We start from the raw sequence: 55,639 nt of genomic DNA on the forward strand, positions 1-55,639 counted from the left end.
CTCGCCGACGGACACGCCGTTGAAGTCGGTGCCGAAGTCGCCGTGGAGGAGCCCTCCCAGGTAGCGCAGATAGCGCTGCCAGAGCGGCTCGTCCAGGTGGTAGCGGGCCTGCAGGGTGTGCACGGTCGCGTCGCTCAGCGGACGGTCCCCGCCGAGCGCGCGGATCGGGTCGCCGGGCAGCGCGAAGGTCATCACGTAGATGAGGAAGGTGACGCCGAGGAAGACGATCACCAGCGTCCCGATCCGGCGCGCCGCGACCAGCAGCGCGCCTCTCATGACGCGCCGCCGTCGTCGGGGAGGGGGAGACCGGCCGACGGCGCGTCCCGCGTCGGACGTGTCGCGGCCACGTGCGCGGCGCCCGCGAGCACCGCCCCGAGCTGCACGCCGACGAGCGCGCGCATCGGGATGGGCGTCGCCTCGGTCGCGGCATCGGCCAGCCACTCCTCATACAGGGCGGCCATCCGCTCGCGCAGCGCGCGCAGAGGAGCGGGGGCGATGCCCGCGCCGGTCTCCGCCTCGATCGCCCGCAGCAGCATCCCGCCGTAGCGGAGGCGGAAGCAGCGCACCAGGTCCTCGCAGGCGAACCGCTCCGCCACGGTCGCCCGCCGTTCGGCCGGCTCGAGCGGCGCCCGGTGGCGGTCGGTCTCGGCGATCGCCCCGAGCATCGGGACGAACGCCCGGGAGGCCTCGAGATAGGGGGTCTGCAGCGTCAGGTGCGCCTCCGCCTCGTCCAGGATCTCCTGCAGGGCCTCGCCGGAGGAGCCCATCGCCGCGGCGGTGCGCAGCACCAGGTCCCGATAGGGCTCGGCAGTGGGCGTCTCGTCGCCGGCGTCGGGATGGGTCCAGTAGGGCAGCTCGGCCACCAGGCACAGCGCGTCGTGACGCGCGCCCCAGGATGCCGAGGAGGAGCCGCGGATCTGCGGCGCCGGATCGAGGCCGATCGACTCGAGGTACTCGTAGTACGTGGAGATGTGGTCCATGGCGAACACGGCGGTCGCGAGGGTGCGCAGGTGCGGGGACTCGGGCTCGCCGGTGTCCAGGGCGAGGCCCAGCGCATCGGGGATCGCGTGCAGGTCGGAGATCAGGTCCGGCTCGTCGTGGGAGAGGTAGTAGTAGACCCCTCCCATCTCTCCGTTGTGCAGGGTGACCAGCAGGTCGGGGCGCACGTCGTCGATCAGTCGCATGAGCGCGAGCGTCTCGGGGAGGACGGCGTCGAAGTAGGCGTCCCTGAAGTCGGTGGGGAAGGTCCACTCGACCTGGCTGTCCGGAGCCGGCCGGAAGAAGTGCCGCGAGTAGTGGGCGCGGTCGAAGGGGTCGGCGAACCAGTCCTCGTTCAGCCGCATGCCGTCGGGGTCGATGGTGGGCACGATGTGCCAGGTGGTCGCGAGCTGCTCGGCGGGGCCGTCCGCATCGAGCATCATCTCGGCCAGGTGCAGGGCGGTCCACGAGCCGATCGGCTCGTTGGGGTGGACGCCGCCGACGATCACCGCCTGGTGGGGCCCGCCGCCGACGACGAACTCGTGGATCGGCTCGCCCAGCCGGCTGGTGCCGATGCGGCGCCGGCCCACGCGGTCGGTGCTGCGTGCGAGCTCCTCGAAGCTCCGGTGCAGCTCGTCCACGGTGGGGAACCCGCTGTGGTCGGGCAGGGTCCGCACGAGATCCAGGATCTGCGGGGCGCGCAGCGGCGCCTGCTCGCGGAGGTCGGTGGACGGGTGTGGCATGCGTGCTTCCTCTCGTCGGGCGGCCGGCGGGCCGGGGGCGGTGTCGGCGGTGTCGGTCGTGATCGGGGAGCCGGGGACGCGCCTCGCGCTCATCGGACGCTCACCTCCGCGATCGCGACGTCGCCGCGGACGTCGGGCAGGTCGGTGATCTTCTCGCTGGTCACGTAGGAGTACTTGTCGAAGAAGGTGGGGACGACGGGGAAGTCCTCGAAGGCGGCCTCCTGGACCTTCGCGTAGTAGTCGGAGGCCTCGTCCTCGTCGCCGGCGGCGCTCGCGCGGGCGAGCAGGGTGTCCACGTCGTCGTCCTGGTAGTAGCCGGTGCAGGGCGCGCAGCCCCCGGTGGGGGTGAGCAGGGCGCGCAGGGTCCCCTGCTGGCTCGGGTAGAGGGCGCCCCAGTGGCCGAAGTGTGGTCCGTCGACCGTCTTCTCGACGAGCTCGGTGTTGAAGGAGGCGAAGTCCGTGGTGGGCTTCGCGACCGTCTCGACGCCGAGGTTCTGGCGGATCTGGTTCGCGTATCCCTGGTAGAGCGCGTCCAGGCCGGCGCCTCCCGGGTAGACCAGGGTGATCGTGCCGTCGAAGCCCCCGGCCTCGGCGAGCAGGGCCTTCGCATCCTCGGGATGGAACTCGCAGTACTTCCCGCACACGCCCTCCTTCGCCCCGATCATGCTGGGCGGGGTGAGCGAGGTGGCCGGTTCGTAGAGCCCTCCGAAGAACGCCTTGTTCACGGCGTCCCGGTCGATGGACATCGAGATCGCCTCGCGGACGCGGGGGTCGTCGTACCGCTCGTCCCACAGGGGGAACCCGAGGTAGTCGATGCCCGCGGCATCGTAGGTGTGCAGGCGGTCGCCGAAGTCCGCGGATGCGCTGGTCATCTTCTCCGCGGGCAGGGTGAGCACATCGGCGCTGCCGGAGAGCACGTCGGTATAGGCCGTGTTCTGGTCCTGGTAGCTGCGGAAGGTCACGCGCTGCGTCCGCGGGGCCTCGCCCTGGTAGCCGTCCCAGGCCTGCACCGTGAACTCGCCGCCCGGCTTCCACTCCTCGGTCATCGCGTAGGGGCCGTTGCCGATGGGCCCGCGGTCGTAGGCGTCGAGATCGTCGTAGGCGGCCTCGGGCATCGGGAAGAACGCGGTCTGGGAGGAGGTCAGCTGGAGAGGGAAGGAGCTGTCCGCGCTCGTGAGCTCCACCGTGAAGGTGCGCTCTCCCGTGACGTGCAGTCCGCTCATGGTCTTCGTCGTTGGCTTCCCGGACTCGGGGTTGAGGTCCGCGTATCCCTTGATGCCGGCGAGCTGCCCGGAGTCCTCCCAGGCGTTCGGGCCGAAGGCGACGTGGTTCCAGGCCTTCACGTAGCTCTCGGCCGTGACCGGCTCGCCGTTCTGGAAGGTCCAGCCCCTGCGCAGGGTGATGGTCCAGGTGACGTTGTCGTCGCTGGTGATGCTCGCGGCGGCGACCCCGTGCACGGTGCCGTCGTCGTCGACGGACACGAGCGGGGAGAACAGCGCCCGCATCTGGTCGTAGGCGACGGTCTGCCGGCCGGGCGTGAGGTGATCGGGCTCGCCGGTGGCGAACACGAAGCCGTCGGGGTCGCTGTGCTGCGGCGTGCCCACGGAGCACCCGGTGATCAGCGTGAGCATCGCCGCCCAGGCGACGACGGTGAGCGCTGCTCCTCTGCGCATGGTTCCTCCGATGGGTCGTCCTCGACCGCCGCTCGGGAGCGACGTGGGTCGACCGTACGGGAGCGTCTCTCTCAGCTTTCAGTGAATACTGAAAGTTTATAGAAACGTGACCTGCTCCACGAACATCGTCGTCCGGCGCGTGGGAGCGTGTCCGTCATGCGCCACACACCCTCGTACCTGCTGACGGATCCCGAAGAGGTGCGCCGCCTGATCCGCAGCAATCCCTGGGCGACGATCGTCTCGCCCGCCTCGGGGCTGGTCGCCTCCCACTATCCCTTCCTGCTCGAGGAGCCGGCCGACGGCGAGGACCCGGGGGACGAGATCAGCCTCGTCAGCCACGTCGGCCGGCCCGACGAGGAGGCCCACGAGCTCGGCCGCCATGAGGTGCTCGTGATCATCCAGGGTCCCCACGGCTACATCTCGCCGGGCTGGTACCCGCCCGATCAGTTCATCCCGACGTGGAACCACGTCACCGCCCACCTCTGGGGCACGCCCGAGATCCTCTCGGACGAGGAGAACTTCGCGGTGCTCTCCCGGCTCGTCGACCACTTCGAGCAGCAGATGCCCGAACCCGTCTCCCTGCAGATCGACGAGGAGAGGGCCCGGGGCATCGCGCGGGGGACCGTGGGGATCCGCGTGCGGGTTCGGCGCTTCGACGCCCGCGCCAAGCTCAGCCAGGACAAGGACCCCGCGGTGATCGACTCCGTGATCTCCGCTCTGCGCGCACCGGGGCCCTACGAGAACCCGGCGCTCGCCGCCGAGATGGTCCGCGAGCACGGCGAGCCGTCCCCGCAGCCGGGATCCGCAGAGCGGGGGCAGGACTGATGGGGATCCTGCTGCAGGAGGTGCGCCGGATCGGCGCCGACACGGCCCCGGTCGACGTGCGCATCGCACGGGGGCTCGTCGAGGAGATCGCGCCGACCGGCACTCTCGCGCCCCGTCCCGACGACGAGGTCGTCGCGGCCGCGGGCGCCTGGGTGGGCCCAGGACTCTGGGACCACCACACGCACATGGACCAGTGGGCGCTCGCGCGTCGCCGCATCGACGTCGCCGCCTGCTCGAGCGCGGCGGAACTCGCGCGCACCATGTCCACGGCGGCTCCCGACCGCGACCGGGACCCGGTGCTCATCGGCCACGGCTTCCGCGACGGGGTATGGCCCGACCGTGCGGAGCGCGCCCTCCTGGATGCGGCCGTGCCCGACCGTCCGGCGGTCGCGATCAGCCACGACCTGCACACCGTGTGGGCCAACGGCGCTGCCCTCGGCCTGCTCTCCCGCTCCCTGGGCAGGGCGCTCCCGGAGGACGGCGTGCTGCGGGAGACCGATGCCTTCGACGCCACCGGGCAGCTGTCCCGGGTGCCCGAGGCGACCCTCGACGGGTGGGTCGCCGAGGCCGTCCACGACGCCGCGGCGCGCGGTGTGGTCGGCCTCGTCGATCTGGAGATGGGCTACGGGATCGAGGCCTGGCAGCGTCGCATGGCCGCGACCGCGGGCGCGGGCACTGGCGCGGCCGCAGGAGCGGGCGCGGATTCCGACGCAGGTGCGCGTGCGCACGCCGTGCGCGTTCGATCCGGGATCTACCCACGGGACCTGGAGCGCGCGCTGCGCGCCGGGCTGCGGTCGGGGGAGGTCGTCGAGGACACCGGGGGACTGCTCAGCGTGGGCCCCTTCAAGCTGGTCCTGGACGGATCGCTCGGCACGCGTACGGCGTGGGTCGAGGATGCCTACGACGCCGACGCCGACGCCGACGCCGACGCCGACGGTCACCCTGACCGCGCAGACCACGCCGACCATGCGGACCACGGGCTGCGCGCGCTGTCGCCCGAGGAGGCGCTCGCCCTCACGCGCCGCGCGCACGACGGCGGGCTCGTCCCCGCGCTGCACGCGATCGGCGACCGCGCGGTGACGCTCGCACTCGACATCTTCGAGGAGATCGGGGCGGGGGGGAGCATCGAGCATGCGCAGCTCGTGGGGGAGGAGGACCTGCCCCGCTTCGCGGCGCTGGGCGTCGAGGCGAGCATCCAGCCCGAGCATGCGATGGACGACCGCGACGTCGCCGACCGCCACTGGCACGGCCGCACGGGGCGCGCCTTCGCCTTCGGCTCGCTCGCGCGGGCGGGAGCGCGGCTCCGTCTGGGGTCCGACGCCCCCGTCGCCCCGCTCGATCCCTGGATCTCGATGGCGGCCGCGGTGACGCGCGAGCGCGACGGCCGCGAGGCCTGGCATCCCGAGCAGCGGATCCCGGTGGAGATCGCCTGGAGCGCATCGACCGACGGACGCCGCACGATCGGCGTCGGGGACACGGCCGACCTGGTGCTCACGGCCGAGGACCCGCTCACCGCGCCGTCGGCCATGCTGCGGGACATGGAGGTGCTGGGGACGATCCGCGCGGGAGGCTGGACCCACCGCGCGCTCTGAGGTGCACGACCGACGTCGGGCCCGGCGGACCCGCCGCTGGTGAGATGCTCGGAAGGCCCCTGCTCGGCTCGGCCCGGTCGGGCCGGACCGGACGCAGCCAGATCCTTCCCCGGCACCAGAGGAGACCCCGCACCATGACCCGACCCCGTTTGGGACTGTTCACCCGGCTCCTCGAGGACGCGAGCCCCGCCGATCGCTACCGCTTCGCGCTCGAGCAGATCGCGCGGGCCGACGAGCTCGGCTTCGCCTCCGCGTGGGTCGCCCAGCACCACTTCGGCGAGCACGAGGGCGGTCTGCCCTCGCCCTTCGTGCTGCTCGCCGCCGCGGCCCAGCGTACGAGCCGGATCGCACTGGCCACCGGGGTGCTCACCCTTCCGATCGACGACCCGCTGCGCGCCGCCGAGGACGCCTCCGTGCTCGACGCCCTGAGCGGCGGGCGGGTGCAGCTCGGGATCGCCGCCGGCGGCACGCCCTCCTCGTTCCCCGCCTTCGGGCAGGATCCGGGCCGGCGCAGGGAGGTCTTCGCCGAGCACCTGGGCGTGCTGCGCGACGCGCTCGCCGGGCGCGGGGTCCGCGGCACCGAGTCCCGGATCTACCCGCCGGCCGGGGACCTCGGCCGGCGCATCTGGCAGGCGACGTTCTCGACCGACGGCGGCCGACGCGCCGGTGAGGCCGGCGACGCCCTGATGCTCTCGCGCACCCAGGTGCGCCCCGAGGACGCCCTCGACCAGCCGCTCCACGAACTCCAGCTGCCCATCATCGAGGCCTACCGCAGCGCACTGCCCGAGGGCGCGCTCCCGCGGGTCCTCGCCTCGCGCACCGCGCTCGTCGTCGACCCCGAGGACCGCGAGCGCGCCCTCGCGCTCGCCGAGCCCGGGCTGCGCGCGCTCGCCGCGGGACAGAGCGGATTCGACGCCGCCGGGGCGAGCATCGAGGAGCTCGTGGCCGTCACCGACACGCACGTGGGGACGGTCGATGAGGTCTGCGAGACGCTCGCGGCCGATGAGACGCTGCCCGCCGCGACCGACATCTCGTTCCAGGTGCACTCGATCGCCGCGCCCCACGGGATGACCCTGCGCAGCCTCGAGCTGCTGGCCACGGAGGTCGCCCCGCGCCTCGGCCTCGCCACCGGGCCGGAGGCGGCCGCGTCCCTGCGCGCGGGAGCCTGACCGGCGTCGGAGCCCACGGCCCTCGCGCGACGGCTCCCGCGCGAGGGCCCCACGCAGCGGCTCGCGTGCGACGACTCGCGCGCATCCGCCCCCGCGCGACGGCCGGGCGCTCACCTCTCGAGCGAAATCCCGAGCTCCCTCTCGATGCCCTTGATCGTGTTCAGCAGCGACCGGTGGTCCGAGGGCGTCTTCGGCATCGTGAACGTGCGCCCGTCGAGCTCGACGTGCGTGTGCCGCCCGGACGAATCGACGGTGCATCCGCGCTCGGCGAGCAGGGACATCAGGTCCTTCAGGGTCGTCGGGTAGCGGTTGCCGACGCCCCCGTGCCCGCGTGGGATCGCCTGCTCGCGGGGCCGCGAGGAGACCGCCCGCTCGTAGCGGGCCACCGAGAGCACGACCTTCCCGTCGAGCGAGACCACCACGGCGATCTCGCCGTCGGTCACGACGCTGGCCTCGCCCGTGCGCGAGAACGCCGTCCACTCCTCGGCGGGATCCTCGAGGATCGCGCGGATGCGATCGTCGGCGACGCCCAGGTCCTCGGCCCAGCGGCGCGCATCGGGCAGCAGGTCGAAGTCCTCCTCTCCGCCGCCCGGCGGGACGAAGGGACCGCCGGGTCGGGGACGAGCGCGGTTCGGAGCCGCCGGCCTCGACGCGGGCATCTCCGCGGGTGTCGGAACGGGGGTCGGCGGAGCCGGGACGGGAGTCGGGGCGGGCCGCGGGGGCACCGGGGGAGCCGGGTCCCCCGCCGACTCCTCGAGCGCGGCGCGGATCTGCGCGGCCTGGGGCGCGCTGAGGCGGTGGCGGGCGCCGTGGATGTCGAGGTACGGGCCCTGCGCATCGCGCCCGGCGGTGATGCCCGGATGCGCGTGGAGCGGCCCACCCTCGCCGGTATGTCGGGGCTCGCTCACGGCCGACGCCCCGTTCTCTGGGTCGGCGCGCGCCGGACGGCGACGGCAATTCTCTGGAACATGCCCGCAGGATAGTCGGGACGGATCCACCCGATCGCGCCGGAGGGGGAGCGGCGAAGGGGAGCCGGTGCGGGCTTCGTCCTCAGCCCGCCCGGTCCAGCGTGCGCCCGATCGCCTCCCGCACGCGCCGGGACATTCCAGGTCCGTCCACCACCTGGCGCCCCGCGACCTGGAGCGGGATGAACTGCTGCCACTGATCGCTGAACCCCAGGAGCTGCTCCATGTCCCGTGCCGGGTCGACGCGCACTCCGGCGAGCTTCTCGTAGTCCTCGAGGAACCACGCGGCGGCGTCGGCCGAGAAGAGCACGGCGAGGTTCAGCCGGCAGTGCCCCACGTCGAAGCCGCGATCGGCGAGACCGGCCGTCGGCCAGTCGACGACCGCACGGATCCGCGGATGCTCCCGGTCCTCCCAGAGCACGTTGAAGTGCTGGTAGTCGCCGTGGGTGAGGACGCGCGCCGAGGGGTCCGAGGGCTGCGAGGCGAGCGCGTGGGCCGCGGCGGCGAGGCCCGAGTCGCCGAGGGCGTCCAGCCAGGGATGCTGCTCGTAGGGCAGGTACTCGCAGGGTTCGAGCGCCGGCGGCGCGGCGGCGTGGATCCGCACGAGCATCTCGGCCAGGCGCCGCACCCACTCCCGCAGGTCCGGCGGATCGAGCTCCACGCGGCCCGGCAGGAAGGTGGTGACGGTCGACGGCAGGGAGGACGACGACCCGTCGGGGTCCGCGGCGAGCAGGCGCGGGATCGGAAGCCCGGAGACGGCCAGCGCCCCGAGGCCCTCGACCTCGCGCCGCACACGGTCCTGCTCCTCAGCGCCCACGCCGCGCCAGCGGCGCACCACGAGGTCACCGCCGCCGTCGGCGCGCCGCAGCTGGAGCATCTGACCGGTGATCCCTCCGACCAGCGGACGCACGAGCGCCACCTCACCGAAGATCGGCACGAGCCAGTCTCGCAGCGCCGGGTCGAGGTCGCCTCCGGTCGCGGCGTGAGCGCCGCCCCCGTCGCTCACGCCGTGCACGTGCCCGTCGACACGGCCTGCGTCTCGGTGTCGAGCTGCGCGATGACGGGCAGCAGCTCGGCGTTGGTCATCGCGTAGGCGACGCCGTCGTCGGACTCGCCGCGCGCGAAGACCACGCCGGCCACGCCGCCGTCGGAGTCGAGCAGCGGGCCGCCCGAGTTCCCCGGCTCGACCTGCGCGTCCAGCACGTAGACGTCCCGGTCCACGGCGCCCTCGCCGTGGGCGTCGTGCACCTCGGCGGTGCCCGAGGCGCGCACGGCCGCGGACGTCGAGCGGAACGGCCCGCCGTGCGGATAGCCCTGGATCACGGCCGACGCGCCGTCGTCCAGGGTGTCCACGAGCTTCAGCGGCTCCGCGTCGACGTCGGCCGCGATGACGGCGAGGTCGTTCTCGACGTCGAAGTGGACCACGCGGCCCTCCTTCGCGCTCTCGCCGGGCAGGTCGATCAGCGGATGGTCCACGCCGGCGACGACGTGGGCGTTGGTGACGATGCGGTCGGGCGCGACCACGAAGCCGGAACCTGTGGAGATCGTGCCGCAGCCGTTCGTCGGCCCTGAGATGCGCGCGACCGACTGCGCGGCGCGGGCGAGGTCCGCGTCGTCGAGGTCGACGGGGGCCGACGTCGACGCCTCGGCGGAGTCCAGTCCCGCGGGAGGGGTCTGGATCGTGGGCATCGGCAGGGCGCCGACGACCTGCGAGCGCAGCTGGGCGACCGCGTCGTCGACCGGCGCCGGCGTGGCCCGGTCGAGCTGCCGGAGGACCTGCGAGGACGCGACGGTGCTGGAGACGCCGGGAATGCCCGCGGAGACCAGCCCGGCGCCGCCGAAGGTCACGATGGCCACGCCGAGCACGAGCCCGAGCACCCCGCCGAGGAGTCGTTCGAGCACGCGCAGGTGGATGCGGTCGGCACCGCGACGGATCACCGCGCCGATGCTCGAGCCGATCGCGCATCCGACCACCAGCAGCACGCACAGGGCGCCGATCACGGCGGCGGTGCGCCACGGGGGATCGACCGCGCCGGAGACCCAGGGGAGCGCCCAGACCGCCGCGACGGCACCGGCGACGAGGCCCAGCAGTGCGCCGAGGGTGGCAGCGAAGCCCGAGCGCAGCCCGGAGGCGAGCGCGCCCAGCAGGATGATGACGGCCACGACGTCCACGATCCAGGTCATCGCCCGCCTCCTTCCCGATGCACGGGTCGTTCCGGCCCATGCGGCTGGCCCGATCGTAATCGGAGCGCTCGCAGGGCGTCTGTGAGGCGCTTCATGATTCGCGATACGCCTGGTCACCGGGGTATCGGGATCGGTCCCAGCTTTCTTCGAGCCAGGCTCCCAGGAACCCCCGAAGCAGCGGGGCGAGCATCAGCCCATGACATCTGCTCACCACGATCCTGCGCCGCCCTCGGCCCACGCGCAGGCCCCTTCCTCTCGTGGCCATGACGGCTCTCTCCCCGCGGACCGGCGAGGCGACCGCGGCGGCGGCGCTCCCCGCTCCTCCGCGGGGGAGCGCACGGAGTCGCAGGTCAAGAAGCTGTCCCCATCGGGTCTCATCGGGAGCGGTGCGGCGGCGGCCGCCGCCTCCGTGATCGGCGGCCAGCTCGGTGTGGCCGGCACCGTGGTGGGTGCCGCGCTGACCTCGGTGGTCTCCGCCGCGGTCCTCGCCTTCTACACGGACTCCGTGAACACGAGCCGTCGCAAGCTGCGCGAGGTCCAGGAGAACGGGATCCTTCCCGGCAGCGGTGGACGCGGCGGCAGCCGCGGGGACCGGGGGACCGGTTCCCCGTCCGCCTCGCGCTCGTCCTCCCGCTCCGTCTCGAGCTCCCGCTCCGTCTCGCGCACGGGGAGGACCGAGCAGGCGGCCGAGGGTCGCGTCGGCGCCGGGGGATCGGCCGACGGGACGCTCTCCGGCGCATCGGCCGACGACGCGATGACCGGTGCCCCGTCGCGCCGACGCCTGATGAGGATCATCGGCATGGCGCTCGCGATCGCGGTGATCGGCATCGTCGCGGTGTTCGGCATCCAGCGCGTCATGGGTGCGGAGCTCTCGCCCGGCACCGGCCAGATCCAGCGCAGCGTGACCGGCACCGAGCACGTGTCCTCGCGCGATGGGTCGTCCACCGGCGACGACTCCCGCTCGACCGACGGCTCGACGGACGACGGGGATTCCTCGACCACCGACGGCACGGATGACGGCGACAGCACCGGAACCGACACAGACGGCTCCGGCGACACGAAGGGATGGAACCCGTTCGGCGGCGACTCCTCGAGCAGCGGCTCGGACACCGATTCGGGCTCCGGCAGCGGGTCCGGATCGGGGACCGGTTCCGGGGACAGCTCCTCGGGCGACGGGTCGAGCAGCGGGAGCGGCAGCGGATCGAGCGGCTCCGGCGACTCGGGCTCCGGCAGCGGGTCGGGCTCGAGCGGCGGCTCGGGATCCGGGAGCGGATCGGGCTCCGGCTCCGGGAGCGGGTCCGGGGGCGGCTCCGGGGCGGGCACCGGTCAGTGACCGCGGGGAGAAGCGTGCAGCGGGACGCCAGCCGGCATCAGTCGGTGTGGGGCGCCGAGCCCTGCCTGTCCGCGCTGATCCTGCACTCCGTGGTGCAGTGCGGCCAGGCGCCTGAGTCGGTGCGCTGCGCGTAGCAGTGCCCGCCCGGGCGTCCTCGCGGATCGAGCACGAGCTCACGCGCGATCTGCTGGTTCGACTTCCCCTCGGCGAGCGGCCTCACATCTTCGCGTTCAGTGTCGCTGGGTGAGGGCTCAACGCATAAGCGGGCTTGAGACCTCACCCAGCGACACCGTAGAGAAAGCTCTCGCTCGAGATCGTAGGGGGCAGGCCGCTGACGCAGCTCGTAGAACGCCGAACCCACTTCGCGGGCCGCGATCTTTCTTGCCGGTCCATGATTCGTCGAGTCGCTGTCTGAGATCAGTTGCGGTTCAGACCGTGATCGCACGTTCCGAGGACGTGTTTGAAATGTCGTTCAGCTGCATCGATCTGGCTGTGTGGCGTCGACGGGTCGAAGACCCTCAAGAGAGAAAATCTGAAGGACAAGGGGTCACGAGAGCGCAGCTCGACGTTGCCGCCGTGACCATTTGCAGCGTAGGCCGCCCAGCGTTGATGGATACTCTCGGCACCGTCGGCCTTTCCGACGTACTGCTTCCCGTCGCGCATGTCAGTGATGACGTAGATGCCGAGGGCCGAGGAGAGAGCAGTACGCCAGGTAGCGAAGCGATGCTCGCGCATCACTTCCTGCAGCCTCGAGTAGTCCAAGCTGATCCGATCGAATCCGGGGAAAGGGTCGGGCGTGGAGTCGGCGATTTCGGTGATGGTGTACCGGGCCGCGGTCCTTCCGGTAAGCCACCATGTGCGGGGTGACCTCCAGCGGAGCACGAGTCTTTCTCGCATATCGGCCATCTGCTCGGTGTGTTCGAGGTCGTACCAGCGGTGGATACCGTTGTTCGAGGTTTCTCCGTTGTTATGGACCACTGACCACAGGCGTGCCCTGTCGCCGCCCTCAGGTAGGAAGACGACCCATGTGCGCGGCGGCGTTACGGGGAACTTGCGGGGGCCGGTCTCCTGGCGCCGCGTGTATTCCATGATGTCGTCTGCCGACGACGCGGCGTTGATCCCGGGATACGCCCCGGAGCGGTCGCGGACGTACGCATGACGGATCACGAGGACGGTCAGAGGGTCGATGCCCGCGCTCTCGAGCACCGTTCCGAGGGTCAACGTCATGTACCCATCATCTCGTCTCCTGGTGAGCGGGGGGCAGGCAATGGCGGCGCTCGACGTCAGCCCCGATGACGGTGCCACCACAGGGCGGCCTGCACCCGTGACTCGACCTGCAGCTTGCCGAGCACATGCGTGATGTGGGTCTTCACGGTGGTCACCTCGACCACGAGCTCACGCGCGATCTGCTGGTTCGACCTCCCCTCGGCGAGCAGCCGCAGCACCTCCTCCTCGCGCCGCGTGAGCTCGGTGCCCGGTGCCGGAGCGGGCCCCGGCGCGGGCTCGCCCGGAGTCCGGGCTTCCTCGGGCGTCCCGGTCCGCAGCGCTTCGACCACTGCCCGGGTCGCGGCGGGCGAGAGCACTGCGTCGCCGCTGGCCACGGCGTGCACGGCCTCGAGGATCCTGCGCGGTTCCTCCGTCTTCACGAGGTACCCGTCGGCGCCGGCCGCGAGCGCGCCCAGCACGTAGGAGTCGAGGTCGAAGGCGGAGATCACGAGCACGCGCGCGCCGGCCTCGCGCAGCGCCGGCGTGATCTCGATGCCGGTCGCCCCGGGCATGCGCACGTCGGTCAGCGCCACGTCCGGGCGCTGAGCCCGTGCGTGCCGCACGGCGGCGTCGCCGTCGGCCGCCTGGGCGACGACCTCGGTGCTCGGATCGGCCTCCAGCAGGGCGACGAGCCCCGCGCGCACCGCCGGATGGTCGTCGGCCACGAGCACGCGGATCGGGGTCCCCGGCTCCTCGCGGGCGACGGATGAGGTGGGGGCGTCGGGCATCAGGAGACCTCCGTCGTGAGCGGGGAGTGGACCCGTATCGGAGCCCGGACCTCGACGCGCCAGGTCCTCGGGTCGGCGGCATCGGGTCCGGCACTGAGGGATCCGCCGACGGCGAGGGCGCGCGAGCGCATCGTCGTGAGACCGAGCCCGGGGGAATCGTCGGCGCGGACATGGCCGGGGACGAACGCGTTGGTGCAGATCAGGCGGACTGCGTCGGCGTCCGCGACGACATGCAGCCGGCGCGGCGCCCGGCCGTGGGCGAGGGCGTTCGCGACGGCTTCTGCGCCGATCCGCAGCAGCGCCGCCCGCAGCGTCGGGTCCACGTGCGCCGGATCCTCGACCAGCGGATCGACCTGCACCAGACTGCCGTCGTCGGCCCCGTCGGCCCCGTCGGCCCCGTCGGCCCCGTCGGCCCCGTCGGCCCCGTCGGCCCCGTCGGCCCCGTCGGCCCCGTCGGCCCCGTCGGCCCCGTCGGCCCCGTCGGCCCCGTCGGCCCCGTCGGCCCCGTCGGCCCCGTCGGCCCCGTCGGCCCCGTCGGCCCCGTCGGCCCCGTCGGCCCCGTCGGCCCCGTCGGCCCCGTCGGCCCCGTCGGCCCCGTCGGCCCCGTCGGCCCCGTCGGCCCCGTCGGCCCCGTCGGCCCCGTCGGCCCCGTCGGCCCCGTCGGCCCCGTCGGCCCCGTCGGCCCCGTCGGCCCCGTCGGCCCCGTCGGCCCCGTCGGCCCCGTCGGCCCCGTCGGCCCCGTCGGCCCCGTCGGCCCCGTCGGCCCCGTCGGCCCCGTCGGCCCCGTCGGCCCCGTCGGCCCCGTCGGCCCCGTCGGCCCCGTCGGCCCCGTCGGCCCCGTCGGCCCCGTCGGCCCCGTCGGCCCCGTCGGCCCCGTCGGCCCCGTCGGCCCCGTCGGCCCCGTCGGCCCCGTCGGCCCCGTCGGCCCCGTCGGCCCCGTCGGCCCCGTCGGCCCCGTCGGCCCCGTCGGCCCCGTCGGCCCCGTCGGCCCCGTCGGCCCCGTCGGCCCCGTCGGCCCCGTCGGCGGTGACCGCTGTGTGCGCGTCCGTATCGAGCCGCGCCGCGAGCGCGTCCCAACTGAGCGTCACCTCCGGCTCGGCCGCGCCCTCGTCGGTGAGCATGGTGATCACCGAGCGCAGATCCCGCAGCGCCGCCTGCGCCGACTCCCGGGCAGTGGCAAGGGACCGCTCGCGGGCGTCTGCTGAGGGCAGCTGCGCCGCGAGCCCCGCGTGCAGCGCGACCGCGCTGAGATGCCCGGACAGCACATCGTGCAGATCCTGGGCCAGCCGGCGCCGCTCCGTCTCCACGGCACGCTCCGCCCGCTCCGCGGCGAGCTCCTGCTCGGCCGAGGCGAGACGCTCCGCCGTCGCCCGCGCCAGGTGCAGGTGCCGCACCTCCCAGCCCCAGGCCAGGGGAGTTCCGACGACCACGACGATCAGCAGCAGCCCCACGACGATCGACGGGCCCGGCTGCGGCCAGGTGGATGCCACCGCGAGCATCGCGATCGAGATCGCGACCCCCGCGCCGCTCGTCACGCGCGCCAGGCGCCGGGACCCGTAGGCGACCGGCGACCACAGCGCCTCGAACAGCAGCACATAGCCGCCGATCGTGGACCCGCCCAGCACCTCCGCGCACGAGAGGACGCCCGTCACCACCAGCGTCACCGCCGGCGCTCGGTGCCGCAGCGCCGTCGCCAGTGCCGCGGGCAGCAGCAGCGCGATCGATACGGTGCCGGGCCACAGCGGCCCCTGCTCCAGCAGACCCTGCGTGCTGACCCCGGCGCTGCCGATGCCGCCGAGGGACACCACGACAGCCAGGTAGATCGCCGCGACGAGCAGGTCGCGGCGCGGCAGCCGCGGTGCGCGCTCGGGCCCGGAATCCATGCTCCCGAGGCTAGACGGCGGAAAGCGGGCCGGCACCGGTGATCGAGGGTTCCAGCACCAAGGGATGACGCCCTCGGACCGTGCGGCCCGGAAGCCTGGAACCCATGGAAGCCCTGACCCACGCCACGGGTCCGCTCGGACTGGTGGTGCTCGCCCTCGTCGACTCGACCTCCGTGGGGACCCTCGTGATCCCCGTGATGCTGCTCGTCCTCGGACAGGGCGGCGCGCGCCGCGTGGCAGCCCGCACCGTGCTGTACCTCCTGGTCATCGGGGGTTTCTACCTCGCGTTCGGACTGGTCCTGCTGGCCGGGCTGCTGCCGCTCATGCAGTCCGCCCAGGGACTGCTCGAGACGCCCGCTGCCGCTGTCGCCCTGGCGGCGATCGGCGCCGGGCTGCTCGCCTGGTCCTTCCGTCTCGACCCGAAGGCGATCCGCAAGCGCGGAGGGGACCCCGAGGCCTCCGCGCGACGCTGGTCCGAGCGCGTGCGGGAGGCGGCCGGGAAGCCGCGGGCCCTCGTCGGCCTCGCCCTGCTCGCCGGCAGCATCGAGGCGGCGTCGATGCTCCCGTACCTCGCGGCGATGGGGATCATCGGGCAGATGGGGATCGGGTTCGCGCGCGGCGCGCTGGTGCTGGTCGGCTAGTGCGCGGTGATGATCCTGCCCGGGCTCGTGCTCGCGGGGGTGCGGGCGCTCGCCGGGGCCCGCGCCGACCGTCTGCTCCAGCGCCTGCACGACTGGGCGATCCGCAGTGCCGCCGAGACCCTCTCGTGGGTGGTCGGGATCATCGGCGTGCTCCTGCTGCTGCGGAATCTGGGGACCGCCGCCGGCGTGCTCGGCATCGGGTGAGGCCGACGGCCCGCCGCTCGTCGGGCCCGCGGAGGCACCGCTCGAGGTGTGAATCACGACACCCCGCCGTGAACGATCACGAGGTCGCGGACCTGCGGAACCTCTGCGCGCCGCCGATGCGGAACTCCGAGGCCCGCGCGGCGCCCCGGAAATAGTCGCCGAACGCTAATGTGGGCCTCGACTTCGCAAGGAAGAGGAGTACCCATGAGACCGCTCGTGCCACGCCGCACGGCCCTCGCCGGGGGCGCTGCAGCCCTCGCCGCGGGCCTCGCGGCATGCGCCCCCACCGGTGCCGGGAAGGTGAACGCGGAAGCGGTCATCCCGCCGTCGGACGGGCCCGTCACCCTGACCTACTGGGCCTGGCTGAAGGACCTCCAGAAGGTCGCCGACAAGTTCAACGCCTCCCAGGACCGCATCACCGTCAACGCCACCTGGATCCCGGGCGGCAACGCCGGCGGCTACGCAAAGATCCTCAGTGCCGTCGCCGCGGGCGGAGGCCCGGACATCGCCCAGGTCGAGCTGCGCAGCGTCCCCGAGTTCGCCCTCGCCGGCGCGCTCACGGACCTCTCGCGCTACGGCTTCGCCGACGACGAGAAGGCCTTCGACCCCGGAGCCTTCGCGCAGATCAAGGTCGGCGACTCGCTCTGGGCCGTCCCGCAGGACACCGGCCCCGGCGCGATGTTCTTCAACAAGGACGTCTTCGAGGGAGAGCTGGGACTGACCCCGCCGAAGACCTGGGACGAGTTCCGCACGGCGGCCGAGGAGGTCTCCAAGGCGGGCAAGACGATCATGACGCTCGACCCGGGCGACGGCTCCGTGCTGCCGATGTGGGCCATGCAGAAGGGCTCCGTCTGGTTCGAGCCCCAGGACGACACCTGGGTGCTGAACATGGCCGACGACCCCACCATGGAGATGGCCGACTTCTGGGACGGCATCTTCAAGGACAAGCTCGTCTCCACGGGCTACGGCCCCTTCTCGACCCCGTGGTACGCCGCGGCCGGCTCGGGCGACGTGCTCTCGTACGTCGGCGGGTCGTGGGGCGACGCCCTCATCGAGACCGTCCCCGGCGGCAAGGGCAAGTGGGCCGTGGCCGACATGCCCCGCTGGGACGACGGGTACGCGTCCGGAGGGCTCGGCGGCTCGTCGGCCGCGGTCCTGTCCACGAGCGAGCACCCGGCCGAGGCGCTCGAGTTCCTGCGCTGGATGTGCACCGATCCCGACGGCATCGACGCGATGATCAAGAACTCGGGCATCGGCTGGTCCCCGGCCGCCGACTACATCGGCAAGACCCGCGAGAAGCCCAGTGAGTTCTTCTCCGGACAGAGCTACAACGTCGACGTCATCGAGCCGATGGCCAAGGGTCAGAACCTGGACTGGACCTGGGCGCCGCTCATGCAGCGCATCATCGACCGCCTCGGCGACGGCATGCTCGACGTCGTCGGCGGCGCCAGCACCTTCACCAAGATGCTGCCGCAGGCCCAGGAGGACATCGCCGAGATCATGCGCAAGATCGGCCTGAAGGTGGAGATCGCCAAATGAGAAGCAAGAGCGCTCCCTGGGTGCTGATGGCGCCCTTCCTGCTGCTGTTCCTGTTCACCATGGTGCTGCCGATCATCATCGCGATCGTGCAGTCCTTCATGACCGTGCAGCGCACGGGCCTGGTCGGCGAGGACGGCGCCGTCAGCCGCTTCGCAGGCCTGGAGAACTACCTCGCGGCGCTGACCAACCAGAACTTCACCGACGCGATCCTGCGGATGCTGCTGTTCGGCGTCGTGCAGGTGACCGTCATGATCGTGGCCTCCACGATCCTCGCGCTGCTCCTGGAGAGTGCGAGCGCGAAGTGGCCGGGCCTGTTCCGCGCCGCCTTCTTCCTGCCCTACGGCATCCCCGGCGTGATCGCGACGATCCTGTGGTCCTTCCTGTACGTCCCGGGCCTCAGCCCGATCGTGGACGCGCTGGGCTGGGTCGGCATCGACGTCGACTTCCTGGGTCCGAACATGGTGCTGTGGTCGATCGCGAACATCGTGACCTGGACCTATACGGGCTACAACATGCTCATCATCATCGCCCAGCTGAAGGCGATCCCCGCTGACCTCTACGAGGCCGCGAAGATCGACGGGGCCGGGCCGCTGCGCGTGGTCACCTCCATCCAGCTGCCCCTGATCCGCCCGGCGCTGATGCTCACGATCATCTTCTCGATCATCGGCACGCTGCAGCTGTTCGCCGAGCCGCAGGTGCTCTCCTCGATGAGCTCCGGCATCAACTCCGAGTACACCCCGAACCTGTCCGCCTACGCCTACGCGTTCCAGTACAACGACCTGGGCATGGCCTCGGCGGAGGCGGTCATCATCGCGCTCGCCGCGTTCATCCTCTCGGCCGCCGCGCTGGGCATCTCCAACCGTCTGGGGAGGAAGTCATGAGCACCTCGACGCAGACGCAGGACCCGTCCGCGCACTCGAACCCGAGCACGACTGCGACGGGCGCGACCACGAAGCGCGCGAAGGCCGGCAAGGGCGGGCAGGACTCCCGCACCGCCGGCACCAAGCCGACCACCACCATCATCGTCACCGCGATCCTGGTGATCGTCGCGCTGTACTTCCTGGTGCCCGTGTACTGGGTGATCGTCAACGCCACGAAGTCCACCGAGGACCTCTTCGGCACCAACGGCTTCTGGCTCGGCAACACCTTCCAGCTGTTCTCGAACCTGGGCGATGTGCTCACCGCCAACGGGGGAGCCTTCCCGCGCTGGGCGCTCAACTCGCTGCTCTACTCCGGGGTGGGCGCGGTCTTCGCCTGCTACTTCGCCGTGGCCGCCGGGTACGCCCTGGCCAAGTTCGAGTTCCCCGGCCGCAACGCGATCTTCGCGTTCGTGCTGGGCGGCGTGCTGGTGCCCGGCACCGCGACTGCGCTGCCGCTGTTCCTCGTGTTCAGCAAGATCGGGCTCACCAACACCTACTGGTCGGTGCTGATCCCCTCGCTGCTGAGCCCCTTCGGCCTGTTCCTCGCCCGCATCTACGCGAGCGCGGCGATCCCCGACGAGGTCCTCGAGGCCGCCCGCATGGACGGTGCGAGCGAGATGCGGATCTTCCACACCATCGTGCTGCGCCAGCTGGTGCCGGCGATCGTGACCATCCTGCTGTTCCAGTTCGTCGCGATCTGGAACAACTACTTCCTGCCGCTGGTGATGCTGGCCGACGAGAAGCTCTACCCGATCACCCTGGGCCTGAACAACTGGCGGGCCCAGACCGATCGTCTGCCGGAGTTCTACCAGCTCACCGTGGGCGGCGCGCTGCTCTCGGTGATCCCGCTGGCGATCCTCATCATCGTGCTGCAGCGCTTCTGGCGCGGCGGCCTCACCGAGGGCTCCGTCAAGGGCTGACGCCCGGCGCCTTCCGCGCGGCGCCGCCGTGGCGCCGCCGTGGCGCCGCCACGGCGCCGCTGCACCCAAAGATGTGAGGGTGGCGAGCCAAGAGAGTCCACTCTTGGCTCGCCACCCTCACATCTTTCCGGGCCCGTCGTCCCGCCGCTCCGGCGGACGGGCGGCCCCCGGGTTTGGGCGGGTTTGCGGACCATTCAGTGGTGTGAATGGTCCGCAGACCCGCCCGAACAACCGGATCTGGGCCGCGCCGCCCCAGCGGGCTGCGCCGCCCCAGCGGGCCGCGCCGCCTCCGTCGGTGGGCCGCGATTCCCCCGCCGGCCGCGCCGCCCTCTTCGGGCCCGTCGCCCTCGGCCGGCGGCACCGATATCGCGCCCGACTCCGTCCCGCTGACCTCCAGATTCTGTTATTCGCTCCTCATCCGCCGGCCCGCCGTGGAACGCTCCACGCATGGGGGTCTTCGGGGTCGGGGTCTGGAGCGTGCGCCAAGCATGGGCGACGGCGCCGGGGAAGCTGCTGCTCACGGCGCTGCTCGGCCTGCTCGTCGCCGCGGTGCCGTCGGCCCAGGTCGTGCTGATGGCAGGCTTCGTCGCGGCGCTCACCACAGCGGACAGCTTCACTGACGTCGCCGCTCCTTTCGGCGGGCTCGTCCTGCTGATCGCGTTCGCCAGCCCGGTCCAGGAGATCTCGAGCATCCTGCGCTGGCGGTGCGTCGATCTCATCGGTCTGCACACGAAGCAGGAGGTCGCAGCGACTCTCGCGACCCTTCCGCCGCGCATCATCGCCGACCCTGCCGTCGCTGCGGACATCGAGGCCGGCAACAAGGCCGCGGAGGACGAGCTGCCGGCGGTGTTCCCCTTCGTGCTCAACGTCCTGCAGTCCGCGCTGTCGGTCATCGGCGTGTTCTTCACGCTGCTGCTCATGAGCCCTCTCGCGGCGCTGCTCGTGCTGGTCTCCCTGGTGCCGATGCTCATCGCCTCGCAGCGCGTGGCCCGGATCGACTCGCAGATGTGGGACGACGTCGGCAAGCTCTACTGGCGCTCCCGATACCTCCACCAGCACCTGGTGACCACCGCACCCGCCGTCGAGCTCACCTCGCTCGGGGCCAGCGGACAGATCTCCGCGATGGTCGCGCGCACCGTCCGCGACATCACCGCGCGCAAGGCCAAGACGTACCCGCCGCAGCTGGGCTGGCGACTGGCCTCCGGCCTCGCCACCTCCGTGCTGCTCGCGGGTGCGCTGGCTTCGCTCGTGGTCGGCGTCCACTACGGACCCGCCGCGGCAGGCGGTGTGTACGGGGTGATGGCCGCGATGAACGCCGTCGGTTCATTGGGCGGAGCACTCGGATACGTCGTCGAGGGCAGCGCTCCGTTCGGGCGCTACGAGAAGCTCCTCGCGCTGCGGCGCGAAAGTCTGCTGCCTGCCATCGCCGACGACGCCGCCGTCCTGGAGGTCGAGGGTGTCTCGCATACGTACGACGGCAAGGACGAGCCCTCGCTCGAGCAACTGGACCTGCGCATCGAGAAGGGATCCGTGGTCGCGCTGGTCGGCGTCAACGGCGCGGGCAAGACGACCTCGGTCAACGCGATCGTCGGCACGCTCGAGCCGCAGGAGGGGCGCATCGCGATCGACGGCCGCACCCGGGACAACATGTCCTTCCAGGAGTGGGTGGGCTATTTCGGCATCCTCACCCAGGAGTTCGGGCGCTATGAGCTCACGGTGCGCGAGTCCCTGCAGCTGGGCACTCCGCGCACCGACGTCAGCGACGAGGAGATGTGGGCCGCGCTCGAGGCGGCCAATGCAGCGAGCATGGTGCGCGGTTTCAAGAACGGTCTCGACCAGCAGCTCGGGTCGCAGTGGGAGGGCGGCGTGGGCCTCTCCGGCGGGCAGTGGCAGCGCATCTCCCTAGCGCGCATCCACCTGCGCGGCGCACCGATCTGGATCCTCGACGAGCCCACGAGCGCGATCGACGCCGAGGCCGAGCAGGACATCTTCCGCGAGCTGCAGCGCTCGAAGGGCGAGCGCATCACGATCGTCGTCTCCCACCGGGCATGGACCCTGCGGGGGATGGACGAGATCCTCGTGATCGACGACGGCCGGGTGGTCGAGCGCGGTCGCTACGACGAGCTGCTCGCCACCGGCGGTCGCTTCTCCGCGATCTTCGCCGAGCAGGCGAGCTGAGCGACCGTCGCGCAGAGCAGGCGTGGCGGCGCCGCACCCGACGAGCTGAGCAGCCGTGGCGCCGCCGCACGCGAAGATGTGACGGTGGCGAGCCAAGACTCGACCTTCTCGGCTCGCCACCCTCACATCTTTCCGGGCCCGTCGTCCCGCCGCTCCGGCGGACGGGTGGCCCCCGGGTTCGAGCGGGTTTGCGGACCATTCAGTGGTGTGAATGGTCCGCAGACCCGCCCAAATGCTCGAAGACGGGCCGCGCCGCCCTCCCGTTCAGCCCTGCCGGGCCTTCAGGCGCGGGTTCCTCTTGTTGATCACGAAGGTGCGCCCGCGGCGGCGGACGACCTGCGATCCCGGCTGGCTCTTCAGCGCGCGCAGGGAGTTGCGGACCTTCATCGGGTGGCCTCCTGGGTGGATGCGGCGGTGCTCGGGGTGCCGGCGCTCGACGATCCCGGGCCCGAGGTCTGCGCGCCCGCGGACTTCGCGCCGTAGCGGCGACGGAACTTCTCGACGCGTCCGGCGGTGTCGACCACGCGGGCGCTGCCCGTGTAGAAGGGGTGCGAGGCGGACGAGATCTCCACGTCGATGACGGGGTACTCGCGGCCGTCGTCCCACAGCACGGTCCTGTCCGAGGTGACGGTCGAGCGGGTGAGGAACGAGTGCCCGGCGCCGGCGTCGCGGAACACGACGTGGTGGTAGTCGGGGTGGATGCCCTTCTTCATGAAGGCCTCCTTCGCGGTGTCAGGGGGATGGGCGGGACGGGTCGTCGGCGGATCGGCCGACGGCCGCACCTCACCAGCTGGACTTTGTGATGCCGGGCAGCTCGCCGCGGTGGGCGGCGGCCCGGAAGCGGACGCGGGAGAGGCCGAAGCGGCGCAGATGGCCGCGCGGTCGCCCGTCGATCGCGTCGCGGTTGCGCAGGCGCGTCGGGCTCGCGTCGCGGGGGAGCGCCTGCAGGGCACGCTGGGCCTCGGCGCGCTCCGCGGGGGAGGCGGCCGGGTCCTTGAGCGCCCGCTTGAGTGCGGCCCGACGCTCGGCGTACTTCGCGACGACAGTGCGCCGACGCTCGTCGGCCGCGATCTTCGAGGTCTTGGCCATCAGCGCTCCTCCCGGAACTCGACGACCTCGCGCACGCGCGGGTCGAACTTGCGCATGCTGAGGCGATCGGGGGTGTTCCGCCTGTTCTTGGTGGTCATGTAGGTGAAACCGGTGCCGGCCGTGGAACGCATCTTCACGGTCTGGCGGACGTCGTTGCGACGACTCATGGGTGCCCTCCTGCGGGGTCGTGGTGGGTGGATCGATGGGCGCTGGGCCGCTGGGGCTGCGCGGGGATGTTGTTCGGGTGCGCCGCCCCGGAGGACGGTCGCGTCAGAGGTGATGGACGAGATGCTCGCTCGGCGGGGCTGGTCAGATCCGAGGGCCGACGGGCCGACTGGTCGACGGGTCGACGGGTGGAGCGGGAACTCGGTCCTGCGGAGGCGGGGCCGCCTGCATGAGATCGCGCGCCCCGGTTCCTTCCGTGCCGGGTACGACGCCAGAGGGTCTCTGCTCCATGTCAGGGGTGCTCGCACGTCACATCGTCGGCATCCCGCCGGCCCGTCGGCCCGCCGCCCCTCGGCCCGCCGGCCTCAGACCTTCTCGCCCCGGGCGAGCAGCTCCTGGACCACCGCGTCGATGCCGCGCCGGTCGATGATCTTGATGGCCTTGGCCGAGAGCGTGAGGCGCACGGTGCGGCCGAGCGACGGGGCGAAGTACTTCTTGTGCTGGATGTTCGGGCTGAAGCGGCGAGGCGTGCGGCGGCGGGAGTGGGAGACGTTCCGTCCCATCCGCGGCTCGGCGCCGGTGACTTGACAACGCTGGGTCATGATGGAGGAGACTAACTACTGATAATCATTCTCGTCAAGAAGTGAGGTCGCGACGGATGTCCGCGAACGATGCCGCGAACGGCGGCCCCGATGCCCGAGGGCCGCTGCGCCCCCTGCCCGACGCCGGTTCCCTGCCCGTCAGCCTGATCTCCGCGATCGACCCGGTGCTGCGGGACGTGCTGGTCACGAGCCTGCTGCTCGAGCGGCCCGGCATGCTTGCCCTGCGCTACGAGGTCGACGCGGAGCACGGGGCGCTGCGCCGCGTGCTCGGCGACGCGGAGCGCGTGATCGACGATTCCCTCGTCGAGCTCGACCACCCGTGCGTCTCCTGCGCCATGCGCGAGGACGCGATCCCGCTGCTCGCGCGCCTGGCCGCCGAGAGCCGCTGGAACGGTCTGCTGCTCGCCCCGCCGATCAGCGCCGACCCGGAGGTCGTCGTGCGCACGATCCTGCCCGGGCGGCAGGGCTGGCACCTGGGGTCCTCCGCCGCCGTCCTCGACATGCGCACCGCCGTGCACGACCTCCTCGAGGACGACACCCTGGCCGAGCGCGGCCTGCAGTGGGCCGACGGCGACGAGCGCGCGGTGGGCGAGGCCCTCGCCGCCCAGATCGAGTACGCCGACCTGCTGGTCCTCGACGGGGCCGACGGCGCCGCCCGCGAGCTCATCGAGCACCTGCGGGCGCCCGAGCAGCAGGTCTCCGCCTCGATGCACACCCTCCACCCGAAGACCCTGCTGCTGGGCCGCCATTCCCGCGCCCGCGCCGAGGGGCGCCGCGATCCCCGCCGCGTCGAGCCCTACGGCGGCCCCACCGCCCACGGCACCTGGACCCTGGACCTCAGCTCCGAACGGCCCTTCCACCCCGAGCGCCTGCTCGAGCACATCGAGGAGCTCGGGGCCGGCAGGCTGCGCGGCCGCGGCCGCTTCTGGGTCCCCGACCGCCCCGGCACCATCTGCCAGTGGGACGGCGCGGGCGGCCAGGTCTCCATCGGTGCGATCGCCGACGCCGGCCGCGACCTGCCCACCACCCGGCTCGTCGTCACCGGCGTCGGGGCGGCGGATGCCGAGCGCGTGCGCCGCGCCTTCGGCCGCATCCTGCTGACCCCCGAGGAACGGGCCGACGGGCTCGCCCCGTGGCTGGGCGTCGAGGACCGCCTCGCCCCGTGGCTCGGGGAGCGCGAGACCGCGGCCTGAGGCGAGGGGCGCGGGGCGTCGGCCTCCATCGGAGGCGCCTCCGCGACTCCCCGCCCCATGGAAGACTGGCATCTGTAGATCGGTTCACCGAGAGGACTCCCGACGATGCCTGCCCTGCTCGAGCCCACCCCCGAGGGATTCCTCCGCGGGGGCGAGCCCCACCAGATCGTCTCCGGCGCGATCCACTACTTCCGTGTGCATCCGGACCAGTGGCGCGACCGCCTGCGCCGTCTGGTCGCGATGGGCTGCGACACCGTGGAGACCTACGTGGCCTGGAACGTCCACCAGCCCGCGCCCGAGACCGTCACCTTCGAGGGCATCGCCGACCTCGGGCGCTTCCTCGACATCGCCGCTCAGGAGGGGCTGGATGCGATCGTGCGCCCGGGCCCGTTCATCTGCGCCGAGTGGGAGAACGGCGGATTCCCCGGCTGGGTGCTGCGCGAGCAGGGCGTGCGCCTGCGCACCCGCGACGCGGCCTATCTGCGCCTGGTCGACGACTGGTTCGACCAGCTCATCCCCGTGATCGCGCAGCGCCAGGCGTGCCGCGGCGGCAACGTCGTCATGGTCCAGGTCGAGAACGAGTACGGCTCCTTCGGCGACGACGCGGTCTACCTCGCGCACCTGCGCGACGGCCTGCGGGCCCGCGGCATCGACGAGCTCCTGGTGACCTCCGACGGCCCCGCGCGCATGTGGCTGACGGCCGGAACGGTCGAGGGCGTCCTGCCCACCGTGAACTTCGGGTCCCGCACCCTGGACGTGCTCGAGATGGCGAGGCGCGAGCTGCCGGACCAGCCCCTGATGTGCATGGAGTTCTGGAACGGCTGGTTCGACCACTGGGGCGAGAGCCACCACTCCCGCGACGCCGCGAGCGCCGCCTCCGAGCTCGAGGACATGCTCGCGCACGGCATGAGCGTGAACTTCTACATGGCCCTCGGCGGCACGAACTTCGGGCTCACCGCGGGCGCGAACCACGACGGCGGCCTCCAGCCCACGACCACGAGCTACGACTATGACGCGCCGATCGCCGAGGACGGCCGTCTCACCGAGAAGTTCCATGCCTTCCGCGAGGTCATCGCCCGCCACCGCGACCTCCCGCCGCTCGAGAAGCAGCTGGCGGAGCTCGGCCTCGAGGCGGAGCCGGCCGCCCTGCCCGCGCGCGAGGTGCGCATCGAGCGCGTGGCGGCGCTGCGCGATGCCGAGCGCTTCACCCGCACCGCCCCCGTCCACATCGCGCCGCCCGCCTTCGAGGACCTCGGGCTCGAGCGCGGCATGGTCCGCTACTCGCGCGAGGTCGAGATCGAGGCCCGCGAGCAGGCCGACGGCACCCGCACCCTCGCCCCGCTCACGCTCTACGGCCTCGCCGACCGCGCGTGGGTGTTCGTCGACGGGATCGCCGCCGGCTCCGTGGGCGTGGGCGCGCGGGGATCGGCCGACGAGTCGCTGGTCGGGGAGAGCGAGCCCGCCGTCGTGGAGCTCGCGCCGCTCGTGGACCGCCTGCTGCCCGGCGGCGGGAACCGCACGGTGCGCGTCGAGATCCTCGTGGAGAACCTCGCCCGCGTGAACTTCGGCCCCTACCTGGGCGGACGCAAGGGCATCCTGCGCGGCGTCTGGGACCGCGTCCGCTTCCTGGGCGACTGGGAGGCCGACCCCTGGCCCCTCGAGGAGATGGGGGAGGAGCTCGCCGGCATCGCCGCCGAGGCGGATCCCACCACGCAGTCCCCGTCGGCCGAGCCCGCCGATGACCTGCCCGTCCTGGTCGCCGCCTCCTTCGAGGCCGAGCGCAGCGCCGACGCGCACCTGGACCTCTCCGCCGCCGGCCACGGCGTCGCCTACGTCAACGGGCACTGCGTGGGCCGGTACTGGAGCGTCGGACCCCAGCAGTCGCTGTACGTTCCCTCCCCCTGGGTGCGCGAGGGCCGCAACGAGGTGCTGCTGCTGGATCTCGACGCGATCCCCGCCCGGCTCGCCCTCGCCGAGCGCCCGTTCTTCGACTGAGCGCCCGGTCTTCGACTGAGCGCCCGGTCACCGACCCGCCAAGCGGCCGCCGGCCGGCCGAGGCGTCGGCGAAGCGCACGACCATCGACTCACCACCGCGCGCGTTGTGCGCACATGACGGACGGAGGAACGGATGCCTGACACGAGCACGACCGGTGGCGCCCCCGATCAGCGCCAGCGCCCGAACATCCTGCTGATCGTCTCGGACGACCACGGGTACGGCGATCTGGGTCTGCGCGGCAGCGATCCGGAGGTCTCCACCCCGCACCTCGACGCCCTCGCGGCGTCGGGGCGGCTGTACGACAACGCGTACGTGACCGCACCGATCTGCAGCCCGTCGCGCGCGGGCCTCATCGCGGGCCAGTACCAGGAGCGCTGGGGCGCGCACTGGTTCACGGACTCCGCGATGCCCCCGCAGGCCGTGCCGTCGCTCGCCGAGCTGCTGGGGGAGCGCGGGTACCGCACGGGCTACTTCGGCAAGATCCACTACGGCCAGGACAGGCCCGGCGATCGCGCCTGCCCGCCACACCACGGCTTCGACACCTCCTTCTACGGCGTGGCCGCGCTCTCGATGGGCCGCCTGCACTACCTCCACCACTCCCGTGCGCACGAGGAGGCCTACGGCGAGGCCGCCGAGCGCCACGGCGTCTCCCCGATGTGGGAGGGCGAGGGTGAGCAGACCTGGGAGGTCGACTGCGAGCGCCACCTCACCGAGGAGTTTGTCCAGCGCGCGATCGACTTCGCCGGCGATGGCCGCGGGGAGGGGGCCGACGGCGCGACCGGGGCCGAGGGCCCTTCTTCGCGATGGTCGCCTTCAACGCGGTCCACAACTTCACCTGGCAGCTCCCGCAGCACGAGCTCGACGCCCGCGGCCTGCCCTCCCATCCCGACTTCGACGCCGAGACCAACGACTACCTCGACTGGTACGACGGGGCGGTCGAGCCGAACCTCGAGAACGGCCGCGCCTACTACCTGGCCCAGCTCGAGATCATGGACCGCGAGATCGGGCGCCTGATGGCGCACCTCGAGGAGACCGGCCAGCGCGAGAACACCCTGGTGGTCTACATGACCGACAACGGCGGCTCGCACTGCAACTACGGGCGCAACACCCCGCTCGAGGGCAGCAAGTACACGCTCTACGAGGGCGGCGTGCGCACCCCGCTGATCATCTCCTGGCCCGGCGCGACCGAACCGGGATCCGTGTCGAAGTCCCTGGTCAGCTCGCTCGACCTGATGCCGACCTTCATCGGCGCCAGCGGCGTCCCCCTCGCGGCCGACGGCGTGTGCGACGGGATCGACCTGCGCGACTCGCTGCGCGACCCCGAGGCGCCGGTGCACGTCTCCCTGCACTTCGACACCGGCTTCCAGTGGGCCGTGCGCACGCGCGACTGGAAGCTGCGGTTCGTGGACCCGGAATCCCGGGCGCGGGCGAGCATCCTCCAGGTCGAGCACACGGACATCGGCAGCGGTATGCAGCTGAGCCCTGCGACCGACGACCTCGCGGGCCTCGACGAGACCCGGGAGGTCTCGGCCGAGCACCCCGAGGCGCTCGCGCACCTGCAGCGGCTGCACGAGTCCTGGCGGGCGGAGATGGAGGCCTCGGCCGCCCGCCTCCCCTGAGCGCGGCGTGGCCGACGGGCGAGCCAGAGGGAGCCGTGAGACCGACGATGACCAGGTTGTCTCACCGGAACGGCTCGTTCCGGTGAGAAAACCTGGTCATCGTCGGCGGGCGCGGGCTTGGGCTTGCGCGGGCTTGGGCTTGCGCGGGCGCGGGCGCGGGCGTGGGCTTGGGCTTGCGCGGGCGGGGGCGTGGGCGTGGGCTTGCGCGGGCGCGGGCGCGGGCGGGGGCGCGGGCGTGGGCGACCGTGAGGGCCGTCGGCCCGCCTCAGTCCGTCACTTGGCCTTGGGATCCTTGGTGACCGGGACGTCCGCGGGGAGGACCTCGGCGTACTCCTCGAGGATCTTCTTGCCGCCGCCCTCCTCCCAGGTCTTCAGGGCCTTCTTGAAGTCGTCGATGGTCTTGCGGCCCTGGATGACGTCGTCGCGCACGTCGTTCAGGCGGGTGCCGATCTCCGTGCCCTTGGACGAGGCCGTGTCGGAGTACAGGCCCTTGATCGGGGACTGCGCCGCGTTCTCGAGCAGCTTCTTCTCCTGCTCATAGATGTACTCGGAGTCGTCGGCGATGGGGTTGTAGATGACGCCCTCGCCCGAGGCCATGATCTCCAGAGCGCTCTGGAGACCGGGCACGTTGGTCTCGCCGTCCTCGGTGAGGGCGTAGTTGCCGTCCTTGACCTCGTACTCCTCGCCTTCGCGACCCCAGTTGACCGTCATGTACTCCTCGGTCCCGAAGGGCGCAGAGAGGTAGTTGATGAGGTCCAGCAGCTCGCGGATCTTCTTCTCGTCGTCCGTCTTCTTCAGCGGTGTGAATCCCACGGTCCCGTAGCCCATGTCGTAGACCGGGGTGCGGTCCTTGTCCGCGGCGAAGGGGACGAGGATGTCGGCCAGCAGGTCCTTGTTATAGCTGCGGTAGTCGGAGGCGCCGCGCGGGCCCACCGACACGACCGCGCCGATCGTCCCGTTGGAGAAGTACTGGGAGGACTCGGCGAGGTTCAGGTCCGGGTAGAAGACGCCGGCCTTGAAGACCTTCTGCGCGTACTCGAGGGTCTCGAGGTATTCGTCGGTCTGGTACTGCGCGGTGAGCGTGCGGTCCTCGTTCACGCGGTACCCCGTGGGCACGCCGAACCACTCGCCGAACATGTGGAAGGCGTTGGGCAGGAAGGGCTCGAGCGCCCAGCGCTTGCCCTTGATCGAGACGTCCTTGCACTTCTCGAGGAACTCGTCGGCGTCGTTGAACGAGAAGCCGTCGACGTCCTTCCACACGTCGGGGTTGCCCAGGTAGACCTGCCCGAAGGGGGTGGAGGGGATCGGGGCGCCCCAGATCTTGCCGTTGACCACGGCGGTGCGCCACGAGCTCGGCGTGAGCGCGGCGAGGTTGCCCCATTCGAGCACCTTGTCCCCCGAGAGGTACTCGGTGAGGTCGGTGAACTGCGACTCGAGCATCGGGCCGACGTTCGGGATGCCCTGGTTCGGCGGCACCCACATGAGGTCGGGCAGGTCGCCGGAGGCGAGGATCGTCGCGAACTTGTCCGGGTAGGAGTCGATGACGACCTGCATGTCCAGGGTGCCGCCGAGCTGCGTGTTCAGGTTCTTCCAGAAAGGGTTCGACTTCATCGGCGGCGGGGGCGTCTGGAAGGTCTGCGTGAGCGCCTTGATGGTGCCCGAGGTGATGGGCTTCTTGTCCGTGGTCTTCAGGAGCTTCTCGGGAGCCTTCAGGAAGACGTTGTGCAGGCCCTTCTCGTTGCCCTTCAGGTCCGGCGTGAGGCCGTCGAGGGCCTTGTAGGTCGGAAGCTCGACCTCGGCCGACTTCTTCGCACCGCCGGACCGGCTGGAGCTCGCGGTGCAGGCGCCCGCGCCGACGGTGACTGCGGCGGCGCCTCCGGCGGCGAGGAGCTGACGACGTCCGATCTCGAAGCTCATGGTGTGTCCTTTCATCAGGGCCGCAGCGAAGCCACTGCGGAGCAGGAGGGGGGGGGAGGGAAGGTGAAGCAGCGGTGCCGGCGAGTGCGCGGTTCAGCCCTTGATGGCGCCGGTGATGACGCCCTTGGAGAAGTACTTCTGGAGGAACGGGTAGACGACCACGATCGGTGCGAGCGCCACGACGACGACGGCCATCTTGATCGACTGCGGGGGCGGGGCCTGCGAGACGCCGAGGGTGTCGGCGGTCATCGAGGACCCCTGGATGACGTAGCTGCGCAGGATCATCTGGATCGGCCACAGCGACTGGTCGTTGATGTACAGCAGGGCATTGAAGAACGAGTTCCAGAAGCCGACCGCGTAGAACAGGCCGATCACGGCGATCACGGCCTTGGACAGGGGCAGCACGATCCGCAGCAGGACGGTGAAGTCGCTCGCGCCGTCGATCTTCGCGGACTCGAGGAGCTCCTTGGGGATCCCCATGAAGAAGGAGCGCATAACGATGAAGTTGAAGCCCGCGAACAGTCCCGGCAGGATCAGCGACCAGATCGTGTTCAGCAGGTGCAGCTCCTTGATCATGAGGTACATCGGGATCAGGCCGGGGCTGAAGAACAGGGTCACGATGATCGCCATCAGCATCGGCTTGCCGAAGAGCACCGGGCGGCTGAGCGCGTAGGCCATCGTGATCGTCACGAAGAGTGCGAGCAGGGTGCCCACCAGCGTGATGAACACGCTGACGCCGATCGCGCGGAACACCAGCGGGCTCTTGAAGATGGTGCGGTAGGCCTCGAGGGTCGGGTCCGTCGGGAACAGCACGTAGCCGCCGGCGTCCCGGATCTGGTCGCTCGAGGCGAACGAGGTCGAGACGACCACGAGCATGGGCACCACGATCGAGATCGTCACGACCGCGATCAGCAGGCACTTGAGCACGGTGAGCCCGGGCGTCGGCTTCTCCATCCAGGCGGCGCGCTCGCTGCGGCCGAAGGCGCGGGCCCAGATCCGCTCGTGCAGCGAGCGGTCGTCCGTCGCGGCGGCGGATCGGCTCGCTGCGGAGGCGGCCGACGGGGCCGCGGCGTCGTTCTCGTCGACCTCGGGGGCCGGTATGGTCATGTGCTCGCTCATCGCGCGCTCCCTCGGTAGATGCCGTCCTCGCCGAGCATGTGGGCGAACTTGTTGGCCAGCAGGACGAGGATCGTGCCGACCACCCCCTTGGCGAGGCCGGCGGCCGCGCCCATCGACCAGTCGCCGCCGATCACGCCCGTGTAGTAGGAGTAGGTGTCCAGGACCTCCGAGGCGTCGGCGCCCACGGCGTCCCGCTGGAGGATGAACTGCTCGAAGCCGACGGTGAGGATCGAGCCCAGGTTCAGGATCAGCAGCAGCACGATGACCGGGCGCATGCCCGGCAGCGTGATGTGCCAGATGCGGCGGAAGCGTCCCGCGCCGTCGGCCGCGGCCGATTCGTAGAGCGCCGGGTCGATGCTCGCGAGCGCCGCGAGGAAGATGATCATTCCCCAGCCGGCGTCCTTCCAGACGTTCTCGAGTGCGACCAGGAACGGGAAGGTGCTCGGGTTGGTCATGAACGGGATCGCGTCCATGCCGTGGGTCAGCAGGAACTTGTTGATGAAGCCCGCGCCGCCCAGCATCTGCTGGAACAGGGCGATGACCAGCACCCACGAGAGGAAGTGGGGGAGGTAGACGATCGACTGGAACGCCTTGCGCAGGCGTGGGGTGACCATCGAGTCCACGACGAGCGCGAGGACGATCGGCACCGGGAAGAACAGCACCAGCTGGACGACAGCGAGGATCAGCGTGTTCTTCAGCGCCAGGAAGAACCGGCTGTCGTCGAACAGGTCGATGAAGTTCTGCATCGCCATGTACGGCGCCTCGGTGATCTTGAGGTAGGGCTGGTAGTCCTGGAAGGCGATCACGTTGCCGAGGATGGGGATGTAGAAGAACAGCAGCAGGCACAGCGCGCCCGGGATCATCAGGACGAGCATCTGCCAGTCGCGTCGCAGGCGCACCCCGAACGGGTCCTTGGGCTTGCGTGGTGCGCGACCCTTCCTGCCGCTGCGCGAGGGGCTGCTCGCGCTCTGCGTGCGCAGCGCGATCGCCTCCCCCTCCGCGGCTGTCGCCGGCGTCGTCTGGCTCATGGGTCTCCTCGCAGTTCATGAGGCGGCCGGGCGGCCTCCCTGCCGAGCCTCGGTGCTTGACAGGTTCTGGATGACAGTAAATGATCTTGGTCGCCGTGTAAATCCATTCACCATTTCGTGATCATCCGATGGTCCGAGCACCCCCGCTCCCGGCGTCGACGCCGGAGGCCGTAGGGTCGCGAGCAGGCCCGATGTCCGACGGTGATGGGTGGACGCGCGAGCGTCGTGCCCGGACGGGCCTCGACCCCCACCATCGCGAAGGAGTGTGGTCCACGTGGAGGACCTGCGGATCGGCATCATCGGCTACGGCGCGCGCGGCGGTCTGTCGCGGCATGCGCATCGGCCGGGGGAGGGGTCGCGGGTCACGGTCGTCGCCGACCCCTCGGAGCGCGGCCGGGAGGACGCCCGCGAGCGCTTCGGCGAGGAGGTCGCCTACGTCGCCTCGGTCGACGAGCTGCTGGCCGAGCACCAGGTCGATGCGGTGATGATCCTGGCCCCGGACTTCGCCCACGCCGGGATCGCCCTGCAGACCCTCGGCGCCGGGATCCCCACCTTCACCGAGAAGCCGATGGCGATCCGCGTCGAGGACACCGACGCCATGCTGCAGCTCGCGATGGAGAAGCGCACGCGGCTGTTCGTCGGCCACAACATGCGCCACATGCCCGTGATCCGCCAGCTCAAGGCGATCGTCGACTCCGGGCGCATCGGGCGCGTGCGCGCGATCTGGTGCCGCCACTTCGTGGGCGCCGGCGGCGACTTCTACTTCAAGGACTGGCACGCCGAGCGCGCGCGGGCCACCAGCCTGCTGCTGCAGAAGGGCGCGCACGACATCGACGTCATCCACTGGCTCGCCGGCGGCTACACCCGCCGTGTCTCCGGCATCGGCGACCTCGCCGTCTACGGCGACATCAGCGACCGCCGGGACAACTCCGACCGCCGCATGTGGGACTGGTACGACGACTCCACCTGGCCGCCCACCGCCCAGAAGGAGCTGAACCCCACGATCGACGTCGAGGACATCTCGATGCTCAGCATGACCCTCGACAACGGCGTGCTCGCCTCTTACCAGCAGTGCCACTTCACGCCCGACTACTGGCGGAACTACACGGTGATCGGCGACGCCGGGCGCATCGAGAACATGGGCGACGGCGGCGGGGACCAGATCCACATCTGGGAGTCCCGCAGGAGCGGACCGGGCAGCCCCGACGCCGTCGAGGTCATCGACCGCGGCGACGGCGGCCACGGCGGCGCCGACCCCAACCTCGTGGGCGAGTTCCTGCGCTTCGTGCGCGAGGGCGGCGCGACCGACGTCTCCGTGATCGCCGCCCGCGAGGCCGTCGCCACCGGCGTCTACGGGGCCGAGTCCATCCGCCACGGCGGCGTCCCCTACGACATCCCCGAGGTCCCGGCCGACGTGCGCGCCTACTTCGACGGCGGCCAGGCCTAAGGGTCCCCGCGCCCGCACCCGCACCCGCGCCCGCCATCCCGAGCGCCCGCCTCGTCGGTCCGTGGTCGATCTGACGTTCGGGTTGGAATTCGGCCCCGATTCCAACCCGAACGTCAGATCGACCGGGCGGATCACGGATCACGGATCACGGATCACGGATCACGGATCACGGGGCCGGGTCAGGGGCGTGGGGCCGGATCCTGGGGCTGGGGTCCGGGGCCGTGATCGGCGTCGGCGTCGACGGAATGTGGAGGGCTCGGCGTCGGTGCCGTGACCTGCGCACTGTGGATGGGCGACGGGCCTGTGCCGCGGCACCGGCACCATGTGCGGATGGCTCGCCCGCCTCTCCGCTGCCCGCTTCGCTCGGCCCCGTGTTCACCACGCGGCAGGCCCGCGCTGCGGGCGTCACCCCCCAGCGTCTGCGTGCACGGGATGTGGAGGCGATCTGTCGCGGGATCCACGGGAGGGTGGGCGCACCCGTCACGGCGACGGCCCTCGCTCGTGCTGTGGCGACGGACGTTCCCGGAGTTGTCGTCCGCGGCCCCACGGCGGCTGAGCTCTTCGGGATGCCGCTGCCGTTCCGGGTGATGTCCGAATGGGGCGAACCCGTCCACCTGAGCACCGAGACCGCACGCCGCAGCACCGCGCGGGTGCGCTGGCACGAGTGCACGCATGCGCGCGCGGAGACGGCCTCCGTCGACGGTATGCGTCTGACCAGCAGGGTGCGCACCTGGTGCGATCTCGCCGCGGACCTCACGGTGGATGAGCTCGTGATGGTCGCCGATCACCTGGTGCGGCACCCGCGACCGAGGTTCGAGGGCCGCACCCGGCCCCATGCCACACCGCGCGAGCTCGAGACGGCGATCGAGCGCTGGGGGAGGCCCTGGTCCGCGAAGCTGCGGGAGGCGCTCGCGCTCTCGCGCGTCGGCAGCGATTCGGGGGCGGAGACGGCGCTGAGGCTCGGCCTCGAGAGAGCGGGCCTCCCGGAGCCCGGACTGAACATCGCGATCTGGGACGGCGACATCTGGCTCGGTGAGCCCGACCTGCACTGGGAGGCCTGGAAGGTCTGTGTAGAGCACGAGGGGCCGCGTCATCTGGACCGTGAGCAGCAGGCGAAGGACATCCGACGCACCGAGCGTCGCACCGACGCCGGATGGATCGAGGTGCGCACTACGGCGACGGATCTGCACCACGGTGCTGCCCGCGCCGCCCACCGTGTCGCCTCCGCGCTCCACCGACACGGATGGGCAGGGGAATCGCGCTGAGCCGGGACGGGCGGGGCGCCCGCCGGTGGGAGCGGATCGAGCACGATCGGCGTCGATCGCCACCGGCGTCGATCGCCACCGGGCGGGGCAGGTCGATCTGACGTTCGGGTTGGAATTCGCCCCAGATTCCAACCCGAACGTCAGATCGACCGACCGGTCACCGGTGGGGCGTCACTGGTGCGCCGTCACCGCCCGGCGATCACCTCGAGGAGGCGCGCGGCCTCGTCGCGGCCGGCGTCGCGGCCGGGTCCGAGCCACTTGCGGGTGTCGGCCGGGGGCTTCTCGCCCGTGAGCACGTCCCGCACGGCGGCAGTGGTGACCTTGTTCAGGTGCGTGGAGACGTTGATCTTGGTCATCCCGGCGGCGACGGCGTCGCGGATCCCCTCATCGCTCACTCCCGAGGAGCCGTGCAGCACGAGCGGCACCTCGACCCGGCGCGTGATCGCCCGGATCAGATCGAGGTCGAGCGCCGCATCCCGCGTGGTCATCGCGTGGGAGGAGCCCACGGCGACCGCGAGCAGGTCCACGCCGGTGTCCGCGACGAACCGGGCGGCGTCGCCGGGATCGGTGCGGGCCGAGGGGTCGTGCACGCCGTCCTTGCCTCCCACCTCCCCGAGCTCGGCCTCGACGCTCACGCCGCGGGCGTGCGCCGCGCGGACGACCTCGCGTGTCCGCGCGCGGTTCTCGGCGTCGGGCAGCTTCGAGCCGTCGTACATGATCGACGTGAAGCCGAGGTCGAGCGCCTCTGCCACGAGATCGAGATCGTCGGCATGGTCGAGGTGGACGACGACGTCCTGGCTGCAGCGCCGGGCGATCTCGAGGGTCGCGAGCGCGATCGGCGCGAGCGCGCCGTGGTACGTCGCGGCGTTCTGGCTGATCTGCATGACCACCGGCAGACGGGTCGATGCGGCCGCGGCGGCGAAGGCCTCGGCGTTCTCGAGGTGGACGACGTTGAAGGCGGCGAGGCCGCGGTGCGCGGCGCGGGCACGGGCGGCCAGCGGTGCGAGGGGGCTGAGAGTCATGGCTGCTCCACGGGGGCCTGGGAGGGGTTCGGGGCGGAGGACGGGGGCGTGAGGCCGCGCTCGACAGTGATCTCTGCGAGCAGCTGTCGGGCCAGTGCCGGGTCGATCTCGCCCGCGACGGGGCGGGCGACCGCGCTCGCGCTGATCGCGACGGCGGAGCGCAGCAGGTCGGGGAGGGCATCGCCGCGGGCCAGGGCACGGGAGGTCGCGGCCACGGAGGCATCGCCCGCACCGGTCGGGTTCCCGCGGATCGGGCGCGGGGGCGTCGCGCGCAGCGCGGCGTCGGCCGTCACGGCGAGCATGCCGTCGGGCCCCTGCGAGCACAGGACGATGCCCGCGCCGAGGGCGATGAGTGCGCGGCAGGCGGCGATCGGGTCGTCGATGCCGGTGGCGGCCCGCACCTCGCCGAGGTTGGGCTTCAGCACGGAGGCTCCCGCGCGGGCGGCGTCCAGGAGCGCGGGCCCCGAGGTGTCGACGACGACGGGCAGGCCGAGCCCGCGCAGCTCGGAGACCAGGGCGCTCACGTCCTCGCCGCGCAGGCCGCGAGGCAGGGAGCCGCTGATCACGACGACATCCGCGCCGCGCGCTCGGGAGCGGACATCGGCCAGGACCCGGTCCCTCTCCGCGGCGGACAGCTCGGGGCCGGGCTCGTAGAAGCCGGTCGCGCCGTCGGGATCGACGACGGTGACGGTGCGGCGGGTCGCCCCCGCGACGCGGGTCCAGGCCTGCTCGATCGCGCCGGCGGGGCCGTGCGCGCCGCGCCCGTCGGACCCGTCGTCCCCATCGAGCAGCCCTGCGAGCTCCTCGCCGGAGGCGCCGCCGACAGGGCCGACGAGCACCGAGCTCTCGCCGAGCTCGGCGAGCACGCGGGCGACGTTCACGCCCTTGCCGCCGGCGACGGTCCGCACCCGCTGCACGCGCTGCTCGCCGTGGACGGGGACGGGTCCGTCGACCTCATAGGTGACGTCGAGGGCGGGGTTCGGGGTGAGGACGAGGATCATGACGCGCGCACCATGCCCATCAGCCCCGCGCCCTGGCAGCCGGCCCACATGCCCAGCGAGGACGGCAGCACGGGAGGGGTGGGCACGACTCCCAGGCGTCCGGAGATCGACTCCCGCAGAGTGTCCAGCACGATGGGCCCGCCCTCCGCGAGACCGCCGCCGATGACCACGGGCAGCGTGCCGACGCTCGAGATGATCGTCGCGAGCGCCTGGCCCAGCGTGTCCAGGGCGCTGAACAGGATCTTCTCGGCGTCCGCATCGCCCTCGCGGGCGCGGTCGACGACCGCGCGGGCGGCGGGGCGTCCGCCGTCGGTGGTCACCAGGGAGTGGGCGGCGGGGTCGATCTGCTCGGCGAAGCGTCGACCGATCGCGGAGGCCGAGGCGACCTCCTCGAGGCGCATCGTGCGGCCCGTGTACGGCTCCTCGACGCGCACCTGGCCGATCTCGCCGGTGAAGCGGTCGCCGAAGACGGCGCCGTCGTGCACCACGGCCGCGGCGATCCCGGTGCCGATGGGCACGAAGATGAGGTCGGCGAGCGGCGGCGCCTGCTCGCGGCCGGCTTCGGTCTGCTGGGGGAAGGCGCGCTGGGGGAACAGGCGCCCCGCGCCCCAGGCGGCTTCGGCCATCGCCCCCGCGCGGACGTCGTGGCCGAGGGCCAGCGGCGCGTCCAGGTGCTCGCGCAGGAGCGACCCGAGGGCGAGCTCCTCCCATCCCAGGTTGACCGCGAGCTCGACGATCTCGCGCTCCTCGTCGATGATGCCCGGCACGGCGACGCCCACCGGGGCCTGCGCGGCCAGGTGCGCCTGCTCCCTCAGCCGCGCCGTCTGCTCGGCGATCATCGCGGCCAGATCGTCCGGCTCGTGCGGCGTGGGCAGGGAGTAGGGGATCGTGAGGGTGCCGTCGGGCGCGACCGCGCCGAACTTGGTGCGGGTCCCGCCGACGTCGACCCCGATCGCGGCGCGCGCCGGGGACCGCGAGGCAGCAGGCACCGGTGGCGCCGTCATCGAGGGCGGGGACGTTGAAGGAGACGGTGCCGGGGATGGGGGTGTGGTGCGCGTCATCGGCCCTCTCAGATCAGGTGGACGGCGCGGGTGAGGTGGCGCGGGGTGTCGGGGTTCAGGCCCTTCGCCTCGGCGCGGCGCACGGCCCAGAGGTGGACGGCGACGAGCTGGGCGAGAGGGTCCAGGTCCGAGGCGACGAATGCGGATCCCGCCTGCTCGGTCTGCGCGGCCAGCCCCTCGGGCGCGGGGCCGAACTGGTAGGTGATGCGGCCGCTCTGGGCGATCGCGATGGGGCCGTGCCGGTATTCCATCGCGTAGTAGGACTCGGTCCAGGACTGGGAGGCCTCCCGCATCTTCAGACCGGCCTCATCGGCGAGGCCCTTGGTCCACCCGGTGCCCAGGAAGGTGATCTGATCCGCGTCGATCCAGGACTGCTCGATCTCACGGTCCAGCACGTCGCGGGCGTCGGCGATCGCACTGCTCAGGTCCTCGCCGAGGGAGGAGCGCAGCAGGGCCAGGGCGCTGCTGGCGAAGCGGGTCTGGACGACGGAGGTCTCGTCGGCGAAGTCGAGGACGATCTCGGCGTCCGCGTGCTCGCTCGCGGGGCCGCCGGCGACGGCGGTGACGAGGACGCTCGGGGTTCCCGAGAGCTGCTGCAGCACGTCGATGATCTCGGTCGTGGTGCCGCTGCGCGAGAGCGCGATGACGCGGTCGTAGCTGCGGGCGGGGGAGACCTCGGTGGGGGTGAGGGCATCGGTGACGCCCTGGCCGGCGGCCTCGCGCAGCTTCGCATAGGCGATCGCCATGAACCACGAGGTCCCGGCGCCCACGATCAGCGCGCGCTCGCCGGCGTGCGGCAGCAGGTCGCGCACGGAGGGCAGCAGGTCGATCGCCTGCTGCCAGGTCTCGGGCTGGGTGCGCAGTTCGATCTCGGTGGCGCTGGTCATCGCGTCTCCTTCGGGATGTGCCGGGGTCGGCGGGCGAGTGTTCGATGGATAGGCGGCCGACGGGGCGGCGTCCGCGAAGCGGGTGAGTAATCGGTGATCGTTTATGAGCATATCGAATCAGAACGATCAATGGTGTGCAATCTGCGAGGCGGTGTGCGCGGGGTGCCGTCGGCCGCTCCGCTCACCCTTCTGACGGACTCGCCACCGGCGGGGCAGCCGCGTCGCATACCCTCGATGCAGCGATCTCGAACCGCACATCCATCGCACATGACAGGACGAGGAGGCGACCGGTGCCCAGCGACGCAGTGCCGAGCGCCTCCGCGGCGGCAGACCGCACCCCGGGCGCGGCCGATGGCGCCGCCGGCGCGCCCGCCCGCGGACGCCGCCAGCGCCTGGACCGCATCCTCGACCTGGTCATCGAGCGCGGTCACGTGCGCGTCGACGAGCTCGCCGCCGACCTCGGGACCTCGCCCGCGACCGTGCGCCGCGACCTCGACAGCCTCGCGGCGCAGCAGCTGGTGATCCGCAGCCATGGCGGGGCCTCGGCGCATCCCGACGCGAGCGCGCTGCCCATGCGCTACCGCTCCACCCGCCATGCCGATGCGAAGGACGCGATCGCGCGTGCGGCCGTGGACATGATCGAGCCCGGCACCGTCGTCGGCATGAACGGCGGCACCACCACCACCGCCCTCGCCCACGAGCTCGCCGCCCGCGACTCGATCCGGGAGGCCCCGCGGCCCACGACCCTGGTGACGAACGCGCTGAACATCGCCCAGGAGCTCGCGGTGCGCCGACACCTCCAGCTGGTGGTGACCGGCGGGATCGTGCGCGGCGGCAGCTTCGAGCTGGTGGGCGGCTGGGCCGAGCAGATGCTCGAGCAGATCCGCATCGACCTGCTGTTCCTCGGCGTCGACGGGATCAGCGCGCGCGACGGCGCCTGCACCCATGACGAGGCCGAGGCGCTGATCTCCGCGCGCCTCGCCGATCGCGCGGAGAAGGTCGTCGTGCTCGCCGACTCCTCGAAGATCGGCGGCAGCGCCTTCGCCCGGATCCAGTCCACCGAGGGCCTGGACGCCGTGGTCACGGACCCGGGTGCGGATCCCGACGCCGTCGCGGCCCTGCGCGGGGCGGGCGTCGAGATCGTGGTCGCGAAGGAGGGCAGCCGATGAACGCCGCCGGACGCCCGGTGACCCTGGCCGATGTCGCCAAGAAGGCGGGCGTCTCCGTCGCGACCGCGTCGTTCGTGCTCTCGGGCCGCGGGGGCGTGCGCTCCTCCGGGTCCCCGGAGACCAAGGCGAAGGTGCGGGGCGCGGCCGAGGACCTCGGCTACGTCCCCAATCGCAATGCCCGCTCCCTGCGCACGGGCCGCAGCGGCGGCATCGTCCTGGCCCTGGGCACCGTCGAGGACCCGTGGGGCCTGAGCCTCGCGGGCGCGGTGCGCGATCGCGCCCTGCCCGAGGACCTCTCGACCCTGATCCTGGGCGATGAGCGCTGGTTCGAGTTCCTCTCCGGCTCCGCCTTCGACTGCTCGTTCGTCACCAGCATCGACTTCACCCCCGAGGGGCCCGAGCAGGTGCGCCATCTCGCGCGGGGGCAGAGCGGGATCGTCGCCTTCAGCGAGCGCATCGAGCCGGAGCGCTTCGACGTCGTCTCCTCCTCGGCCCTTCCTGCCGTGCACGCCGCCTACCAGCAGCTGCGCGGACGGCACGACGCCGTCGCCTTCATGTCGGGCCGGGAGATCGACCCCGAGCGCAGGCCGTTCTACCCCTCGCGCGCGCACGTCTTCCTCGACGCCGCCGCCGAGGCGGGCGACGGACCGGGCATCGACCTCGTGCACGCCTCCGGGGCCGGTCGCCAGCAGAGCTTCGAGTACTCCCAGCGGTGGCTCGAAGGGCCGGACCGGCCGACGGCCGTCATCTGCTCCACCGGCTACCAGGCGATGGCGCTGCAGGTCGCGGCGATGCACGCGGGCGTCTCGGTGCCCGAGGACCTCGAGATCATCTCCATCGGCGACGTCCCCGACGACGCCCAGATGCTCGGCCCCATCAGCTACTACGGCGTCGAGGACGTGTTCGCGCGGATGGCGGACATCATCCTCGCGCGGGCGCTGGACCGCGAGGGCGCTCCCGGTCGCCTGCACCGCTTCGACTGGGAGTTCTTCCCCGGCGGCACCACGATCGACGGGGTCGATGGGGTCGATGGGGTCGATGGGACCGACGGGGCCGATGGGGCCCACGGGGCCGACAGGGCCTGAGGCCGCCCGTCGGCCGGAACCCGCCCGCATGCTCGCCCGGCCTCGGGGCTTTCGGCCCTCTACGCTGGATCTCATGCCCACTCCCTCCAGCTCCGCGCCTGCCGCGCCCACACCGCCCGCCGCGCCCGCACCGGCCGCACCGTCCCTCTCCACCTGGTCCCTGCCGGGCCTCGCGCTCACCGACGTGCGCGTGAGCGCGCCCCTGGACCACGCGGACCCGTCGGGCCCGCACATCGAGGTCTTCGCGCGCGTCGCCACCGCCCCCGGCGGCGAGGACCGGCCCCTCCTCGTCTACCTGCAGGGAGGCCCGGGCTCCGAGGCACCCCGGCCCAGTGCGCACCCCGCGAACCCCTCGTGGCTCGCCCGCGCGCTGAAGGACTATCGCGTGGTCATGCTCGACCAGCGCGGCACCGGGCGCTCGACCCCCGTCGGCCTCGACACCGCGCTGCCCGCAGGGGCGATCGACGTCGTCGCGCCCCCGGGAGCGGACGTGTCGGCCCCCGCGACACTGCGCGAGGCGAGCCCCAGCCAGCAGGCCGACTACCTCGCGCATTTCCGGGCCGACGCGATCGTGGAGGACGCGGAGCTGGTCCGTGAGGCCCTCGGTGCCCGCACCTGGAGCCTGCTGGGCCAGTCCTTCGGCGGCTTCACGGCCCTGCGCTACCTCAGCGCCCACGCGTCATCGCTGGATGCGGCCATGTTCACCGGGGGCCTGCCCAAGCTCGGGCCCGATCTCGACATCGTCTACGAGACCACCTGGCAGGGCATGATCCTGCGCAGCGAGGCCCACTACGCGCGCTTCCCGGAGGACCGCGACCGCATGCTCGCGCTCGCCGAGCGGGCCGCCGCCGGGCGCCTCGTCCTCGGCGACGGCGAGCTGGTGGGCGTGGAGCGGCTGCGGCGCCTCGGACACCTGCTCGGCGCCTCGGGCGGCTCCGAGAAGCTGCACTACCTGCTCGAGAACGAGCCCGACAGCCCGGTGCTGCGCCACGACCTCGCCGCAGCGCTCCCGTTCAGCGGCCGCAATCCGATCTACGCGGTCCTCCACGAGTCCTGCTGGGCCGACGGCGTCGCCATGGACTGGGCGGCCGAGCGCACCATGCCCGAGGCCGTCCGCGCCGACGCGACCCTGCTCGCGGGCGAGCACATGCACCGCGAGGCGATCGCCGAGGGCCCCGAGCTCGCGCCCTGGGCGCAGGCCGCCGACCTCCTCGCCGCGCGGCAGTGGCCCGCCCTCTACGACCCCGAGGCGCTGCGCGCGGCCGAGGTCCCGGTCGCCGCCGCCGTCTACTTCGACGACGCCTACGTGCCCCGCGAGTTCTCCCTGGCCACGGCCGATCTGCTGCCCCGCGCGACCTGCTGGGTCACCAGCGAGTACCAGCACAACGGCCTGCGCGCGAGCGGCGACGGAGTGCTCGATCACCTGCTCGGGATCGTGCAGGGCACGCGCGTGGCGTGAGGTCGGCGGGCCGGCCGCGCGGCGTGAGATCTGCGGGGTGATCGGCCCGCCCGCGACAGCAGGCCCCGACGAGTGAGGGGGAAGCTCCGAGGGTGGTGCGTCCGCCCGGCCGCCAGCCCGCCCCGCCCGCCGGCCAGGATCCGTCCGGCAGACAGACCCGCGACCCGCCACCTGTCACGCGCCACCTGTCAGTCGTCGTTGCGGTCGGCCCTCGCGTCGACCTGCTGGCCGATGAAGCGTGCGGTGCGGAGTGTGAGGTCGGGGCGCGCGGCACGGATCCTGCGCACGCCCTCGGCGGACTCACCGCGCACGTTCGGGTCCCGCAGCAGGTCCGCCGCCCAGGCTGACGCCTCCGCCTCGTCGATGAACCCCGCCTCCCGCAGCGCGTCGCGCTGGTCGCGGTGGTCGCCGGCGATCTTGTGCTTCAGATTCTTCAGGTGTTCCGATGCCATGGGACCAGGCCATCATGCGGGTGGTCGGCCCGACGACAGTCCGACGTCGACGCCGCGCGCCGACGAAGGTAGGGCAGCGACGCGCCCCATCCTCGGCCGGCTCCGCGCGCGCCCGGCCTGCGCGCTCTCGTCCGGCCCCGCGCGCCGGCCGGCCGATCCGCCTTCGACCGCCCCGCGCGCGTGCCCGCCCGGAGCCCGGTCAGCCGCCCATCACCGGCAGCAGCAGGTGGGAGGGGTGCTCGCCGCCGGTGTGGATCACGTGGCGGCCCTGGTTCGCGCCGACGTACTCGCGGATGCCCGGCATCATCGTGCCCAGCAGGTTCCGCGAGCTGATCACGAGGCGCAGCTGCTCGCCCGCGCGGAAGGAGAGGCCGATCGGCAGCAGGTCGATCGCGACCTCGACGACCTCGCCCGCCGAGAGCGGCTCGGGACGATCGAAGGTGTGCACAGGCATCTCCGGGCTCGTGAGCTCCGGATCCTCGCAGCGCAGGGAGACGCGCAGCCGCCCGTCGGACCCGCGGTAGCGCAGGATGCTCGCACCGCGCTCGGTGACGTCCTGGACGAAGGCCGACCGGTTCGGCACGGTGAACTCCGCGAGCGGTGTGCCCTGCGCGTCGAGCTTCTGGACCAGCACGAACAGGTCCATGTCCGCGGCCCCGTCGGCCTCGACGAACAGGTGGGCCGCGGGATGCCCGACGAGCTCGGTGTCGGCCTCGAAGGGCAGCAGGAAGGAGACCTGGTCGGGGTTCGCATCCACGGCGTAGGAGGCGCTCGCCTCCTGCTCGGGGGCCTCCCGGGTCAGCACCCTGCTGCGGGCGTCGAGGTAGAAGGGGGTGGAGGTGCTCTGCGCGGGCGGGAAGGACCCGGCGGGGATGCCGGTGCGGTCTCCGCCCTCGAGGTCGAGCACCGAGTAGCGCACCCGGGGCGTCGTCTCCCAGTCGTTGTCCTCGCCGCGCAGGAAGCGGTCGAAGAAGCGGCGCAGGTCCTCGACGTTCTCGCGCGCGTAGTAGTCGGGCCACTCCTGGGAGGCGTGGATCCGCAGCCACTTCTGCGTCGAGGCCATGCGGTGCCAGGCGCGGAAGGTGCCGGCGGTGTGGAGGGTGTTCGAGTAGCTCGCGACGACATAGGCGGGCACCTCGATGCGCTCGAAGTCGGGGATCTTCTCCTCCCACAGCGCGTCCATGAGGGGGTGCGCCTCGGCCTCGGCGAGGATGTCCTCCTTGCGGGAGCTGCCGAAGAAGCTGCCGTTCTGCAGCTGGCCGGCGAAGCCGGTGTCGGGCATGCCGCCGCGCAGGACCAGATCCCGGTAGACGTCGCTCACGCCCTCCCAGGGGTTGATCGCGGCCAGGTGCGGGGGCTGCTCGGCGGCGGTGAACCACTGCGAGACGGCGAGGTAGGACGTGCCGCTCATGCCGACCCTGCCGGTGCACCAGGGCTGCTCGGCGAGCCACTCGATCACGTCGTAGCAGTCACGGCCCTCCTGGCGGTCCCACAGCACGCTGTCGCCCTCGGAGTCGATGACGCCGCGCGGATCCGGATGGCAGATCGCGTAGCCGCGCGCGCACCAGTACGCCGGATCGGGGCCCTCGAACTTCTCCAGGCCCGAGACGATCCCGTCGTCCAGCCCGACCATCGCGAACACGCCCCGCGCGCTGTCAGAGGTGCCCTGGCCCTTGCCGTAGGGGCTCCAGGCCACGATCACCGGCACCTGCTCCGCGCTCGCCGGACGGAACACGTCGACATGGATGACGGTGCCGTCGCGCAGTGTGACGGGGGTGTCCTTCTCGAGGACCACGTCCACCGGCAGCTCGGCGAACCCGGGCGCGGCGCGGTAGCCGGCCGCGAGCGTGCGGGTGCCCGGATCGAACGGGGTGAGCACGCCGGTCCTGCCCGCCGGCAGCGCGGACGAGGGGGTGTGGATCTTCTGGACGTCGCTCATGGCGGCTCCTCTCGACGGGTCCCCGGCTCCGGTGCGAGGACGCGGCGGGCGTATGCCCGCGCTCCCCGTAACTCAACAGACGTTGAGAAAGATGTGTCACGCGAGATATGTTCGGGGGATGACGACGGACAGCGGCAGGGCGCGGCCGACGGGGCGCCCCGGGCGTCGGCCCGGCCCTTCGAGCACGCGCGAGCAGGTGCTCGAGGCGGCGCGCGCCCGCTTCGCGGCCGACGGCTTCGCCTCGACCACCATCCGCCGGATCGCGGCCGATGCGGGCGTCGACCCCTCGCAGGTCATGCAGTTCTTCGGGACGAAGGAGCGGCTCTATGCGGCGGTCCTGGAGATCCCCGACGCGGCGCTCGAGCAGTTCGCCACCGCCTTCGACGGGCCCGAGGCGGGCCTCGGGGAGCGCGTGGTGCGCTCCTTCCTCGCCGCGTGGGAGGGGTCCCCGCAGATTTCCGAGCCGCTGATGGCGATGCTGCGCGGCGCGATCGTCCATGACGTCGCCCGCGACCAGCTGCGGGAGTTCATCCAGGCGCGGCTGCTGGAGGGGGTGAGAGGGCGTGCCACGGGCGACGAGTCCGAGCTCGCGATGCGCGCGGGCCTCGTCTCCGCGATGCTCGTGGGGGTGGTCATGGGGCGGCGCGTGATCGGCGTGCCGACGCTCGCCGAGGCCGACCCGGAGCGGATCGTCGACGTCCTGGCCCCCGCAGTGCAGCGGATCCTCGCGGGGGAGTAGCGCGCCGACTCGGCCGCTGCGCCGCGCTCGGCCTCGTCACCCCGCGCTCAGCTCTGTGCGCGGATCGCCTTCGCGAGCCCCTGCACCCGGAACTGCTGGACGTGGTACGGCCAGTCCGGCCCGGTATGCCACTGGGAGACGGTGAGGTGCATGTCGTCGAGCGTGGACCCGGGGACGATGTACCCGCCGTAGAGCTGGGCCACGCGCTCGTCGTCCTCGTGGCCCCACTCGCAGCCCCACAGCAGGGTCTCGGCGAACGGGCTTTCGCGCAGCCCCGTCGCGGACGACGCGGCGAGCAGGTCGATCCGGTAGAGCCCCGCGTTGAAGAAGGTCAGCACGAAGCGGTCCTCGACCGCGCGCAGGCACATCTCGCCCACGGAGCCGCCGACCACGGGCTCCGGGTCCGCGCCCCATTCCCAGGTCGTCTTCGCCTCGTCGGTCGGCCCGTAGGTCTCGTAGGCGTCGGCCTCGAGGATCTTCGAGCTCTTCACGCGCTGCAGGATCGCGCCCTTGTCGCGCTGGAAGCCCGTGGTCAGCAGGTAGACCCAGTCGCTGTCGGGGTCCTTGCACCAGGTGGCCTGCTGGGACAGGCCTCCCAGGTGGTCGCCGGGGAACATCTTCGCGCCGCGCTCCCAGTTCTCGCCGGAGTCCTGCGACGTCCAGATCTCGGTGCGCACCACGTTGCCGAAGCCGGCGTTCGCGAGCACCCACAGGTGCATGGTGTCGCCCAGCGTGATCACGTCCCCGGGCAGGTAGGTGCTGATCTCGCCGCCGTGGTCGTAGTCGATGAGCTGCTCGGCGCGCTCGCCGCCCACTGCGCCCGTCCACTGCAGCCCGCCGACGGAGGGCCGCCTGCGATCCTTCGCATAGAGGGCGACGGGGGAGGTCCAGCGGCCGGAGCCGACCTTCGCGCCCTCGAAGGTGTCGCCGAAGACCACGAGCAGGCGGCCGTCGGGCGTGCGGCAGGGGACGCCCAGGTCGGTCGCTTCGAACCCGTACGCGGTGGTGATGTCGGGGCCGGTGAGCGTCGCCGTGCGGGTGACGCGCGGGCGCTTGTACTCGGGGTTCGGCCGGGGCCTGGGCGCGGCATCGGCCGCGGGTGCGCCCGCCGTCTGCGCGAGGGCCGCGGCGCCGAGTGCTCCGGCGCCGATCGCGAGGGCTCCGCCGCGCAGCACGGAGGAGCGGGGGATCGGGGCGTCGTCGGTGTTCCGGTTCTCGGGTGCGTGGTGCACGGGGGACCCCTTCGTCGGTGCGCATGCGCCGTCGCATGCGCACCGCACTGTACCGATCGCGGCCATCGCTGGCAATCGTTTACTCGGCCGACGTCGGGGTCAGGGTGCGCAAGGGCGGACAGGACCGGGCCGGCCCGATGGGCGCTTCGCGGCAGAGGGCGCGGCGACCTCGCCGTGCGTGCGCCGATCGCGTTTACTTCCCGCGTCCGCCGCTCTAGAGTGGCCGGAATCCGCGAAAACGTTTAGCGAGCCGCGGGGCCGCCCCTCCGTCGTCGGGGCGCGCCCGCGGAGAACGGGCTGCCGATGCACGCGACCCCACCGCCGAAGCCTCCCTCGACCGGCCCGTCGGCCCCCGATCTCACCGTCCTCTCCGAGGCGCGGACCTTCTCGATCAGCGCCGAGAACCCCACCGGTGCCCCGGGCCGGGGCGGCCGGGCCGAGCGCGGTGAGCACGAGACCGCGTGGGCCTCGCGCGAGCTGCCGGTGGGATGGAAGAAGTCCCCGTGCATCGACCTGCCCGGCCGCAGCCGGCGCTCCTTCGTCGACGTCGAGGGGCCCGGGATCATCCAGCACATCTGGATCACCGTCCTGCCCGAGCACCTGCGCTCCCTCGTTCTGCGCATGTTCTGGGACGACGAGGAGGACCCGTCGGTCGAGGTCCCTCTCGGCGACTTCTTCTGCCAGGGCTGGGCCCGGTACGCGCCGGTCACCTCGCAGATGGTGACCGTCGCGCCCGCGGGCGGACTGAACTGCTACTGGCCGATGCCCTTCGCCCGCCGCGCGCGGATGGAGATCGAGAACCTCTCCACCGAGCCGGTCGAGGGCTTCTTCTACCAGGTCACCGGCTCCTTCGAGGATGTCACCGGACGCGATCTGCGCCTGCACGCGCAGTGGCGGCGCTCCGATCCCGTGGATGACCAGGCACCGCACGTCATCCTCGACGGCGTGCGCGGGGCCGGTCACTTCGTGGGCACCTACTTCGCCTGGGAGACCCACCGCACCGCCTGGTGGGGCGAGGGCGAGGTGAAGATGTACATCGACGAGGACCTCGAGGGCGCGGCGCCCGGCGAGGGCGGGGAGGGCATCGAGCCGCCGACGATCTTCCCGACGGTCTGCGGCACCGGCACCGAGGACTACGTGGGCGGCGCGTGGGCCTTCGAGCACCCCGCGGGCGCCTACGCCGAGTACTCGACGCCCTATCTCGGCATGCCGCAGGTGATCCGGCCCGACGGCTTCGGCGACTCCCTCACCCGCTTCGGGATGTACCGCTGGCACGTGCCCGACCCGATCCGCTTCCGCGAGCGCCTGCGCGTCACCGTCCAGGCGCTCGGCTTCGCCCGGCCCGTCGACGGGAAGGTCCGCTACCGGCCGCTGCGCGAGGACGTCGCCACCACGGCCTTCTGGTACCAGGGCGAGCCGCACGCGCCCTTCGCCGAGGACCCGCACTGGCAGGCCCCGACCTGGGACGGCCTCGATGTCACCTGAGCCGCGGGACCCCCGGGGCGCGGCCACTGACTCGCCCGCCCCCGATGTGTCCGCCGTCGACCCGCCCGCCGTCGACCTGCCCGTGCGCCTCGTGCCCGGCCCCAAGCGCCGCCTGCTCGACGCCTCGCCGGGGCCGGGCGCGCCCTGGTACATCAACGACCACACGCTCGTGCGCGATGCGCACGGCACCTGGCACGCCTTCGGCATCTGGCACCCCGAGCCCGCCGCGCCGCTGGACGAGACCTTCTTCCTGCATGCCACGACCCTCTCGCTCGAGGATCCGCTCTGGAGCATCCACGACCCCGTGCTCCACGCCCGCACGGATATCGGGGAGACCCATGTCTGGGCGCCGCACGTGATCCGCCACGACGGCCGGTGCTGGATGTTCTACTGCGGGGGCACGGCCGACCACACCCGCTACCGCATCGAGCTCGCCACCAGCAGCGACCTGTTCACCTGGGAGCACCACCCCGGAGGCCCGCTCTGCGAGGACGGCTTCGACGCCCGCGACCCGATGGTGCTGCGCGACGGCGATCGCTGGCTCATGTACTGCACCCGCACCTCCCGTCCCGAGGGCGGCTTCCACGAGGTCTCCGTGCGCGAGAGCACTGATCTCATCACCTGGGCGGAGCCGTCCGTCGCCTATCGGTCGACGCAGCAGGGCACCGTCGGCGGTCCCACGGAGTCGCCCTTCGTGGTGCCTGTGATGCCCGGCGGAACCATCGGCGTCGATCCCGCCGACGGGCTGATCGGCACCCGCGACGACCCGGGGACGGTCGACGGCTCCGCGGCCGACGGGCCAGTGGGATGGATCCTGTTCGTCTGCGAATCGGGGGAGTACGACCGCACCCTCGCCTACTTCTCGCGCGACCCCGAGCACTTCGAGGACGCCGGCCGGCTCGAGGTCGATCTCGACGAGCACTGCGCCGAGATCGTCGTCGACCCCGACGACCCCTCACGTCTATGGGTCACCGGCGGGGGCTGGGGGAGGGGCGGGCTCACGATCCGGCCGCTGGGGATCAGGGCCTAGCCGGCCGGCCCGGCGCCCGCCCGTCGGCTCGGCTCGCACGCGTCGGCCCGCCCCGGCGCCCGCCCGCCGGACCCCGCATCACTTCAGCCCGGCCATCTTGATGTTCGCGATGATCTGGCGCTGGAAGACCAGGAACAGGATGATGATCGGCGCGGCCGCGAGCGCGGAGCCGGCCATCAGCAGGCCGAGCTCGCTCGAGCGCTCGCCGCGGAAGTTCGCGAGGTACTGCTGGACCTGGAACAGGTCGGGGTTCGTGATGGTCAGGACCGGCCACACGAAGCTGTTCCAGTAGGCCATGAAGGAGCCGATGCCCACCACCACGAACGGCGCCTTCGACAGCGGCAGGAACACGCGGAAGTACACGCCCCAGCGCCCGCAGCCGTCCACGCGCGCCGCCTCCTCGAGGCTCGAGGGGATGTTCAGGTAGAACTGGCGCACGAAGAACACGTGCCCGGCGGAGGCCAGTCCCGGCAGGATCAGCACCGCGAGGGTGTCGAGCATATACAGCTTGGTGACCACGATGAAGCTCGTGAGCAGGATCGTCATGCCGGGGATGAACATGGTCATCAGCACCAGCGGCCACACGATCCGCTTGCCCACGAACTCCAGGCGTGCGAAGGCGTAGGCGGCCATGGAGTTGATCATGATCGAGCCGGTCGTGAAGATGACCGCGCCGAGCCCCGTGATCGCCAGCGTCCGCACGAACGACGGGTCGCTGAGGATCTGGACGTAGTTCTGCACCTCCCAGACGTCCGGGAAGAACTGGAAGGGAGTGCGCACCACCTCGGTGCGCAGCTTGAACCCGGAGATCACCATCCACGCGAGCGGGAACAGCGCGAGGCCGACGATGATCGCGCCCGCGACGAACTTCAGGGCCAGGATCCCGGCGCGCGCGGGGGTGAGCCTGCGGCGGTGCCTGCTGCGCGTCGGGACGCGGGTCGGGGCATCGGGCTCGACGGCCGGGATGGTCGGTGCGATCGCCATGTCAGTCCACCAGCTTCTCGGAGTTCACGATCCGGAAGATGATCGAGGAGATCGACCCGAGCACCACGAACAGCAGCAGCGCCGCCGCGATCGAGTACCCGACGTAGGTGTCCTGCCGGAAGTGGTTGAAGATGAAGAGGTTCGGCAGCTCGGTGGCGTGCTGCGGCCCGCCCGCCGTCATCACCAGCGGCAGCTCGTACTGCTGGATCGAGCCCACGAACCCCGTGACCAGCAGGAACAGCAGCACGTTCTTGATCTGCGGGAGCGTGATGAACCGGGTGCGCTGCCACCACGAGGCCCCTTCGAGCTCGGCCGCCTCGTAGAAGCTCTGCGGGACGTCGAGCAGCGCCGCGATCATGATCAGCGTCGAGATGCCCAGTCCCAGCCAGACGGCCGGCAGCGCGATCGCGCCGAGCGCCCACCGCGGATCGCCCAGCCAGGCCTGGTTCGGCAGGCCCACGAGGTTGATGATCGCGTTGAGGATGCCGCCGGAGTAGTCGTAGATCATCACGAAGGTGATCGAGGCGATCACGCCGGAGATCACCGAGGGGATGTAGATGCTGATCTTCAGGAGGGTGGAGACCTTCTGGGAGACCGAGACGGCGAGCGAGGCGATGAGGAACGAGAGCACGAGCGAGGCGGGCACCGTCATCAGCACGAACTCGAGGCCCCGCAGGATCGCCTGCCAGAACCGGTCGTCGCCGAGCACGTTCGCATAGTTCTTCCACGCCACGAACTGGGAGGGCGTGTAGAAGCTCCAGTCGAAGAAGCTCAGGTAGACGGCCTGGATCGCGGGCCACAGCACGAAGACCGACAGCAGCACCAGCACCGGCGCCAGCATGATGTAGGCCATCAGCGAGTCCCGGCGCGGAGGCGCGGACCGCAGACGGTCCTTCGCCTCCGGCGTCGGGGTGGTCGCCGACGTCTCGTCGGCGACGCTCACTTCTCGTCCATCTCCTTGCGCACCTTCGCGAGCTCCTCGCGGTCGATGACCTTCTGGATCTCGGTGTTCGCCTTCTTCAGGGCGTCCTTCGCCGAGGCCTCGCCGGTCATGCCCGCCTGGATCGCATCGCCCATCGCCTCGTTGATGTCGAAGGGGTACTGCGACTCCGGGACGCAGTGGGGGACGATGTCCTCGAAGACCACCGAGGACCACGGCGCGTCCTTCGACTTCGGGTCCGCGTCGACCACGTCGGTGACCTTCTGCCGGGCGGGCGCCTTGGTGAACTGGGTGTCCACGAAGAAGGGCTTGAGGACCTCGGGATCCCCGCCGAGCGCCCAGCTGAAGAACGCGGCCGTGGCCTCGGGCTCCTTCGCCTTCGCGTCGATCAGCCACTTCATGTTGCCGATCGTCGAGATGGAGGTCGTGAGGTCGCCGTCGTTCTGGACCCAGGGCGCCATCCCCGTCTTCTCGACCATGTCCGGGTAGTCGGCGGCGATCTCCGACATCGCCCAGGAGCCCTGCGAGAGCATCGCGACCTTGCCCTCGCCGAAGGGCTGCGCGGAGTTGCCCGCGCCCAGCGGCTGACGGGGCATCCACGTGTTGTCCTGCAGGGTCTTGTAGAAGCCGATCAGGTCCTCGTACTTGGGGTCCTCCGCGTCGGCCTTCGACCAGTCGTCGGAGATCGGCAGGTGCCCGGCGACGTGCTCCTGCGAGGCGACCGTCGTCCAGCCGAAGGTGCCCGGGTCAGCGGCCGTGCCCACGCAGAACTGCCCGTTCTTCATGAGCGGGGCGATCTTCTCGCACGCGTCGTACATCTCGTCCCAGGTCGTCGGCGGCTTCTCCGGGTCCAGGCCGGCCTTCTCGAAGAGCTCCTTGTTCCACAGCAGCGTCATCTGCGGCTCGAGCAGCAGCGGGAAGCCGTACCACTTCCCCTGGTACTGGGAGATCTCCTTGGCCTGGTCGGTGATCTCGTCGAAGACGGAGGCGTCGATGAGATCGTCCAGGGGGTGGAGGAGCCCCGTGCGGGCACCGGTGTCCAGGCGGCCCGCCTGGATGTACATGTCCGGGGCGTTGCCGGCGGCCTGCGCGGCCTTGAGCTTCTGGTCCCAGGCGTCCGCGGGGATCACCTGGTAGTTGACGAACACGTCCTCCTGCGCGTCGTTGAAGTCCTCGACGACCTTCTTGTACCAGGCGTTCTCCGGGGTGGTGAATACCGAGCCCCAGAACTCGACGTTCGTGCGGTTCTTCGCCCTCGAATCCTTCGCCGTCTCGCCGGGCGTGCCGCTCCCGCATGCCGCCAGCGAGACGGCTGCCGCGCCGGCGGCCGCGGTGGTGAGGAGTGTCCTTCTGCGCATCGGATGCCTCTCTCCCGGTGCGTCGCTGCACCGTTGTGCCGGTGCGTCCCTGCACCGTGTCCCCGAATCCGCCATGCCCGTCATGTCGGATCCCTCCATCGGGTCCGACGGGCGCGTGCGGCGATCTCCCGGGTGGGAGAAATCGTTTACGCTGAGTGTAGGGAGGGGCGTCGGTCCGGTCAACAGTCGCGTGCGGCGCCGTGCGGTGCGATTCCGTTCCCCGTGTGCGCTGCGAATCGGCGACCTGCCTGTTCGGCGTGGCTCCGCATGTGGCGATCAGATGGTAATCGTTTCCTCATCGTGACCCAGCGTGCGGGCGCGTCGACGGGGCCGCGGCGACGCACCCGCCCGGGCCCTCACTTCAGGCCGGAGGTCTTGATGGAGGCGACGATCTGCTTCTGGAAGACGAAGAAGATCCCCAGGGTGGGCAGGGCCGCGACGGTCGCGGCGGCCAGGATGTAGTTCCAGTCGGCCGCGTACTGCTGCTGGAAGCTCGGGATCCCCAGCTGGACCACGCGCAGGTGCGGATCCGAGGTCACAGTCATCGGCCACACGAACGAGTTCCAGTTCGCGAGGAAGAAGAAGACCGCGAGGGCCGCGAGGATCGGCCGCGACAGCGGCAGCACGATCGACCAGTAGATCTTCCAGTAGCTCGCCCCGTCGACCAGGGCCGCCTCCTCGAGCTCGTCGGGCAGGGAGACGTAGAACTGGCGCAGCAGGAAGATGCCGAAGGCGTTGAAGATCGCGGGGACGATGAGGCCCGCATAGCTGTCCACCATCCCGAGCGTGCGCACGATGATGAAGGTCGGGATGATGGTCACCGGGGCGCTCACCAGCATCGTCGCGAAGATCCCCAGGAAGATCTTCTCGCGTCCGGGGAAGCGCAGGCGCGCCAGCGCATAGGCCGCCATCGAATGGAACCAGAGTGCGATCACCGTGACCGCCGCGGAGACGAAGAAGCTGTTGAAGAGGTAGCGCGCGAACGGCACCTGCGAGAACACGTAGACGTAGTTGTCCAGGGTGAAGGTGCTGGGGATCAGCTGCGGGGAGTTGACCTCCTCGGCGGTCTTGAAGGATCCCAGCACCATCCACAGCAGCGGGAACACGGTCGCGAGTGCGAGGACCAGGCCGATCGCGAAGAGCAGCCAGCGCAGGCGGCTGCTCCGGGAGCCGCGGCGCGGTCCCGAGCGCGGGCCCTGAGAGCCGACGGGGGCGGCCTGGGTGCGGGCGTCAGTCGTCATGGGAGAACCGGCCTCCTCGTGTCAGCAGGAACATCGCGCCGGAGAACAGCAGCAGGAACGCGACGAGGACCGAGCCGACGGCTGCCGCGTATCCCAGATCCCCGAAGAGGAACGCCTGCTGGTAGATATAGAAGATGAGCAGGGATGTCGAATTCGCGGGCCCGCCGCTGGTGAGCACGAAGATCATGTCCAGCCCGCCCGTGACGACCGCGACCATCGAGGTCAGCAGCACGAAGAAGCTCGTGGGGGCGAGCAGCGGCAGGGTGATGCGCCGGAGGCGCTGCCAGGCGCTCGCGCCGTCGATGCGCGCGGCCTCGTAGAGCTCGCCGGGGATGTCCTGGAGCCCGGCGAGGAAGATGATCATGTAGTAGCCCATCTGCAGCCATACGGTCACCGCGATCACCGTGCCCAGGGCGAACCTCGGGTCGCCCAGGAACGAGATCCCGTCGAGGCCGACGACCGAGAGCAGCGAGGCGATCACGCCGGTGCGGTCGGTGAGCATGAACTGCCAGACCATCGCGACCACGACGATGCTGATCACGTACGGCAGGAACAGCGCGGAGCGGATGACGCCGACCGCCGGGAACTTCTGCTGGACCAGCAGTGCGAGCCCCAGACCGACGACGTAGATCAGCGGCACGAGAACCACCAGGTACAGCAGCGTCACGCGGGCGCTGTTCCAGAACTGCGGGTCCTTGACCATGCGGACGTAGTTGTCGATCCCGATGAACTCGAAGTTCCCGAACCCGTCGATCCAGAAGAAGCCCAGCACCACCGAGAGCGCCATCGGGATCGCGACGAACACGAGCAGGCCGACGGCGTCGGGGGCGAGGAAGAAGAGGGCGGCGCGGGTCTCCCGCTGCGCGCGGCTGGGGGCGCGGCCACGGCGTCGTCGACCGCTGCCGCCGACTCCCGTGCCCGGCGCGGCGGAGGAGTCGGCGCCCGCGCCGGCGGCTGCGTTCACGTCTGCGGCGGCACTCATACGAGGCTGCCTCCTTCATAGGTCTCGAGGTAGCTCTCGATGGTCTGCTGGGCGCGGTCGGACTCCTCGCCGGGGTCCCCGCCTCCCAGCTCGACGGACTGCAGGGCGTCGGAGACGGCCTTGTAGACGACGGGCGGGAAGCGGGGCTCGCCGCGTCCGGTCGGCAGGATCTCGTCGTGGAAGATCTTCTGGTGCTCCTCCGCGTAGGCGTCGTCGGCCTGCAGCTTCGCGTCGACCGAGCGCCGTGCGGGCATGTTGCCCTTGGCGGGGCCGTTCCAGGTGGCGATGTGGTCGATGGACTGCTCGTCCATGGATCCCAGGGTCTGCACGACGAAGCGGGCGGCGGCCTCCGGGTCGGTGCCGCGCGCGTTCACGCACCAGGCCCAGCCGCC

The 55,639-nt window shown here is 71.7% G+C and carries 51 protein-coding genes and 1 pseudogene (2 of these 52 only partly in view); 22 read left to right on the forward strand and 30 right to left on the reverse strand.

All coding sequences use genetic code 11. The annotated features are described in order from the left end of the window. The 3 genes from FHG10_RS00255 to FHG10_RS00265 form a co-directional block, all read right to left on the reverse strand. On the reverse strand, window positions 1-276 hold the 5' end (the start) of the coding sequence (locus FHG10_RS00255) for an ABC transporter permease (protein WP_152351351.1). It extends 672 nt beyond the left edge of the window; 276 of the gene's 948 nt are visible here — the first part of the coding sequence; the start codon lies at window positions 274-276; its stop codon lies beyond the left edge, outside the window. After that, complete coding sequence (locus FHG10_RS00260) at window positions 273-1,721, reverse strand: M14 family zinc carboxypeptidase (RefSeq protein ID WP_152351352.1); 1,449 nt, start codon at window positions 1,719-1,721, stop codon at window positions 273-275. Before FHG10_RS00260 ends, FHG10_RS00255 begins: the two co-directional genes overlap by 4 nt. An 89-nt stretch (window positions 1,722-1,810) precedes the next feature. Beyond that, window positions 1,811-3,394 (reverse strand): peptide ABC transporter substrate-binding protein, encoded by a 1,584-nt coding sequence (locus FHG10_RS00265; protein WP_227487930.1) that lies wholly within the window; start codon window positions 3,392-3,394, stop codon window positions 1,811-1,813. A gap of 156 nt (window positions 3,395-3,550) precedes the next feature. Here FHG10_RS00265 and FHG10_RS00270 point away from each other — a divergent pair, with 156 nt between their 5' ends. From FHG10_RS00270 to FHG10_RS00280, 3 genes are all read left to right on the forward strand, one after another. Beyond that, window positions 3,551-4,219 carry an FMN-binding negative transcriptional regulator gene (locus FHG10_RS00270; RefSeq protein WP_152351353.1) on the forward strand — a complete coding sequence of 223 codons (669 nt, stop codon included), beginning with the start codon at window positions 3,551-3,553 and terminating at the stop codon, window positions 4,217-4,219. Beyond that, complete coding sequence (locus FHG10_RS00275) at window positions 4,219-5,811, forward strand: amidohydrolase (protein ID WP_152351354.1); 1,593 nt, start codon at window positions 4,219-4,221, stop codon at window positions 5,809-5,811. The genes FHG10_RS00270 and FHG10_RS00275 overlap by 1 nt, the downstream gene beginning before the upstream one ends. Window positions 5,812-5,945: 134 nt before the next feature. Then, window positions 5,946-6,980, forward strand: a complete 1,035-nt coding sequence (locus tag FHG10_RS00280) for a putative FMN-dependent luciferase-like monooxygenase (protein WP_152351355.1) — start codon at window positions 5,946-5,948, stop codon at window positions 6,978-6,980. A gap of 110 nt (window positions 6,981-7,090) precedes the next feature. Here FHG10_RS00280 and FHG10_RS00285 read toward each other — a convergent pair whose 3' ends face one another. The 3 genes from FHG10_RS00285 to FHG10_RS00295 form a co-directional block, all read right to left on the reverse strand. Continuing rightward, window positions 7,091-7,888 (reverse strand): hypothetical protein, encoded by a 798-nt coding sequence (locus FHG10_RS00285; RefSeq protein WP_152351356.1) that lies wholly within the window; start codon window positions 7,886-7,888, stop codon window positions 7,091-7,093. Between the two features lie 142 nt (window positions 7,889-8,030). Then, on the reverse strand, window positions 8,031-8,951 hold the full coding sequence (locus FHG10_RS00290; RefSeq protein ID WP_152351357.1) for a phosphotransferase family protein: 921 nt from the start codon (window positions 8,949-8,951) through the stop codon (window positions 8,031-8,033). Further along, window positions 8,948-10,129: a MarP family serine protease gene (locus FHG10_RS00295; protein ID WP_152351358.1), complete on the reverse strand. Its 1,182-nt coding sequence runs from the start codon at window positions 10,127-10,129 to the stop codon at window positions 8,948-8,950. Before FHG10_RS00295 ends, FHG10_RS00290 begins: the two co-directional genes overlap by 4 nt. A 196-nt stretch (window positions 10,130-10,325) precedes the next feature. Here FHG10_RS00295 and FHG10_RS00300 point away from each other — a divergent pair, with 196 nt between their 5' ends. Then, window positions 10,326-11,462 (forward strand): hypothetical protein, encoded by a 1,137-nt coding sequence (locus FHG10_RS00300; protein WP_152351359.1) that lies wholly within the window; start codon window positions 10,326-10,328, stop codon window positions 11,460-11,462. A 417-nt stretch (window positions 11,463-11,879) separates the two neighbouring features. On the opposite strand, the gene FHG10_RS00305 is transcribed toward FHG10_RS00300, so the two are convergent. From FHG10_RS00305 to FHG10_RS00315, 3 genes are read right to left on the reverse strand one after another with little or no spacing between them, the layout of a single operon-like run. Then, window positions 11,880-12,689 carry a GIY-YIG nuclease family protein gene (locus FHG10_RS00305; protein ID WP_152351360.1) on the reverse strand — a complete coding sequence of 270 codons (810 nt, stop codon included), beginning with the start codon at window positions 12,687-12,689 and terminating at the stop codon, window positions 11,880-11,882. A gap of 56 nt (window positions 12,690-12,745) precedes the next feature. After that, the gene (locus FHG10_RS00310) at window positions 12,746-13,456 is read right to left on the reverse strand and encodes a response regulator (protein ID WP_152351361.1); all 711 of its coding nucleotides are present in this window, start codon (window positions 13,454-13,456) and stop codon (window positions 12,746-12,748) included. Then, window positions 13,456-15,339, reverse strand: a complete 1,884-nt coding sequence (locus FHG10_RS00315; RefSeq protein ID WP_152351362.1) for a sensor histidine kinase — start codon at window positions 15,337-15,339, stop codon at window positions 13,456-13,458. The genes FHG10_RS00310 and FHG10_RS00315 overlap by 1 nt, the downstream gene beginning before the upstream one ends. 104 nt (window positions 15,340-15,443) lie before the next feature. On the opposite strand from FHG10_RS00315, the gene FHG10_RS00320 reads away from it, so the two are divergent. From FHG10_RS00320 to FHG10_RS00345, 6 genes are all read left to right on the forward strand, one after another. Then, entirely contained in the window at window positions 15,444-15,980 is a 537-nt protein-coding gene (locus tag FHG10_RS00320) for a GAP family protein (protein ID WP_227487931.1), read from the forward strand. A gap of 6 nt (window positions 15,981-15,986) precedes the next feature. Beyond that, a complete protein-coding gene (locus FHG10_RS18120; RefSeq protein WP_227487932.1) occupies window positions 15,987-16,184 on the forward strand; it encodes a hypothetical protein in 198 nt (65 codons plus the stop codon). 204 nt (window positions 16,185-16,388) lie between these two features. Then, window positions 16,389-17,723 carry an ABC transporter substrate-binding protein gene (locus FHG10_RS00325; RefSeq protein WP_152351363.1) on the forward strand — a complete coding sequence of 445 codons (1,335 nt, stop codon included), beginning with the start codon at window positions 16,389-16,391 and terminating at the stop codon, window positions 17,721-17,723. Continuing rightward, window positions 17,720-18,604 (forward strand): carbohydrate ABC transporter permease, encoded by an 885-nt coding sequence (locus FHG10_RS00330; protein ID WP_152351364.1) that lies wholly within the window; start codon window positions 17,720-17,722, stop codon window positions 18,602-18,604. The genes FHG10_RS00325 and FHG10_RS00330 overlap by 4 nt, the downstream gene beginning before the upstream one ends. Then, entirely contained in the window at window positions 18,601-19,563 is a 963-nt protein-coding gene (locus FHG10_RS00335) for a carbohydrate ABC transporter permease (RefSeq protein WP_152351365.1), read from the forward strand. Before FHG10_RS00330 ends, FHG10_RS00335 begins: the two co-directional genes overlap by 4 nt. A gap of 447 nt (window positions 19,564-20,010) precedes the next feature. Next, complete coding sequence (locus tag FHG10_RS00345) at window positions 20,011-21,741, forward strand: ATP-binding cassette domain-containing protein (RefSeq protein WP_152351367.1); 1,731 nt, start codon at window positions 20,011-20,013, stop codon at window positions 21,739-21,741. A gap of 264 nt (window positions 21,742-22,005) precedes the next feature. On the opposite strand, the gene ykgO is transcribed toward FHG10_RS00345, so the two are convergent. The 5 genes from ykgO to rpmB form a co-directional block, all read right to left on the reverse strand. Next, window positions 22,006-22,128, reverse strand: a complete 123-nt coding sequence (gene ykgO / locus FHG10_RS00350; RefSeq protein ID WP_152351368.1) for a type B 50S ribosomal protein L36 — start codon at window positions 22,126-22,128, stop codon at window positions 22,006-22,008. Beyond that, a complete protein-coding gene (locus FHG10_RS00355; RefSeq protein ID WP_152351369.1) occupies window positions 22,125-22,454 on the reverse strand; it encodes a type B 50S ribosomal protein L31 in 330 nt (109 codons plus the stop codon). The genes ykgO and FHG10_RS00355 overlap by 4 nt, the downstream gene beginning before the upstream one ends. Window positions 22,455-22,524: 70 nt before the next feature. Continuing rightward, window positions 22,525-22,830 (reverse strand): 30S ribosomal protein S14, encoded by a 306-nt coding sequence (gene rpsN, locus FHG10_RS00360; protein WP_152351370.1) that lies wholly within the window; start codon window positions 22,828-22,830, stop codon window positions 22,525-22,527. Beyond that, the gene (gene rpmG, locus FHG10_RS00365) at window positions 22,830-22,997 is read right to left on the reverse strand and encodes a 50S ribosomal protein L33 (RefSeq protein WP_152351371.1); all 168 of its coding nucleotides are present in this window, start codon (window positions 22,995-22,997) and stop codon (window positions 22,830-22,832) included. The genes rpsN and rpmG overlap by 1 nt, the downstream gene beginning before the upstream one ends. A gap of 363 nt (window positions 22,998-23,360) precedes the next feature. Continuing rightward, window positions 23,361-23,597 carry a 50S ribosomal protein L28 gene (gene rpmB / locus FHG10_RS00370; RefSeq protein ID WP_152351372.1) on the reverse strand — a complete coding sequence of 79 codons (237 nt, stop codon included), beginning with the start codon at window positions 23,595-23,597 and terminating at the stop codon, window positions 23,361-23,363. A 56-nt stretch (window positions 23,598-23,653) separates the two neighbouring features. Here rpmB and FHG10_RS00375 point away from each other — a divergent pair, with 56 nt between their 5' ends. The 4 genes and pseudogenes from FHG10_RS00375 to FHG10_RS18130 all read left to right on the forward strand — a co-directional run bounded on the left by FHG10_RS00375 (window position 23,654) and on the right by FHG10_RS18130 (window position 28,405). Beyond that, window positions 23,654-24,790 (forward strand): GTP-binding protein, encoded by a 1,137-nt coding sequence (locus tag FHG10_RS00375; protein WP_152351373.1) that lies wholly within the window; start codon window positions 23,654-23,656, stop codon window positions 24,788-24,790. Between the two features lie 105 nt (window positions 24,791-24,895). Continuing rightward, window positions 24,896-26,785: a glycoside hydrolase family 35 protein gene (locus FHG10_RS00380; protein WP_152351374.1), complete on the forward strand. Its 1,890-nt coding sequence runs from the start codon at window positions 24,896-24,898 to the stop codon at window positions 26,783-26,785. Window positions 26,786-26,918: 133 nt separating this feature from the next. Further along, a pseudogene (locus tag FHG10_RS18125) lies at window positions 26,919-27,290 on the forward strand (sulfatase-like hydrolase/transferase); the annotation flags it as partial. Window positions 27,291-27,589: 299 nt separating this feature from the next. Further along, complete coding sequence (locus FHG10_RS18130) at window positions 27,590-28,405, forward strand: sulfatase family protein (RefSeq protein WP_264674015.1); 816 nt, start codon at window positions 27,590-27,592, stop codon at window positions 28,403-28,405. Between the two features lie 273 nt (window positions 28,406-28,678). On the opposite strand, the gene FHG10_RS00390 is transcribed toward FHG10_RS18130, so the two are convergent. From FHG10_RS00390 to FHG10_RS00400, 3 genes are all read right to left on the reverse strand, one after another. Continuing rightward, on the reverse strand, window positions 28,679-30,322 hold the full coding sequence (locus tag FHG10_RS00390) for a type 2 periplasmic-binding domain-containing protein (protein WP_152351375.1): 1,644 nt from the start codon (window positions 30,320-30,322) through the stop codon (window positions 28,679-28,681). A 93-nt stretch (window positions 30,323-30,415) separates the two neighbouring features. Next, complete coding sequence (locus FHG10_RS00395) at window positions 30,416-31,276, reverse strand: carbohydrate ABC transporter permease (protein ID WP_406565147.1); 861 nt, start codon at window positions 31,274-31,276, stop codon at window positions 30,416-30,418. Between the two features lie 161 nt (window positions 31,277-31,437). Beyond that, window positions 31,438-32,469: an ABC transporter permease gene (locus FHG10_RS00400; protein ID WP_152351376.1), complete on the reverse strand. Its 1,032-nt coding sequence runs from the start codon at window positions 32,467-32,469 to the stop codon at window positions 31,438-31,440. Window positions 32,470-32,743: 274 nt separating this feature from the next. Between FHG10_RS00400 and FHG10_RS00405 the strand changes: the two genes are divergently transcribed. Continuing rightward, window positions 32,744-33,916 carry a Gfo/Idh/MocA family protein gene (locus tag FHG10_RS00405; RefSeq protein WP_152351377.1) on the forward strand — a complete coding sequence of 391 codons (1,173 nt, stop codon included), beginning with the start codon at window positions 32,744-32,746 and terminating at the stop codon, window positions 33,914-33,916. A 566-nt stretch (window positions 33,917-34,482) separates the two neighbouring features. Then, window positions 34,483-35,181, forward strand: coding sequence for a hypothetical protein (locus FHG10_RS00410; protein ID WP_152351378.1), 699 nt, complete (start codon window positions 34,483-34,485; stop codon window positions 35,179-35,181). 185 nt (window positions 35,182-35,366) lie between these two features. Here FHG10_RS00410 and FHG10_RS00415 read toward each other — a convergent pair whose 3' ends face one another. The 4 genes from FHG10_RS00415 to FHG10_RS00430 all read right to left on the reverse strand — a co-directional run bounded on the left by FHG10_RS00415 (window position 35,367) and on the right by FHG10_RS00430 (window position 39,152). Beyond that, window positions 35,367-36,203 (reverse strand): class II fructose-bisphosphate aldolase, encoded by an 837-nt coding sequence (locus tag FHG10_RS00415; RefSeq protein WP_152351379.1) that lies wholly within the window; start codon window positions 36,201-36,203, stop codon window positions 35,367-35,369. Further along, a complete protein-coding gene (locus FHG10_RS00420) occupies window positions 36,200-37,204 on the reverse strand; it encodes a 1-phosphofructokinase family hexose kinase (protein WP_152351380.1) in 1,005 nt (334 codons plus the stop codon). Before FHG10_RS00420 ends, FHG10_RS00415 begins: the two co-directional genes overlap by 4 nt. Further along, window positions 37,201-38,193 (reverse strand): ROK family protein, encoded by a 993-nt coding sequence (locus tag FHG10_RS00425; RefSeq protein ID WP_193636138.1) that lies wholly within the window; start codon window positions 38,191-38,193, stop codon window positions 37,201-37,203. Before FHG10_RS00425 ends, FHG10_RS00420 begins: the two co-directional genes overlap by 4 nt. A gap of 80 nt (window positions 38,194-38,273) precedes the next feature. Continuing rightward, window positions 38,274-39,152 (reverse strand): SIS domain-containing protein, encoded by an 879-nt coding sequence (locus FHG10_RS00430; protein ID WP_152351382.1) that lies wholly within the window; start codon window positions 39,150-39,152, stop codon window positions 38,274-38,276. Window positions 39,153-39,442: 290 nt separating this feature from the next. On the opposite strand from FHG10_RS00430, the gene FHG10_RS00435 reads away from it, so the two are divergent. The 3 genes from FHG10_RS00435 (at window position 39,443) to FHG10_RS00445 (ending at window position 42,865) form a co-directional block, all read left to right on the forward strand. Next, window positions 39,443-40,321: a DeoR/GlpR family DNA-binding transcription regulator gene (locus FHG10_RS00435; RefSeq protein WP_227487934.1), complete on the forward strand. Its 879-nt coding sequence runs from the start codon at window positions 39,443-39,445 to the stop codon at window positions 40,319-40,321. Continuing rightward, window positions 40,318-41,406, forward strand: a complete 1,089-nt coding sequence (locus FHG10_RS00440; RefSeq protein WP_152351383.1) for a LacI family DNA-binding transcriptional regulator — start codon at window positions 40,318-40,320, stop codon at window positions 41,404-41,406. The genes FHG10_RS00435 and FHG10_RS00440 overlap by 4 nt, the downstream gene beginning before the upstream one ends. A gap of 73 nt (window positions 41,407-41,479) precedes the next feature. Next, window positions 41,480-42,865, forward strand: a complete 1,386-nt coding sequence (locus tag FHG10_RS00445; protein WP_152351384.1) for an alpha/beta fold hydrolase — start codon at window positions 41,480-41,482, stop codon at window positions 42,863-42,865. A 188-nt stretch (window positions 42,866-43,053) separates the two neighbouring features. Here the strand turns inward: FHG10_RS00445 and FHG10_RS00450 are convergent, their stop codons facing one another. After that, window positions 43,054-43,317 carry a hypothetical protein gene (locus tag FHG10_RS00450; protein ID WP_152351385.1) on the reverse strand — a complete coding sequence of 88 codons (264 nt, stop codon included), beginning with the start codon at window positions 43,315-43,317 and terminating at the stop codon, window positions 43,054-43,056. Between the two features lie 199 nt (window positions 43,318-43,516). Next, window positions 43,517-45,256, reverse strand: coding sequence for a CocE/NonD family hydrolase (locus tag FHG10_RS00455; protein ID WP_152351386.1), 1,740 nt, complete (start codon window positions 45,254-45,256; stop codon window positions 43,517-43,519). 118 nt (window positions 45,257-45,374) lie between these two features. Between FHG10_RS00455 and FHG10_RS00460 the strand changes: the two genes are divergently transcribed. Beyond that, window positions 45,375-45,995: a TetR/AcrR family transcriptional regulator gene (locus FHG10_RS00460; RefSeq protein WP_152351387.1), complete on the forward strand. Its 621-nt coding sequence runs from the start codon at window positions 45,375-45,377 to the stop codon at window positions 45,993-45,995. A 47-nt stretch (window positions 45,996-46,042) separates the two neighbouring features. Here FHG10_RS00460 and FHG10_RS00465 read toward each other — a convergent pair whose 3' ends face one another. Further along, window positions 46,043-47,227 (reverse strand): DUF4185 domain-containing protein, encoded by a 1,185-nt coding sequence (locus FHG10_RS00465; RefSeq protein WP_227487935.1) that lies wholly within the window; start codon window positions 47,225-47,227, stop codon window positions 46,043-46,045. Window positions 47,228-47,530: 303 nt separating this feature from the next. Here FHG10_RS00465 and FHG10_RS00470 point away from each other — a divergent pair, with 303 nt between their 5' ends. Next, window positions 47,531-48,712 (forward strand): glycoside hydrolase family 172 protein, encoded by a 1,182-nt coding sequence (locus FHG10_RS00470; RefSeq protein ID WP_152351389.1) that lies wholly within the window; start codon window positions 47,531-47,533, stop codon window positions 48,710-48,712. Continuing rightward, window positions 48,702-49,742, forward strand: coding sequence for a glycoside hydrolase family protein (locus tag FHG10_RS00475; RefSeq protein WP_152351390.1), 1,041 nt, complete (start codon window positions 48,702-48,704; stop codon window positions 49,740-49,742). Before FHG10_RS00470 ends, FHG10_RS00475 begins: the two co-directional genes overlap by 11 nt. A gap of 78 nt (window positions 49,743-49,820) precedes the next feature. Here FHG10_RS00475 and FHG10_RS00480 read toward each other — a convergent pair whose 3' ends face one another. The 6 genes from FHG10_RS00480 to FHG10_RS00505 all read right to left on the reverse strand — a co-directional run. Continuing rightward, on the reverse strand, window positions 49,821-50,726 hold the full coding sequence (locus FHG10_RS00480; protein WP_152351391.1) for a carbohydrate ABC transporter permease: 906 nt from the start codon (window positions 50,724-50,726) through the stop codon (window positions 49,821-49,823). A gap of 1 nt (window position 50,727) precedes the next feature. After that, window positions 50,728-51,669: a carbohydrate ABC transporter permease gene (locus FHG10_RS00485; protein WP_227487936.1), complete on the reverse strand. Its 942-nt coding sequence runs from the start codon at window positions 51,667-51,669 to the stop codon at window positions 50,728-50,730. Then, a complete protein-coding gene (locus tag FHG10_RS00490; RefSeq protein ID WP_193636139.1) occupies window positions 51,666-53,024 on the reverse strand; it encodes an ABC transporter substrate-binding protein in 1,359 nt (452 codons plus the stop codon). Before FHG10_RS00490 ends, FHG10_RS00485 begins: the two co-directional genes overlap by 4 nt. A gap of 356 nt (window positions 53,025-53,380) precedes the next feature. Next, window positions 53,381-54,265 carry a carbohydrate ABC transporter permease gene (locus FHG10_RS00495; RefSeq protein WP_152351393.1) on the reverse strand — a complete coding sequence of 295 codons (885 nt, stop codon included), beginning with the start codon at window positions 54,263-54,265 and terminating at the stop codon, window positions 53,381-53,383. After that, a complete protein-coding gene (locus FHG10_RS00500) occupies window positions 54,255-55,247 on the reverse strand; it encodes a carbohydrate ABC transporter permease (RefSeq protein WP_152351394.1) in 993 nt (330 codons plus the stop codon). The genes FHG10_RS00495 and FHG10_RS00500 overlap by 11 nt, the downstream gene beginning before the upstream one ends. Continuing rightward, a protein-coding gene (locus tag FHG10_RS00505; RefSeq protein WP_193636140.1) for an ABC transporter substrate-binding protein crosses the window boundary here: on the reverse strand, window positions 55,244-55,639 show its end. 1,011 nt of this gene lie beyond the right edge of the window; 396 of the gene's 1,407 nt are visible here — the last part of the coding sequence; the start codon falls outside the window, past its right edge; the stop codon is at window positions 55,244-55,246. The genes FHG10_RS00500 and FHG10_RS00505 overlap by 4 nt, the downstream gene beginning before the upstream one ends.

It is taken from the genome of Brachybacterium subflavum (assembly GCF_009299795.1).
Lineage (GTDB): Bacteria > Actinomycetota > Actinomycetes > Actinomycetales > Dermabacteraceae > Brachybacterium > Brachybacterium subflavum.

Bases quoted from the DNA above. Each gene is read 5' to 3' on its own strand.
- FHG10_RS00320 (WP_227487931.1), top strand. From the start codon at position 15,444: ATGGAAGCCCTGACCCACGCCACGGGTCCGCTCGGACTGGTGGTGCTC.
- FHG10_RS00315 (WP_152351362.1), bottom strand. From the start codon at position 15,339: ATGGATTCCGGGCCCGAGCGCGCACCGCGGCTGCCGCGCCGCGACCTG.
- FHG10_RS00295 (WP_152351358.1), bottom strand. From the start codon at position 10,129: ATGACCTGGATCGTGGACGTCGTGGCCGTCATCATCCTGCTGGGCGCG.
- FHG10_RS00490 (WP_193636139.1), bottom strand. From the start codon at position 53,024: ATGCGCAGAAGGACACTCCTCACCACCGCGGCCGCCGGCGCGGCAGCC.
- FHG10_RS00430 (WP_152351382.1), bottom strand. From the start codon at position 39,152: ATGACCAGCGCCACCGAGATCGAACTGCGCACCCAGCCCGAGACCTGG.
- FHG10_RS00330 (WP_152351364.1), top strand. From the start codon at position 17,720: ATGAGAAGCAAGAGCGCTCCCTGGGTGCTGATGGCGCCCTTCCTGCTG.
- rpmB (WP_152351372.1), bottom strand. From the start codon at position 23,597: ATGACCCAGCGTTGTCAAGTCACCGGCGCCGAGCCGCGGATGGGACGG.
- FHG10_RS18130 (WP_264674015.1), top strand. From the start codon at position 27,590: ATGGTCGCCTTCAACGCGGTCCACAACTTCACCTGGCAGCTCCCGCAG.
- FHG10_RS00480 (WP_152351391.1), bottom strand. From the start codon at position 50,726: ATGGCGATCGCACCGACCATCCCGGCCGTCGAGCCCGATGCCCCGACC.
- FHG10_RS00300 (WP_152351359.1), top strand. From the start codon at position 10,326: ATGACATCTGCTCACCACGATCCTGCGCCGCCCTCGGCCCACGCGCAG.
- FHG10_RS00475 (WP_152351390.1), top strand. From the start codon at position 48,702: ATGTCACCTGAGCCGCGGGACCCCCGGGGCGCGGCCACTGACTCGCCC.
- FHG10_RS00265 (WP_227487930.1), bottom strand. From the start codon at position 3,394: ATGCGCAGAGGAGCAGCGCTCACCGTCGTCGCCTGGGCGGCGATGCTC.
- FHG10_RS00375 (WP_152351373.1), top strand. From the start codon at position 23,654: ATGTCCGCGAACGATGCCGCGAACGGCGGCCCCGATGCCCGAGGGCCG.
- FHG10_RS00500 (WP_152351394.1), bottom strand. From the start codon at position 55,247: ATGAGTGCCGCCGCAGACGTGAACGCAGCCGCCGGCGCGGGCGCCGAC.
- FHG10_RS00400 (WP_152351376.1), bottom strand. From the start codon at position 32,469: ATGAGCCAGACGACGCCGGCGACAGCCGCGGAGGGGGAGGCGATCGCG.
- FHG10_RS00470 (WP_152351389.1), top strand. From the start codon at position 47,531: ATGCACGCGACCCCACCGCCGAAGCCTCCCTCGACCGGCCCGTCGGCC.
- FHG10_RS00335 (WP_152351365.1), top strand. From the start codon at position 18,601: ATGAGCACCTCGACGCAGACGCAGGACCCGTCCGCGCACTCGAACCCG.
- FHG10_RS00460 (WP_152351387.1), top strand. From the start codon at position 45,375: ATGACGACGGACAGCGGCAGGGCGCGGCCGACGGGGCGCCCCGGGCGT.
- FHG10_RS00270 (WP_152351353.1), top strand. From the start codon at position 3,551: ATGCGCCACACACCCTCGTACCTGCTGACGGATCCCGAAGAGGTGCGC.
- FHG10_RS00420 (WP_152351380.1), bottom strand. From the start codon at position 37,204: ATGATCCTCGTCCTCACCCCGAACCCCGCCCTCGACGTCACCTATGAG.
- ykgO (WP_152351368.1), bottom strand. From the start codon at position 22,128: ATGAAGGTCCGCAACTCCCTGCGCGCGCTGAAGAGCCAGCCGGGATCG.
- FHG10_RS00410 (WP_152351378.1), top strand. From the start codon at position 34,483: ATGCCGCTGCCGTTCCGGGTGATGTCCGAATGGGGCGAACCCGTCCAC.
- FHG10_RS00395 (WP_406565147.1), bottom strand. From the start codon at position 31,276: ATGGAGAAGCCGACGCCCGGGCTCACCGTGCTCAAGTGCCTGCTGATC.
- FHG10_RS00440 (WP_152351383.1), top strand. From the start codon at position 40,318: ATGAACGCCGCCGGACGCCCGGTGACCCTGGCCGATGTCGCCAAGAAG.
- FHG10_RS00305 (WP_152351360.1), bottom strand. From the start codon at position 12,689: ATGACGTTGACCCTCGGAACGGTGCTCGAGAGCGCGGGCATCGACCCT.
- FHG10_RS00415 (WP_152351379.1), bottom strand. From the start codon at position 36,203: ATGACTCTCAGCCCCCTCGCACCGCTGGCCGCCCGTGCCCGCGCCGCG.
- rpsN (WP_152351370.1), bottom strand. From the start codon at position 22,830: ATGGCCAAGACCTCGAAGATCGCGGCCGACGAGCGTCGGCGCACTGTC.
- FHG10_RS00380 (WP_152351374.1), top strand. From the start codon at position 24,896: ATGCCTGCCCTGCTCGAGCCCACCCCCGAGGGATTCCTCCGCGGGGGC.
- FHG10_RS00390 (WP_152351375.1), bottom strand. From the start codon at position 30,322: ATGAGCTTCGAGATCGGACGTCGTCAGCTCCTCGCCGCCGGAGGCGCC.
- rpmG (WP_152351371.1), bottom strand. From the start codon at position 22,997: ATGAGTCGTCGCAACGACGTCCGCCAGACCGTGAAGATGCGTTCCACG.
- FHG10_RS00260 (WP_152351352.1), bottom strand. From the start codon at position 1,721: ATGCCACACCCGTCCACCGACCTCCGCGAGCAGGCGCCGCTGCGCGCC.
- FHG10_RS00325 (WP_152351363.1), top strand. From the start codon at position 16,389: ATGAGACCGCTCGTGCCACGCCGCACGGCCCTCGCCGGGGGCGCTGCA.
- FHG10_RS00495 (WP_152351393.1), bottom strand. From the start codon at position 54,265: ATGACGACTGACGCCCGCACCCAGGCCGCCCCCGTCGGCTCTCAGGGC.
- FHG10_RS00445 (WP_152351384.1), top strand. From the start codon at position 41,480: ATGCCCACTCCCTCCAGCTCCGCGCCTGCCGCGCCCACACCGCCCGCC.
- FHG10_RS00355 (WP_152351369.1), bottom strand. From the start codon at position 22,454: ATGAAGAAGGGCATCCACCCCGACTACCACCACGTCGTGTTCCGCGAC.
- FHG10_RS00345 (WP_152351367.1), top strand. From the start codon at position 20,011: ATGGGGGTCTTCGGGGTCGGGGTCTGGAGCGTGCGCCAAGCATGGGCG.
- FHG10_RS00455 (WP_152351386.1), bottom strand. From the start codon at position 45,256: ATGAGCGACGTCCAGAAGATCCACACCCCCTCGTCCGCGCTGCCGGCG.
- FHG10_RS00275 (WP_152351354.1), top strand. From the start codon at position 4,219: ATGGGGATCCTGCTGCAGGAGGTGCGCCGGATCGGCGCCGACACGGCC.
- FHG10_RS00310 (WP_152351361.1), bottom strand. From the start codon at position 13,456: ATGCCCGACGCCCCCACCTCATCCGTCGCCCGCGAGGAGCCGGGGACC.
- FHG10_RS00450 (WP_152351385.1), bottom strand. From the start codon at position 43,317: ATGGCATCGGAACACCTGAAGAATCTGAAGCACAAGATCGCCGGCGAC.
- FHG10_RS00280 (WP_152351355.1), top strand. From the start codon at position 5,946: ATGACCCGACCCCGTTTGGGACTGTTCACCCGGCTCCTCGAGGACGCG.